Here is a 53,964-nt window from a genome sequence, read left to right on the forward strand (position 1 = left end):
CCCGACCCGCTGCGGTTTCGTCGCAGGTAGTGGATGGCTGGGAAATGGAAGGCGCCGCGTCATCGGTGGAATCGGTTGTAACTTCCTGGCTCAACTCCGGGGAAAAGGCCATTCGCACTGTGCTCAGCGGTGTGACAAGCGGCAGTCCGTACAAATCTGTGCGTACACCTGGTCCACGACGTATCAAGGTCGCGTCAGGGCAGTCTGTCACGGCTTCGTGCTATGCGCGCCGAAGTGGCGACAACCCTTTGTTCTTGCGCATCTGGATCCAGTGGACCAACGATGCAGGCACAGTCCTTTCTGCAGTGTCCTCAAGCAACCTAAGCATGTCGGTTGCCGGCGACCGGTTTACCTATACAGCCGTTGCGCCGGCTAATGCTACGCAGGCCATTGTGTACTTCCGTATTCACGGCACTACCTCAACGGCAGTAAGTGGCACGGTTGAGCTTGCGCGGCCCCAGGCTGAGTACGGCACCCGTGCTACCGGTTGGCGTGACAATGGTCAGCTTAACGCAGCTGATAACAGCGCTACGTCGGCAGCAGTCGAGAGTTTGACGTCGGCCGTCAACCAGCAGGGCGGCACCCTGAGCAGCGTGGCTGGGAGGACCACAAGCTTAGAAAACAGCCTCACCACCACCAACCAGAACGTTACAACGGCGCAGCAGGCCGCCCAGGCGGCGGCTACAGCGGCGGGCTCCAAGGGGGAGGTGATTTACGGCGCTACTGCCCCGGCAGCGGACAAGCGACTTGCGCAAAACCTGTGGATCGACACCACGGGCAACGCCAACACGCCTAAACGATGGAACGGTAGTACTTGGGTCGCAGTGAGCGACAAGGTGGCCGCCGATGCGGCCGCAGCCGCAGCCAGCGCACTCAGCCAGGTTGCGACAAAGGCCGAGGCGGCGGCGCTGCAAACCCTGGCTAACCGCGTGACCGCCGCCGAGGGCGTCAACACCAGTCAATCCAACAGCCTGATCGATCTGAGCAACAGTGTGGGAGCCATCCAGAGCGGTTTGGGTGCGTCGGGCCTTGATCCGGCGCCGGGTGGGTATTGGCAGTTCGATACAGGCACGGAAGGGTGGGTGGCTGGCAATGCAAGCGTTTCGGCCTCAGGTGGTGCACTGCGGCTGACGCCGACGACCTCCGACCCTCAACTGCTGAGCAGCACGGGAACGCTGACCCTGACCATTCCGGGTGCGCAATACACCAAGGTGCGGGTGGGTTTGACCCGCCGTGGTGGTTCCGCATCTGCCTGGACGGGAACCCTTTACTACTCGACGCCGAGTCATGGCATTTCGAGCAGCTACAGGGCGTCGGCGCCGAACCCGAATATTGCTGTGGGCCAGTCTGCAGTGGTTGAGTGGGACATGACCAACTTGGCTGCTGGCGGTACCGACTGGGTAGATAACACCATCCGCCAACTGAGGTTCAACTTCGCGAACGCATTGGATGCTGTTTGGGATATTGATTGGATCGCTGTCGGCCGGGTTGGGCCTTCCGCATCCAGCCGGGCCTTGGAATCGCTGTCCTCGACGGTGACCCAGCAGGGCGAAAAAATCACCGCAGAGGCAATACGTACTGATGGGCTGTACACCGCCGTAGGCGACGCCAACGCGGCGATTCAGAACGAAGCCAAAGCCCGGGTTGATGCGGTCGGTGCAGTCAGTAAGCAGGTTCAGGACACACAGGCATCGCTGGGCACTACGAACGCTGCTGTGAAGCAGGTTGCGACCGCTCAGGCCGACATGAAAGGGATGCTGAACGCCCAATACACCCTGCGGGTGCAGGTTAATAACCAGTACGGTGTTCATCATTTCGCAGGATTTGGCATCGGAATCAACGAACAAAACGGCGTTGTTCAGTCCGCTTTTGCTGTCTATTCCGACCAGTTCATTTTGCTGAATGCGAATGGCGGTGGGCTCTCGTCACCGTTCTCTGTCGTTGGTGGTCAGACATTTATTGCTGACGCGTACATTCGGAGCGCCAGTATTGGCAACGCGAAGATCGCAGACGGTGCCATCACGGCCGCCAAGATCGGGGTGGCCGAAATTGACACGCTGCGCATCCGTGGCAACGCCGTCACGGTGCCGGTATCGGCTAATAACCCCGGGAATGTGCTCGGCGTCGGTGTAGGTCAGTGGCAAAACCTGATCGCCATCGGCGTGCAAATGGACGAGGGTGGATTCATCACTGCCCAGTACAGCTGTTATCAAGGGTTTGGCAGCGGTATCCGTAAATACATGTTCCAGATGGATATCAACGGCTTGGTGATCGCTCAAGGTGGCGGCGACTGGGCGGATGGTTTCCCCAACCTGATGGGATCGATCGGTGTGGGTCCGGGTTACTTCGTCATCACGGTGAAGTGGTGGGGGGAGAACTCGGGGGTAGGCGTTCAGAACCACACCCTTTACGCAATGGGAACCAAACGATGAGCAGCATTGAGCACTATGTAGCCTATGAGACTGACGGACGGATTGTGTTTGCCGTCAGCTGCCCGCCCGAGCACGGCAAGAAGATCATCAGGCTAAACACCGATCGCCCCTACATCCAGGTGGCCACCCCGGCACGTCCGGCCGAGCACTTTGTGTTGGGCCAGATGCTCAAGGAGCGCCCCCAGATGGGGGCGGTTCTCCAAGGGCACTGGTTGAAGGGGGTCCACGAAGGTGCCGCCGTCGACATCGAGAACGAAACCTACATCGCTGACGGCAGTGACATCGAGCTGGAATTCTCGGCGCCGGGTACCTACCACGTCACGGTCAGCCTTTGGCCCTACCGCGATCAGGAGTTCACCTTTGAAAATTCAGCATAAGTGCGACCACACCAAGCGCCGTGCGGCCGAGTATCCGCCGGTGGAGGAACAACTGGACATGCTGTGGCATGCCATGAATCAAGGGCATATGCCCAAGGCAGAGCCGTTTTTCTCGACCCTGCAGCAGATCAAGCAGCAATACCCCAAGGCTTGAACCCAAGCCAACTACCCAATGCCTGCCATCGAGCAGGCTTCTTTTTGTCTGGAGATTGACCCATGCCTTTCGTAGCCATCAACGCAACCAACCTGTACGACGCCGCCAACCTGATTCCGTACGCCACCCAGGAGCAGGCCGACACCCGCGCCCGGGAAATCCTGCAGCAGTTCCCTGCCGCCCAGGTGCTGGTGGCCAAGGTGCTCAGCGAGTACCGGGCCACCGTGACCGTAACTGTTCAGGATCCGGCTGAGCCGGAGGCTGAAGCTCCTGCCGCCTGACATAGCTGACCCCTGCCAAGCCCGCCAAGTGCGGGTTTTTTTTTGCCTGGAGAAAACCCAAATGCGAACATCGCAACGCGGCTTGAGCCTCATCAAGTCGTTCGAGGGCCTGCGCCTGCAGGCCTATCAGGATTCAGTAGGTGTCTGGACCATTGGCTACGGTGCTACCCGCGGCGTGAAGGCCGGCATGAAGATCAGCAAGGAGCAGGCCGAGCGCATGCTGCTGAACGACGTACAGCGCTTCGAGCCAGAAGTGCAGCGCTTGATCACTGTTCCGCTGAGCCAAAACCAGTGGGACGCCCTGATGAGCTTCACCTACAACCTGGGTGCGGCGAATCTCGAATCGTCCACGCTCCGCCAGTTGCTGAATGCTGGCAACTACGCATCTGCTGCAGAGCAGTTCCCGCGCTGGAACAAGGCTGGCGGGCAGGTGCTGGCCGGCCTGGTCCACCGGCGGGCCGCTGAGCGAGATCTGTTCCTGGGGGCAGCGTGAACGGCTGGGTGCTCTCTGGAGTGTTAGCGCTGTTGCTGGTGACCCACTGGGCGGCGTACGAACACGGTCGATCGGTTGAACTTGCCCAGGCTGACCAGAAATCAGCGAAACGGGACAGCGGCGACCGACTCGCCGAAGTGATTGGCGAGCGCGCGGCGCGTCTGGAAGAACACCGCAGCACAGATGCGCAACAAGAGGCGAGGGTAAAAGGCTATGAAGAAAGAAAGGTTGCTGATGCTGGCGCTGCTGACGCCGATGCTGCTGGCCAGCGGTTGCGCCACGAAGCCGGAAAGCTCGCTTCCACCGTCAGTTGCTCCGGCACGGATACCGCCGCTATCGCCCGAGGCCAGGCAGCCACCCGCGCCGCCATGGTGCTCTCCGAGCTGCTCTCACGGGCTGATGAACGAGCGGGAGAGTTGGCGCGGGCTTTTGACCGGGCACGAATAGCAGGCCAGCAGTGCGAGCGAGAGTACGACTCGTTGGTAAGGCGGGCACCGCGATCATAGCTCTGCTTGGAGGGGCGTGACCATGCGGTAAAAAAGAAGTGAATTTTTCGCCCGCTTTGTAGCTCCATTGACGGTGATTCTATGGAGGAGAGTCCAATGGCAGAGCACAAACTTTACATAATTGAGTATGAGCTTCACGGTGATTACCGGACGTTCATCATCCGGCAGGAGCGAATGGACAACGTTGAGGCTTGGCATTGGGCGAGTTGCGATGCCGGAGTTGGCGTAATTCCCAGGTTCGGTCAGCACAACATCAAGAAGGTCAGTCGCCCAATGGCTGAGCGCTATGGGATATCCAAGGTGCGGTGGCGCCCTAGTGGGCAAGGCCCTGAGTTTGTGGCGCCTGCGATTGATATGAAGAGGTTTTCCGCCGCTCCTTGAAGTCCGCAGCCCTGAGAGGGTTTGCCAGGGCGGCATCCGCCCTGGTGCTCCCAATTGATGTGGCCAAATGCCGCCATCGACCGATGATTCTGAACCTGAAACACTCAGAGCTTCGTCGTAGCTGGAGAACCAGATGAAAGTCGACACTGATGGGCTGTCATTGTCAGGACTGACTGTATTAGTTGTCGAAGATGATGAGATTCTTCGAACATTGCTGGTAGCAATCTTGGCTGAGATGGAGGCCACGTGTGTGGGGTTCGGCAATGCCGACGACGCCCTTATTCATCTCCTTGCATCTCAGGGTTCCTGCTCTCTGATGATCGTCGACCACCATATTCCTGGTTGCATCAAGGGAATGGAGTTTATCTCCATGGCTCATGAAAAATGGCCAAGGGTCCCAGCGATTTTGACCTCCGGTTCTCCTTTGGACGTGTCGACTATCACACCACCCATCAGCTATCTTTTTAAGCCTTGGTCCATCGAGGAGCTTGTTATGACTATTAACCGGGCGCTAGCGTACGAGACGCGTGCCGGCTCTGCCGACTAAGCTCCGTCATAGTTATTAACCTATCGCGGATGGCCGTCTCTCGGCCGGTCCTCCGAGGTTGCGAGCGGAGATGGCTCTTGCTCGCATTCACTTCCCATGGCTTGATATTCCTTTCGAAGTTCGTGAATTTGTCGATTGTCTAGCGCCTCTAGGTCCAGTACTGACCTTTCAGCGGACTTGGTTGCTCTTATGAGCTCGTCAAGCTTAACGTGAATGATGTCATTATCCCGGTTCTGCGTATTTTGAATGAGGAACACCATTAAAAAGGTAATGATCGTAGTTGAGGTATTGATGATCAGCTGCCAGGTGTCGTTGTAGTGGAACCACGGCCCTGAAGCGGCCCAGAGGATGATGAGGCAAACGGCGATTAGAAATGTCCGCGGTCGGCCAGAGTTATTCGCCAGCCATTGGCAGAACTGTGCAAATTTCATAACGTAGCTCCAAGCAGGCTCAGTGCGTATGACCTCTGCGATTCTTGGAAATCTTTTCTTACACCTTGATGAGACGACGATTGGTCATGCGTGTTGAAAGCTAGCCCTGCGAGTTCACGCAGGGCAGCCCTGTTTTACTTCTCTAGAGTGGCCGCTTGGTTACCACCTTCTTCGGCAATCGCCGAAAGCTTTTCGTCTGCAGCTTTTTCTTCGGCAAGCGTATCGACAAGTAGGTCAACAGCTTCCTTGATTCCTAGATGCTTTGCCATAGCGATCAGCGTGCCATAAGCTGCAATCTCATAGTGCTCCACCTTCTGACTGGCGCCAATCAGCGCAGCATCCAGAACTGGGCCCTTTTCAATCTCGTCCAATAGTTCTTTGCCCTCCTCGAGCAAGCCCTCCATTGCGACGCACTTCATCCGCTTGAGCTTCAATCCTGCCTTTTCGACTAATTGGTCGATGCGTTCGATCTGCCCGTGGGTCTCTTCGAGATGGGAAGTGAAGGCCTCAGCAAGCAGCGGATTGGTGGCAGCGCGAGCCAACCTTGGCAACGCTTTGGTGATTTGTTTCTCGGCGCTGTAGACATCAGAGAGCTCATGGATGAACAGGTCTTCAACAGTCTTACGTGCAGGCATGTCTTATCTCCTTGTATCAACGGGCTTCAATGTGGGCGCTGACGGGAACACCCGATTTATTGGAGAGCAGCGTCTGGAAAAAGTGCGGATCATTTCTGCCATCCATACAACCTTCTAGTGCGCCCATGATCCCCAAGTAAGGTCAGATAGGGGACGACCTAGCGCGGATCGGGGTTGCGAGAACGCCTGGATGGGGTGATAACCCTGTCTAAAAACTGCCGTAAACTTCTCTCTGTTACCGGACCAAAGTTGCCGTGACGGGCTGCTATCAGAAACTGATGTCAGTTTCGGGGAATAATCGAGATCTTGCCGTTTCGCTCGACGATAGCAAATTTGATCTGCTCGACGCTTTCGATGCCTTGGCTGTCCCTGGCTGACTCAAGGATATCGTCCTCTGTTAGCCTTGCCTGGCGCATGCGCTGGTGTAGAAAGCGTCCCTGTTCCACCACCAATGTGGCATGACCGTCGAGCAGGCGTGCCAATGGTCTGGAATTAAGCTTGGCCAACGACAGACCGACATCCAGCACAATCAGCGTAGCAATCACCAAGATAGCGTTGGTAAAGGAAAAGTCTTCCCCGAGCAACGCCTGCTGAGTTGCTTCGCCAATGATCAGTAGCAGCACGAAGTCGAATGTGGTTAGGTCGGCCAGCGAGCGCCTGCCAGCCACACGAAAAAGCAACATCAGCGCAACATACATACCTGCCGCACGAAGGATGGAATCCATATCACGCTCCTAGGGGTACAGGAAGGTTGTAAAACTTACAGCGCTGGCCGGGTCTGCCCTGACAATGCCTTCACGGATGCCAACATACTCGCTGCGCAGGGTCAGGTAGAGTGTGGCGATACCGTCTTTGCTGGTTCCAAGTTCCAGCAGAAGCGCCTCTCCATGGGACCGCGACGTCTGCGGCTGGGGCTGCATGGTTTCGATGCTGGCGCTCTGCAGCAATGTTCCGCCCAGCATCAGTACCACCTGCTCCCCCGGGGCGCCGCGAACTGTGATTCGCAAATTATCGATGCTGCCAGTACGGCTGAGCCGCTGATAGTCGACCTCTATACGGCCGTCGGTACTCAGGGCCTGGGCGTCACTGAGCGGACCGTTGCCAAACATCCCGGCCAGCGCAAGCATCACGAGCAGCACCAGCGTGTACCATCCAACCCGTTCAAAGCGCCATACACGGTGCTGCATGGGCATGTCTTCATCGACCGGATGGTGCCTTGAGATCAGCTCGTCTTCGTTCATGGCCTTTGCCCTCAGGCGCGCTCACCACGCAGCCAGCACTGATGGTAGTGCGCTATATGTGACAACCCAAACAGTGCTCCTTGTCGGATGACATCTGCGCGGTGACCGAAAAAATGCTGGGTCCGGGTGAAGACGGCAATCGGCTCGCCGGCAAATGCCCAAGCAAAGCAGACAGTGCCAGGAATAATGCCGTCTTGCGGCTCCGGCCCTGTGACACCGGTGCTAGCGATGGCGACCGTGGCGTCGCTGTCTTTCAATGCACCCACTGCCATTTCCCAGGCCACTGCCTCGCTGGTGAGTCCGAAGCGGTCAATTGTTTGTGAGCTAATGCCCAGCAGTCGTCTTTTGGCGCTGGGCGAATAAACGACGTAACCGCTTTCAAGTACTTCGCCGGTGCCCGGAACTTCCGCCAGCAGTGAGACCATGGCGCCAGCAGTACATGATTCGGCGGTTGTCAGGACCAGCGTGTGGATCCTCAGGTAGTCAAGCGCCTCGAATACTAGGTCTTTAGGCATAGTGGGTCATCCGAGTGCTGTTTTGCGATGGACTTGTTGCAGCCGAAGTTGGTTCAGTGTGCGTGGCGTCCATTCATCTGCGCCGGACCAAGCTGGCTGAACTTTGAACGGCCCTGAGGCTTCCCTGTTATACAAGGCCACGGGTTTTCGTGGTCTGTCCACTTGTATATGAGAGGCGGTTATGACCGAGCCTGTGACGTATTTCTGGATCGCCGTTGCGGTGATCATTCTGCTTGTCGATTTGTGGGCCATCGTCAGTGTCTTTCGGAGTGACAAGACCGAGTCGACCAAAGCGATGTGGGCACTGCTACTGCTAGCACTGCCTATCGTCGGCCTAGCTATCTGGGGCATCATGGGGCCACGCGGCATCAAGCGGGGGACGGGGCCATCTTCCCCAGAGCACAGTAAGGGCTGATGCCGAGCGTTTGGATTGACCAAGCTCTAATTCCGCGAAGGAGGCTACTATTTGTAGAGAAACTAGTCGGGTATGGTTATGGACAAGCGTACTTTTGTAGGAATGGTTCAGGCCGGCGAGTCACTGATTCAGCAGGCGGTGGACGCATTCCGTGCCTACCACGAGGCCAAGATCGTGGCGAACCAGCTGAAGAGGTCGAGCGCCTGCACTTGCTTGCCGAGTCACTGTTCCAGGCGGTGTCCGACTACCAGCTTCGCGTCATAGCCAAGGCCCGGGGCACGGATCTGCCGCCTCTTCATTGATCCGCCCATCGGCAGTTGCTCGGCGCCAGGAATGGCCTATACGATACTGTATCTCTATACAGTGTCGGAATCCCATGTATTTCCTCCTCGTTCGCCGCCGCGTAAATGGCGTGGCCATCCCTGCTGATCAGCTCAGAAGGGTCCAGCCTTTGCGCGCCGACGTCCACATCGGTGACCACCACAGCGAGCCGCTGGGCCGGGTATCGACCCAGGCATGGGTGTTCAATCCAACGCCCGGGCCCGATATCATCCCGCGCCTGCACGACGCCAGGGTTAACGGGATGGCCCAGCTCGGCATCAACATCAACGGGCTTGAGGAAGTTGACGGCGTTCTGTACGCCCAGTCCTGGTGGTGCAGAGCAGAATGATGGCTGGATTACCACAGGCCTGGGTGGTGGAACTTGATGACCAGACTGCCCTGGTAACTGACCCTGATGGGCGAGCGGCTGTGCTCAGTGAAATGGCCTATGCTGCGCGCCGGCGCCGGGACATCGACGATGACACTCTGGTCGACATGCTCGAGCTTGCCGAGGCGGCCAGGATGTGGGCGCTGATGGAGCACGAGGAAGCCTGGGCGTTGGGCTTGTTTGACGACTATCCGCAGGATCATCCCGGCGGCGCACAGCTGGTACAGGGCAGTGGCAAGCCCTTCCCCGGTGAGTAGCTTTACAAAGGAAGTAGCCGATCAGGTGTCTTGCGGTCCCTGTTTCCAGCCAAGAGAAACACCGGCAATGCCATACCGGAGTGCCACCCTTCTCATGTCCAAAAAAAAGCCACTTATGTGGCTATCCCATCAAACTTGCTTAATTTTTGCTACAGCAAATATTCGGCATGCCTACAGGCCCCGTAAACACTGGGCATTCCAAATTTATCGACACGATCCATCATAGGTGCAACGCTGAAGCGGCGTGACGGCTCAGGGCGCGTGGTTGTTGGGCTAGAGCCTGTATTAGCGGTCATATCGTTCAACGTTTTCGGTACCGAATGCTGGATTTTAGGGCGTAGCAGCAAATTGCAGGGGCGGCATTAGCAAATGCTGGCAACAAAAAGGATCTGCGTTTGCCCGGGGTGTCGGCTAGTTTACCAAGAGAGCTTGGTATCCGTCTGGAAACAGGCCGAGTGTTCCGTCTGAGGCCCAATACACGCGTGTAGACGTTAGCTATATGTGTCGGAACCGTCGCCGTGTCCCGATTTGTCTCCGCTGACAATGATGTTGTCCTTGCGCTAGGGCGCATCAAGCGGGCAGGCCAAGGCGCACGACCTCGGCACTGCCTACCGACCCGCCGCCGATACCCAGTTCGTCCGGCGCCAGCAGCGCTGGCTAGATAGACCCTGTCCCCGGCGTGGTGGCGCCGGGGCTTCGTGAGGTGCCAGGCAATTCCCTAGAAGCTGTACTTCACATTGACCATCAGGTTACGCGGCGCCCCCCAGAAAACCGTCCCGTAGTTGCCAATGCCACTGTAGTAGTGCTTGTCGAACAGGTTGTTGACGTTAAGGGTTGCCTTCAGATTGCGGGTAAAGTCATAGCCACCCACCAACCCCACCAGCGCATAGGACTTCTGTTCAAATTTGGCAGCCGGGTCGTCGATCGCGTACCAGTCCTCATCGCTTGGCTTGAAGAAGGTCGCACTCTGCCAATACGCATTGCCGCCCACGGTGAACTTGTGCCAATCGCCCTGCAGGCGGTAGTTGGTCGCCAGCTTGAGCAGATGCTGCGGTTGGTTGGTTGCCACGCGCTGGTCATCAGCATCGTGGGATTCGGCGAAGGTGTAGCCCGCCATCACTTGCAGGTCCTTCATCAGCTCGCCGTTTACTTCCAGCTCGACGCCGCGGGTGGTGACGCCTTGCGCCGCCCGGTAGGCGCTGCCGCCACTTGGCGTGGTGCCGCCGGTGAGCACAGCGAAGTTGTCCTGCTTCAGCTCGAACAGGGCCAGGCTGGCATTCAGGCGGTTTTCGAAGTAGGCGCCTTTGATACCGATTTCATAGCTTGCACCGGTAAGTGGGTCGATAGGCTTGCCGTCCGCGCCGAGGCTATACGCTTGGGGTTTGAACACGTCGGTGTAGCTGGCATACACGGTGTGGTACCGGTCCAGGTCGTAGGTGACGCCAGCGTAAGGCACGATTTCGCTGGAGTTGGTGGCGCTGGCCGGGAGGCGGCGACCGATGGCGTTGATCGTGTCGATGTCCCATTTGTAGTCGACGATCCGTGCCCCCAGGATAACGGCCAGCGCGTCGGTAGGTTTCAGGATGGTTGCCGCAAAGCCCACCTTCTGCCGCGCCTCGATATCGAAGGTGGACCACCATTCGAAGTTGGTTGGGGTATCGCCGTAGCCGTCCCACTGGAATACATCGTCGATGACGCCATTGGTCACACCATCATCACGCTTGGAGGTTGATTTGGTGTGGGCGATGCTGTAGCCGAACACGGCTTCATGCACGCGTCCACCCAGCGAGAACGGGCCGCGAGCATACAGGTCCAGGCCTTTTTCCTTACTGGTGGTGTTGAATTTGCTCGCGGTGCCGTTGTTGTTCACGGCGCCGGTTTCGGGGTCGATGTTGCCGCCGACAAAGCCATGAGAAATGCTGCCGTCTGCCTGAATGGCCTCGCTGCTGATGCCCGAGATCAGCTCGCGCGAGCGGTAATCACGGCTGCTGAGTACGCCCTTGAGTACCCAGTCGTTATCGAAGGTGTGGGCAAGTTCTGCAAAGGCGCGCTGGGTTTCCTGATTGCGCCAGGTCCAGCGGTCGGCGGCGTTGGTATCACGGTCGAACTTGACCGTACGGCCATCGAGAAAGAACGCGGGCAGTGCGCCGGTGGTGCTGCCGTTGTCGTAGTTTTTCTGCACGTCGTAGCCAAGCGTGAACAAGGTGTTCTCGCTGAGGTCGGCTTCCAGCACGCCATAGAAGGTGTTCTGCTCGCCGGTCAGGTACTCGACGTAACTGTGCCGGGATTGGGTGCCAGCGACCATGCGGCCACGGACATTACCGTTGTCGGTCAGCGGGCCGGCAAGGTCGAAGTCGGCCTGGTATTTGTCCCAGGACCCGGCGCCTGCGCCGATACGGCCCTGCAGTGCGGCAGTGGGGCGCTTGCGCACCAGGTTGATGACCCCAGAGGGGTTGCCGGCGCCGTTGACCAGGCCGGTTGCGCCCTTCAGTACTTCGACCCGGTCATAGACCAGGCTGTTGCCGATGCTGTAGTTGTCGCGCAATGAGCCGCCGTCGGAGGACAGGCTGGGCACGCCATCGAACTGGTAGTTATCCAGCTTGAAACCGCGCGAGTAGAAGGTAAAGGCTTCGGAGCTTTCCTGGTTGACCGTGACACCGGGCGTTTGCTTCAGCACTTCGGAAACACTTTGCAGGTTCTGGTCGTCCATCTGTTGGCGGGTGACCACGCTGATCGACTGCGGGGTTTTGCGCAGGCTCAGGTTCAGGCGTGTGGCGGCGGCCGTTTCGCCGGTGGTGTAGGAGCCGCTTCCCTCGGTGGTCAGGCCCAAACCTTCACCCGTGATGCTGGTTGCGCCCAGTTGCAGTGCCGAACCAGCATCAACCTGGCTCACCAGCACATAGTCGTTGCCCACCCGCTGGGCCTGCAGCCCACTACCGGCCAGCAGTAGGGCAAACCCCTGTTCGATATTGAAGCGGCCGTGCAGCCCGCTGCTCTGCCGACCCTGGGTCAGCGCCGCATCGAACGACAGCAGCACCCCGGCCTCGCGGGCGAAGCGGTTCAAAGTCGTCATCAACGGCCCTGGGGCGATATCGTAGACGCGGCTGGCCTGTTGCGCTTGGGCCTGGGCGCTCGTCGACAGCAGCGGGGCCAGCAGCCCGGTATGCAGTGCGATGGCGCTGCCAAGCAGCAGGGACGTGAGGTGTTTTCGGCGCGGGTATGGGCAGCTTGTTGTTATAGGCATGACAGCTCCTTCAAATGCCTGTTTGGGCGGTTTGCAGGAGAGCTCGAACGAGAGAGGCCAATCCGACAATGCGGCTGATAATATTTTCACCCGTCGCCATTACGTGGCAGGCATCAGCCTGACCCAGTAGCGCGTCCAGGTGCTGATCTTCAGTTGTAGCGCCTCGGCGATCGCCACCAGGGCGCGGTCGGTGTCGTCCAGTGGATACACCCCAGCCAGGCGCAGCCCGGCCACGTCGTCACTGCAACTCAGCACGCCGGGGCGGTAGCGCTGCAGTTCGGCCAAGGCGCGGCGCAGCGGCCAGCCGTCGAGCACCAGCTGCCCCTCGCGCCACGCGGTGCGAGCCAGGTCGGCTGGGCGTGGCTCGGGCAGCGGGCCGTTGTCGAAGGCCAGGGCCATCCCTGCGTCAACCCGCACCTCGCGGGCGCTCGCAGCGTTGCGCACCGCAACGGCGTGTTCGATAACGGACAGCTCGGTGCAGTCGGCACGCAGGCGCACGGTGAAATCAGTGCCCAGGGCACGCATCTCGCCATGCACCGTGCGCACGCGCAGCGGACGCGGGTCGCTGGCAGTGCGTATGGCGATTTCTCCCTCGACCAGGACGATCAGGCGTTGCTCTGTGCTATAGCGGATATCGACGACAGAGGCGGTATTGAGCGTCAGCCGCGTGCCGTCCTGCAGGGTCAGGCTGCGGCGTTCGCCGGTCGCCGTACGCACATCGGCCAACCAGACAGGGGCGTTGCGGTAGCCCGTCCAGGCTACCCCAGCCAGCCCCATACCCAGCACCAGCGTCTTGAGCACCGTACGCCGTCCCGTCCCGATCTGGCCTGCGGCAAGGGTGTGCCTTGCCAGCGGGCCATGCACGCCGGCCAGGCCTGCCTGCAACTGCTCCAGGCGCCCCCAGGCCCAACCGTGCAAGGGTGACTGCTCGAGCCAGGCTTGCCACTGTGCCCGGTTTTGCGGGCAGTCAGGTGCGGCGAGAAAGCGCGCATGCCAGTGTGCCGCTTCGCGCAGGGCCTGGCGCTGGTCGGAGGGGCTCACAGTTGCGCATCGAAAGCGAACAGCAGGCAACGTTCGGTGGCCTTGGCCATGTACTTCGTCACCGAGCTGACAGACACACCGAGGCGCTGTGCGACCTCTGGGTAGGTCAGGCCATCCAGTTGCACGTACAGGAAGGTATCGCGCACTTTCTGGCCCAGCCCGTCGAGCATGGCGTTCAATTGCATCAAGGTTTCCAGCATCAGCAGGCGTTGCTCGGGCGAGCACTCTTCGAGTACCGGCTGGCTGCCGAGGAACTCCAGGTAGGCTTGCTCAAGGTTGCGTCGGCGCAGCTGGTCGATCATCACCCGCCGCGCCACGGTGGCCAGAAAGCTGCGAGGCTCTGCCAACGGCTGGCGTAGCGCGCTGCTGATCAGACGCAGAAAGGTGTCCTGGGTAATATCGGCCGCCCGGTCTGCATTACCCAGGCGCCGGCGAATCCAGCCTTGCAGCCATTGGCTGTGGTCGCGGTACAGGGCATGCATCTCATCATGCCGGGCTGATGCGGGCGGCTGCGGGTAGGGCACCTGGATCTTCCTGATTATAAAGTGCGGATAAGAATTGATCGCAATTATAGGGCTATCAGGATGCTTTGCAATGTCAGTGATTTTGAGGAGCTGAGCTGCAGGGCCCGTACCAAGGGGCAGCAGAATCAACGTGCAGGTGTTGCTGCTTCTTGGGCAGGAATGGCGTATCAAGCGTGCCCAGGGCTATCGAAACCCAGTCGGCAAACTCACCTTCGGAGCGTGACCAGAACAAGGTCGAGCCGCACTCTACGCAAAATTCCCGCATCACCCTCGGCGAAGACGCATAGGTCTTGATACTGGTGGCGCCACGAAGGATACGCAGCATGCTGCGCGGAACACTGCCGTATGAAGCGAATGCTGCCCCGTGCCCTTTGCGGCATTGGCTGCAATGGCAGTGGCTCACAGCTTTTGGCGGGGTAAGCAGCAGGTAACTGACCGCTGCGCACAAGCAGCTTCCTTGGTATGCCTCTTTCACTGGCGCTTCCGTGCAGGTGGAAAACGCCAGCGTAACCGCCCCGGCGAGATCAGTCGACCGTGGCACGCCTGCACACCTGCTTCGGTGTCCGCACGGTATCGATAACGAGCATGCAAAATTATTTTTCAGCCGGTGCATCCAGAACGGCACCCGATGGGTAGTTCTTATCAGGCAGTCGATGATTGCCTGACCCCAGACCCTTACGGAGTTCGCCCCATGATCATCAAGCCCGCTTTCTCCCTGCTCGCTGCCTGCCTCGTACTTGCATCTGGCGCCGCCCATGCCCAGTCGGGCGTCCCGGACGCAATCAAGGTTCCCGACGGCCACGCCATCATGCTGGAAACCGTCGGTGTCGGTGAGATCACCTACGAATGCCGCGACAAGGCCAGTGCGCCAGGCCAGATGGAGTGGGTTTTCGTCGGCCCCAAGGCGGTCCTGAGCGATCGTAGCGGCAAGCCTGTGGGTGACTATTTTGGTCCTCCGGCCACCTGGCAGGCCAAGGACGGTTCGAAAGTGACCGGTACCCAGCTTGCCGTAGCCCCGGCCGCCAAAGGGGACATTCCGTATCAACTGGTCAAGGCCAACCCTGCCGAGGGCAAGGGTGCAATGCAAGGGGTCAGTTACATCCAGCGCCTGGCGACGCGCGGGGGAGTAGCGCCTTCGATGGACTGCACAGCGCAGAGCAAAGGGGCGCAGCAGGTCGTCAAGTACCAGGCGGACTACGTGTTCTGGTCAGCCAAATGACCAGGGCTTGAGCAGCACACCAGCGATTGATCATCTACGCTGCTGGAGGTGCCCCAAGCTGGTAAGCCAGGGCACCGTCCAGGTTTCATGACGAAGGAACGACCCCATTTTGAATTCGCCTGTGCTTCCCTTTGATTTCGAGGGCTGTCTTGCTGCTTGTGCTCAAGGAGACCGCCACGCCTTGCAGGCGCTCTATGAGCAGGAGGGGGCCCGTTTACTGGGTGTGGCGCGGCGCATTGCCCGCGACCAGGCGAGCGCGGAGGATATCGTTCACGATGCCTTTGTCCGTATCTGGACACATGCAGCCAGCTATGACCCCTCGCGCGGGTCTGCCCGGGGCTGGGTCTACAGCATCACCCGTCACCTGGCGCTGAACTGCGTGCGAGACAGTCGCTGGGAAACCGAGCTGGACGAGCCTGGCATGATCGCAACTGCAAGCCCGGAATTGGACGACCTGCAACTGTGGTCAGGCTCGGCGAAAATCTATCGCTGCCTTGAGCGACTGCAACCCGCTCCCCGGCGCTGCATCCTGCACGCGTATGTGGACGGTTGCAGCAATGCCGAAATCGCAACCCTGCTGGGGGCGCCGCTGGGCACTGTGAAGGCATGGATCAAGCGAAGCCTGAAGGCCCTGCGAGAGTGCATGACATGAAGCCGACCCCTGGTGATGACAGCGCCGAGCAGCTGGACGACCTTGCAGCCGAGTACGTACTGGGCACCTTGAGCGGCGAACAGCGTGCTGCCATGCAGGTGCGGTTGGCGTCGGAGCCGGCCGTACGTGCTGCAGTGGATGCATGGGAGGCCCGCCTGCTCGAACTGGCTACGCGGGTTGAGCCCGTCACGCCAAGCCGCCGCCTGTGGGGCCGAATCGAGCGAAGCCTGGCGCAGGTCAACCCGCCCAGGCGCCAACGGCCTGCCGGTTGGCAGCGACTTGGACTGTGGCAGGGGCTGAGCGCTGCGGGGCTTGCGGCGAGCTTGCTGCTGGCCTTTGCGCTATTGACCAAGTCGCCACCTGTGACCACCTACATGGTGGTGCTGGTAGCGCCGTCGGGCCAGGCCCCGGGGTGGGTCGTGCAAGCCAACGATGCGAGCATGATCGAACTGATCCCGCTTGGCCTGGACGATGTGCCCGAAGGCATGACCTTGCAGTTCTGGACCAAGGGCGAGCAGTGGCGCGCACCTGTTTCGTTGGGGCTGGTCAAACCTGGCGAGCAGTACCGCGTGCCGTTGAGGCGTTTGCCTGAGCTTGAGCCCAACCAGTTGTTCGAGCTGACCCTTGAGAAGGCGGGGGGCTCACCCACGGGTGCACCAACGGGCCCAGTGAAGTTCATTGGCCGCGCGGTGAAGGTAATATGAGCCAGACAGGGCACAGGTGATACGCAGTGGCTTGGCCGACCGATGATTCCAGGTTTAAAGTCAACTCAAGGTCGCTAGCATTTTCCAAGTGGGCTACGAGGATAGGTGAACTGGCGAAGATCAGCGGGCGCGCTGATCCTGCAACAGCTCTCCATGGCCGTGCGTACTCGCCAGTATCGGAGATGGATAGAAAAGGCTTCGCGTAATGGCCTGGGAGACGCAGGGTGAGCCTGCGATAGGAATCTCCCCGATGGCCTCAAAATGCGACTGACCGACGATGCTCAGCCGTTGCCACCACCCTGCCGCGCTTGAGCACCATAAGCCGTGTCGGCAGGTCGAGAATGACATCGGCCACAGCACGGCAATCCATCATCACCAGGTCGGCATCATTGCCCACCGCCAAACCGTAGTGTTTCAAGCCCAAGGCTTTGGCAGGGTTTGTCGTGAGCATCGACAACACGGTGGCTTGATCATCCGCGCCGCCCAAGTGGCACGCGGGAATGGCCATTTGTGCAATGTGCAGCAGGTCGCCTGTGCCATACGGGGTGAAGGCGTTCCGGATGTTGTTGGTGGCCAGGCAAACCGTCACACCGCCGTCGCGCAGCGCACGTACAGGTGTCAGGGTGCGTCTGACATTGTGACTGTCACCCCGGGCTCCCAGGTGCAGGTCGGTGGCAGGCAGGCACATCACGCTGATGCCGGCCTCGCGTAGCAACGCAATGACCTGCGCCTGTCGCGCAGGCGAGACGGCGGCCAGGCTGGTCAGATGCCCCACGCAGACCCGCCCCTGGTAGCCTTCGGCAATGGTTCGACGTGCCACGTATTCAATGGTCATGTGCTCGGCGTCATCGGCGAAATCCTGGTGCAAGTCGATGTCTTTGCCATAGCGCTTGGCCAAATCAAAGACGAAATCAATGTGCTCCAGCGGTGACTCGTCGTTGTAGGGAATGCCGCCCACCACATCGGCCCCCATCTCCATTGCCTGGGTCATCATGGCCTGCATGCCAGGCAGCTTGAGAATGCCTTCTTGCGGAAAGGCTACGACCTGGATGTCGATCACCTCGCGGAACTGCTCGCGCAACTCCAGCACCACTTCGAGCCCCGTGAAGCCCTGGGCGGGGTCGAATTCGGCGTGGGCACGCACGTGCGTGGTACCGGCCTGCACCAGTGCGCGCAGTACCTGGATCGAACGTTCGCGGATATCTTCACGGGTCAGTGTGGGCTTCAGTTCGGCAGTGACGGCTATCGCTTCCTTCAAGGTGCCGGAGCGATTGGCTTTGCGCTGCATGACGTAAGCTTTTTCAAGGTGCAGGTGGCCTTCGACAAACCCGGCAACCAGCACTTTGCCGTGGCCTTGCACTTCGTGCTCTGCCGTGGTGTCGATGTGTTGCGCGATCTCGGCGATTTTGCCTGCTCGCACAGCCACATCTACCAGTGGCTGGGCATCGTCAATGCGTACACTTCGAAATATCAGGTCCATCAACTTCAGTCCTCATAGTGAGTGCTGTTGCGCTACGAAGGCCGGGCTCAATTATTCGAGCAACCATTGCCCATCACGCGGTACTCAAGCACATGCTCTTTGCCTTGGGAGTCTTCGTACGTCATGCGAGCAGGCACTACCTGGCAAACATCCGGCACTTCGCTCATGGAAATGACGCGAGCGATATCGAGGTGCTGGCCATAGCTGTACTGTTCAACCGGCAGCGGGTCGACCTGTTGCTCAACGCCGGCAGCCATGGCTACGTTGCACAGCCCGCTAAGTATCAATGCGAACAACGCTTTCAATTTGATCACCTTCAGGTTGTGGTTCGGCCGCAAAATTGCGGCCGAACCCATGTGTCAGCCAAATCAGAACGGTTTGGTGGGCAGGTATTTGCCATCCAGGGTGATTACCGCGCGTGAGCCACCCTCGGGGTCTTCGACTTTCTTGATGTCCAGCTTGAAATTGATGGCACTGATGATGCCGTCGCCGAACTTTTCATGAACAAGCGCCTTCAAGGTGGTGCCGTACACTTGCAACATCTCGTAAAAGCGGTAGATGGTGGGGTCGGTCGGGATACCGTTTTGAATGCTGCCGCGCAGTGGCACTGTCTGCAGCAGTGCGATGGCGTCCGCGTCGAGGCCGAGCTTGTCGCCCACCACCTGGGCAGCGCTCGCTGGCAGCGGGTGCTGGCCCAACAGTGCAGCGGTGACGAACGCTTCGGACAAGCCGGTGCCCTCGGTGATCTGGGAGAACGACAGGTCTTTGCGGGCTTTGGCCAGAAGGATGACTTCGCTCAGGGCAAGGCGGGCGTTCTGGTTGATTTGCGATTGGATCATGGTGTTTCTCCTTGGTTGAAAGATGTTCAGGCAACACGCTTGGGTTGATGGGAAACGGCGTGTACTTCGGGGTTGTGGGCGAGGGATACGAAGGTGCCGGTACTGCCATCGAAGGCCTCGATCAGCCCGCTTTCGATGTCGTAGATCCAGCCATGCAATGTCACGCGGCCTTCTTCCAGGGCCAGGCGCACCGAGGGGTGGGTCTGGATGTTGGCAAGCTGGGCGATCACGTTTTCGCGCACCATGGCTTCGACTTTGGCCTGCGGGCCGAAATGGTTGCGGGCTTCGTTTACCACGCGGGCCGAGTCGGCGTAGCGCAGCCAACCGGCCACTGCGGGCATGTGGTCCAGGCATTTGCAGGTGGCGATGGCCGTCATGGCACCGCAGTCGGAGTGGCCGCAGATGACGATGTCAGAAACCTGCAAGGCCGCCACGGCGTATTCGACCGAGGCCGATACACCTCCAGGCTCGGGGCCGTAGGACGGCACGATGTTGCCTGCATTGCGGATGACGAACAGGTCTCCGGGTTCGCGCTGGGTGACCAGCTCGGGCACCAGGCGGCTGTCGGAGCATGAGATGAACAGTGCACGTGGGCTTTGCTGGCTGGCCAAATCCTTGAACAGTTTGACGCGCTCGGGGTAGGCCTCTTTCTGGAACTTCAGAAACCCGTCGATGATGTCTTTCATGGTTGACTCCTTGAATGACGCGATGTGTTGAAGCAAAGGTTACGCAGCCCCTTCAATAAGGTAAAAGTCTGATTTATGATCTATTCCATCAGATAATCTTATAGGTGCGTTCATGCTTGCCCGGCACATCCAGTACTTCATCGCAGTGGCAAATCACCGCAGTTTCACGCGCGCCGCAGCGGCCTTGCATGTGTCTCAGCCGGCCTTGTCGCAGCAGGTCCGGCAGCTGGAAGAGAGTCTTGGAACACTGTTGTTCGATCGCTCTGGCCGGACCACGCGCTTGACGGATGCCGGCGAGGTTTACCTGCGTTATGCCAAGCGAGCTGCGCAGGAACTGCAGGAAGCAAAACGAGCGATTGATGACCTCGGCGATCTGAGTCGCGGGTCACTTCGGGTGGGGGTAACACCAACATTCACCAGCTACCTCGTTGGCCCGCTGGTTGAAGCGTTCTATGGGCGGTACCCGAACATCACGCTGGTGGTGCGTGAGATCGCTCAAGAGGCGATGGAAGAACTGTTGTTGGCCGACGAGGTTGATGTGGGCATTGCGTTCGACAATGGCCATCATCTGGACCTGGAGGCCCAAGCGCTACTGGTCGAAACCCTCGCGCTGGTGGTCGGCAAGCATCATCCTCTAGCCACGACGGGCAGTATTGGCCTGGAGGCGTTGAACTCAGAATCGTTGATACTCTTGAGCGCCGAATTCGCCACGCGTGAGCAGATCGACAGCTACTGCCGCCAACACAACATCCGCCCTCACGTACAAGTGGAAGCCAATACCATCAGTGCGCTTATCGAAGTGGTCAGCAGGACCACGCTCTCGACCTTGTTGCCGGCCACCATCGCCCAGGCTCACGAGCAGCTGGTCGCTATCGAGCTAGACCCGCAGCGCCTGCAACGCACTGCTGTTCTGATGCAACGAAAAGGGGTTTACCAAACGGCTGCAGCCAGGGCCTTTGTCGAATTGGCGATGAAAGTGGCCAAGCAACTTGAGTCGCCAGGCCGCTCCGTTCAGCGGATGTAAAAGGGTGCCGTTGGCCGCTATCGACCCTTGAAAATGCTGAAAAATAATCCGGCATGGCGTCAGGCGCGGGCATTCTGTTCCACGTCGCAGCCGCTTCGTTAGGGTTGCGCCTTGTTATGCAAACCGCGGTGGCCGCTTTCTCGGTGATCAAGCTCTGCCGGCTATCTGCTCTGGCTCGGGGAAAGCGGCGGAGCTTCGAATGAGCCCCGCGTTGTCATCAAGAAACTGAAGGATCGTTGGCCAGCTTCGCATGGGTGGCCAGTTCTTCAGTGATGAAGGCCGAAATCATTGCCCGGTAGACCTGCTCTACGACCTCAGCCGAGGCACCATTCTCGGCAGCCATTTCACGAACCTTTCTTATCACTTGCTCGACCCGAGCAGGCGCACGCACATCATCGGTGGTTTTCTTGAAGGCAGCCGCTTGGGTCACAAGCCGGCCCCGTTTGGCGAGAAGCGAAACAAGGTTGCGGTCGATTTCATCGATCCCTTGGCGGACTTCGTCCAGAGAGGTGCAACGTACGTCCATTTGCCTGACTTCCTTTTCATGAGCCTACGTTTGGTTAGGGCAGGCAGTTGCTGGTGGTTTGGGGCTGTATTGTAGCCTCTGGTGAATGTCCGCAACGGGCCGGTTAGCGCCTCTGGATTGGGTTGACCATCCTTGTCCTACCTCACATGGAGGACAAGCCATGAACGCCATTACGACCAGCAACCATCAGCCTTGGAACAAAGCAAAATTGGTCGGGCAGAAAGCTCCGCTCCGACTGAAAGATATCTGGGCCATTCGGGTAAGGCTCCAAATCGCGGAGGAAACTCGTGATTTAGCCCTTTTCGATCTGGCCATCGATAGCAAGCTACGAGCCTGCGATCTGACCAAGCTTCGCGTACGCGACGTTGCTCATGGGGAGCACGTGTCATCGCGGGCTATAGTGATGCAGCAGAAAACCCAACGTCCCGTACAGTTTGAAATTACAGAGCAAACGCGGCTGGCCCTACAGGCCTGGATACATCAAGCCCAACTCCACAGCGAGGATTGTCTTTTCCCAAGCCGGCTACACGCCTCAGCGCATCTCTCCAACCGGCAGTACGCCCGAATCGTCAAAGCGTGGATAAAGTCTATTGGGCTAGATCCTGCTAGGTACGGCACCCACACGATGAGACGTACAAAGGCATCGCTGATCTATTGCAGGACAAAGAACCTGAGAGCAGTTCAGCTCCTGCTCGGCCATACAAAGCTTGAAAGCACGGTGCGATACCTGGGCATTGAAGTCGATGACGCATTGGAGATGGCAGAGCAGACGGAGGTCTGACAGCGTCCAGCGACGGTCGAGGAATGACCGTCGCGATTCGACCCATATCTGCCGCTCACGGACGGTCACGTCCGGCCCGGGAAGTATCTATCCGTGAGCTTTCTTAACCACTTCAAGCTTACATGCGCCCTTTGCACGGCAGCCATTTTTCAGGCCGCGATTGTCAGTAATCTTAGTTGCGCGAGAGTAAATCAGGCGATTTACCGGCTGCCATCTGATAGTCGAAACTCTACTGTGAGGTGACTGACTTCGTGAACAGGTTTGAGCCGCTCACGAATGCTGTCGGCGTTCGCAGTGGCGTCGCCAAGGACGCTGACGATGGCAGCATGGGCTTGTGGCCCAACCCGCCAGACGTGCAGGTCCGTAATGGAGGCATCTCCCGGCTTCTCAACCAGTTCGCGAATTTCCTCGGCAACGTGCATATCTGTCTGGTCCAGCAGTACCCCAGCTGTAATCCCCATCAAGCTCCAGGCCCAACGTGCGATGACAATGGCGCCTACGATGCCCATGGCCGGGTCCAGCCACACCCAGCCGAGATATCGCCCGGCGAGCAGTGCAATTATGGCCAGCACCGAAGTGAGTGCGTCAGCGATGACATGGACGTAGGCCGACTTCAGGTTGTTGTCATGGCCGTGATGGGCATGGCCGTGATCATCATGATCGTGCCCATGACTGTGCCCGTGACCCAGCAACAGCGCACTGACGAGGTTGACGACCAGGCCGACAACTGCGATGAGCGTAGCAGTACCGAACTGAACATCTGTTGGCTGCAAGAGGCGCATGACAGACTCAACTCCGATGCCCAGGGCGACCAGGCCGAGAATCAGTGCCGAAGCGAACCCGCCCAGGTCACCAACCTTGCCGGTGCCGAAACTGTAGCGCTGGCTGGATGCATGACGTCTTGCGTATCCGTAAGCGACTGCGGCGATGCCCAGCGCCCCGGCGTGGGTTGCCATGTGAAAGCCGTCGGCGAGCAACGCCATCGAGCCTGTGAGATAGCCGGCGGTGATCTCGCCAATCATCATCACAACAGTCAGGGCCACAACCCAAAGCGTACGCTTGGCATTTTCGTCGTGGGCCGAGCCAAGGAACATGTGGTCGTGTGTGTGGTTGATGTTGATGCTGTTCATGGACGTGTTCACTTGGAGTAGCGTCGGATGGCTTCCAGTAGCTCTTCGACACCCTTGCTACGCTCTTCTTCGCTGAGTGCTGGGTTAGCGACATGCTCCCGTGCATGGTCCTCGATGATTTCCTCCATCAAGCCATTGATGGCTCCGCGAGTAGCGGCAACAAGGTGAAGTGTTTTGGCGCAATCGTGGTCTGATTCCAATGCCCGTTCAACGGCTTGGATTTGCCCGGCGATGCGTTTTACGCGCTTGAGAAGATCGTCTTTGTTTGCTGCGATATGACCCATGGGATACCCCCTATACCTATCTACGCCTATGATAGGCATACCCCCTATACCTATGCAAGGTCGTTGCCCGAAACCCCAGGCAGGTAAAGTCATCTAAGAGCTAGAGGGAACGGGTATCTGTTTGTACCGACAGCTGTTCTCCGCAAAGGGCAGCTTCGGGTCGATAGCAGTCTGCGATCGGCTGACTTCAACCCTGAGCGGGCACCATCTGCATCGGGGCCGCTTCGCGCCCCATCGCCGACAAGCCCGGCTCCCACTGGTACAGTGCTGGCCTGAAAGCTGGTGACACCCCTGCGAAAGCCAGAGGCCAGCACAGTACTTCCAGGTCACCGACGCCGTCAGGTTGCTCGGGGCGCTGTAACTGGCAGGCGTGAACCAGGCATGCCAGTCGTGCATCTATTGTCGCGTCTATTTCAGAAGCTGTACCGGGCAGTGACAGTGAAGTTACGCAGATCACCATAGACGTCGTACGGGCTCCAGGTGTTGTTGCTGGCGATTCCCTGGTAGTACTTCTTGTCAAACACGTTGTTCACGTTCAACCGCGTGTCGAGCTTCTCGCTAACCTTGTAGCCCACCATCAACCCGTATACCGCGTAAGCACCTTGGTCGATGTGATAATTGCCGAACGCATTGGAACCTTTGTTGAAGATGCTGCTCTGGGCATAGACGTTGCCGCCGACACGCCATTTGTGCAACTCGCCCGGCAAGGTGTAGGTGGTGCTGAGCTTGAACAGGTGTTCGGGCAGGTCGGTGTCGAACTTCGTGCCCTCTTTGGTTTTGTCGGCGTCCTTGCGGTATTGGGTCTGCGAGTAGGTGTAGCCAGCGCCCACCTGCCAGTTCGGGGTCAATGCCCCCATCAACTCCAGGTCGATACCCTGGGTACGCACCTTGCCGGAGGCTTCGTAGCAGGTAAAGTTGGTGCAACCGGCCTGGTCGGTAGTTTCCGCCGCGCGATTTTCCTGATCGATCTGGAAGACAGCCACGCTGGCATTGAGCGCGCCGTCGAAGTACTCACCCTTGATACCTATTTCGTAGTTCTTGCCTTCGATCGGGCGGATGATCGAGGCATCTCGGGCCAGTTCCGACTGGGGCATGAAGATATCGGTGTAGCTTGCGTAGACCGAGTGATGGTCATCGAGGTCGTAGATCACGCCGGCGTAACGGGTAACGTTACGGGTTACCTTGTAGTCGGCATTGGTGTAGTAGCCATCATTGATCTCGCTGTACACCGACTGGTTGTCATACCAGTCCAAACGCGCGCCAACGATCAGCTTGAGCGGGTCGGCCAGGTTGATCCGGGTGGTGGCATAAACCCCTTCCTGCTCGACGTGCTCGCTGAGGGTGTAGATGTCGGCCACAGAAGGCTTGCTCACACCACTTGGGTTGACGCTGAACAGATCGTCGACCGGCAGGAACACGGTACCGCCGTGGGCGCTGGTCTTGACTTCACGCTTGCTGGCACCGACCACCAGCTCATGCTGGCGCTCGAGCAACTTGAACGGGCCACTGGCGTACACATCGTAGGTGGACTGGTCATAGTCACGCCGCTGGTTGAACACCCGCTGGCGGAGAACTTCTGCAGCCGGCGTGCCGGTGCGCTCGAACACCGCCCCTTGCATGGCAAAGTCCGACCAGCTCTTGGAAGCGGCCAGGTGCAGGCGCCAGTCGTTGCCAAAGCTGTGGTCGAGCTCGGCGAAAGCCGTGGTGTTGTCGATGTCCTGATAGCTCCAGTCGTAACCAACGTTAGTGGAGCGGGAGTAACCGACGTGGCTGCCATCACGGTTGACCGGCAGGCCACCCCAGTTGATGTTGTTATTGTCGTTCTGGTTGGAGGCACCCAGGCTCAGGGTGGTGCTGTCGGTCAGGTCGAACTCGGTGATGCCATAGAACAGGCCACGCTCGCGACCCGCGTAGTCCTGGTAGCTGTCCTTGTCGTGGTAGGCGCCCACGAAACGCCCGCGCACGCTGGCGCTGTCACTGAGCGGGCCACTGAGGTCCAGCTCGCCGCGGTAGTTGTCCCAACTGCCGGCGGAACCTGTGACGCTGCCCTGGAACTGCTGGGTGGGCCGTTTGCGCACCATGTTGATCGCCGCCGACGGGTTGCCTGCACCCTGCATCATGCCCGTGGCACCGCGCACGATTTCGACCCGGTCATACGGGGCCATATCGGCTGCGGCGACCCAGTCGGCGTTGTAGGTTGTCGGCAAGCCGTCGAACATCAGGTTGGTGACGGGAAAGCCACGCGAGAAATACTCGCTGTTGGCTGGGCGTGCTGCCGACATCCGCAGGCCGGGGGTGGCCTGCACCACGTCATCGAGGCTGCGCATGGCCTGGTCGTCCATCCGTTGCCGGGTGATGACCGTTACCGACTGCGGCGTTTCGCGTATGGACAAAGGCAGCTTGGTGGCGCTCTGCATGGCGCTGGAGGTGTATGAACCAGTGCCTTCGGTGGTACTGCCAAGAGCCTGCCCGGTGATGCTGGTGGCCCCCAGCACCACCGCGCCATCGCCACCGTCAACCAGCAAATAGATGCCGTTGGCCTGGCGCACTGCCTGCAGGTTGCTACCAGCAAGCAGCGTGGCAAAACCGCCCGCGACGCTGTAGCTGCCCCTGAGCCCAGCGGAGCGGCGGCCCTCGGTACTGGCACCGTCGAACGACAGTGTAACGCCCGCGGCGCTGGCGAATTGACCCAAGGTTTCGGTCAGCGAACCCGGTGCAATATCGTAGCTGCGGGTTTGCTCCTGGGCCACCGATGCGGCAACGGCATTGCCCCCTGCCATGTACATTGCGCCCAAAGCCAGGTGTACGGCCAATGCCAATGCTGGATGCGACTGTCGCGTGTTGCTCATGTTTCCCTCCCCAGGAACATTCGATTGAACATGTGGGAGGAAAAGCCGAACGAGCTGCCAGCAAAGTGCAAGGTGGCGAACATTTTTTTCCGCGTGCGGCGGTCAGCTGCCTGGCAACACGGTCACCCAGTAACGCGTGCGCCGATGCACCTTGAGCGGGAATGCACTTTCCAGCGCGGTCAGCGCCAGGTCGGTGTCGGCGATCGGGAACGCGCCGGAGATCTTCATGCGCGCTACGCCAGGGTCGCAGCTCAACAAGCCGGGCCGGTAGCGCGACAAATCCGCCAACAGCTCAACCAGCGGGGTGTCGATGGCCACGACGCTGCCTTGCGCCCAGGCAGCGACGCTGGCGTCATTGGCACGCAGCGGGCCAATGCCTTGGGCGTTGAACGTTGCGCGCTGGCCGGCTACCAGGCGCATTTCGTAAAACCTGCCGACAGAAACCTCGACAGCTTTCTCCAGCACGGCCACTTCGCTGCGGTGGTCGTCGACACTGACCTGAAACTGCGTGCCTAGGGCGAACACACGGCCATCGCGGGTGTCGACCATGAACGGCCGGGCAGCGTGATCGCGTGCAGTGGTGATCAGCACCTGGCCGCGCCGCAACAGCAAACGCCGTTGCTGGCCATCGAAAAACGCGTCCACCGCCGTGTCGGTGTCCATCAGCATCCGACTGCCATCGGCGAGTTGCACCGTGCGCTGATCACCGACACCCGTACGATAGTCGGCGGCCCAGACCTGCCGGGTTTCGCTGCGCCAGCCGACACCACCGAGCACACCACCACCCAACAGCACGGCCAGCCCATACAATACCTGGCGGCGGGCCTGCCCTGCGCCGAGCAAGGTCGAAGCGGCGAGGCGCCCAGGCAAGCCGGCAAAGCGGTCGCTGACCGCCAGCATCCTCTGCCACGCCTCACGGTGCAGCGGGTCGCTGTCGTACCAGCCCTGCCAGCGCGCTTGCTCCTCTGTGCTGGCCGACTGGGTGGACAACTGCGCATACCAGCGTGCCGCCTCGCGAACGGCCTGGCGCGGGGCAGGCCCTCGAGTTGCGCCAGCACGAACACCTCGCGCACCTTGGCGCCGAGGCCGGCGAGCATGCGGTCGAGCTCGATCAGGGTTTCGAACATCATCACCTGGGCTTCGGAGCTGGGCACGTGGGTCTCAGGCGAAGCGGCCAGTGCTTCGAGGTAAGCCTGCTCCAACGAGCGACGGCGATACAGGTCGATCATCAAGCCTTTGGCCACCTTCGACAGGTAGTGCCGGGGGGCGCGGATCTCATCGGCGGTACGCGCCTTGAGTACCTTGAGGAACGTATCCTGCACCAGGTCCGCAGCATCGCAGTGGTTGCCCATACGCTTGCGCAACCAGCCGAGCAGCCAAGGGCTGTGTTCGACGTAGAGCGTGCCGACGGAGGCAGAAACAGACGAGTCGGCCGAGATGGAGGCTATCTCAAATAGGAATTGCTCTTATTATTGTTTGTGAGCGTGAGGACTGGCAATACCTGTGGCTGCGGGTTTACCCGCAAAGCAGGCGGTGCGGTGGATGGCACCGGCTGTGCAGGTGTTCGCGGCTGAACCCGCTCCCACAAAGTGGGCTGCCCCCAAGAAAGAGCAGACGGGGCTCTGAAGCGTATGTCGACCGGCGCTTCCTTGCAGATGAGGGCGCGTCATTCAACCTGTCAGCTGACCAGGGCGGTGCAGTTGACCGCATCGCCCATTGCCGTAGAATCGCGCGCCCCAATTTCAACAAGCATGGCGAGAGGGAGCTTCAATGCAACGGGTGATGATCATTGGTCAGCCGGGTTCTGGGAAAAGTACCCTGGCGCGCAAGCTGGGCGAGCGCACGGGCTTGCCGGTCGTGCATATCGACACGATTCATTGGCAGCCAGGCTGGGTGGAGCGGAGCCGGGACGAGAAGACGCGTCTATGCCACGAGGTCGAGGCTCGTGAGCGCTGGATCTTCGAAGGCGGCCATTCGGCCACATGGAGCAACCGCCTGGCCCGCGCTGACATGGTGATATGGATCGATCGCTCGGCGCCGCTTCGATTCTGGCGCGTGCTCCTCAGAACGATGCTGAACCGCGGTCGGTCCCGGCCAGACTTGCCGGATGACTGCCCGGAACTGCTGGCCACCCTGCCGGAGTTTTTCAGGTTCATGTGGCGGACGAAAACCTCGTCTCGCAAGGCAATGAAGCGATTCGTGGCGACGGTGCCGTCGGGGTGTCGCGTGGTCTGCCTGCGGTCCAATCGGGAGGCCGAGATTTTTCTCGCAAGCATGGGCACGCAGCCTGATGGGGTTGTGCAAGGTCATTAGATGGCGGCGGGCGCCTGCCGAAACGGCGCATTAGAACGTTCTTACCTGCCCAAGGATGGCCCATGGCGCTGACCAGCAAGATCACGACCCACAACCCCGCATGGCCGCAACGGTACGAAGCGGACAAACTGCTGCTCGCCTTGGCATTCGGCGATGAGCTTGTCGCCATGCACCATGTAGGCAGCACAGCTGTCCCGCAACTTGCAGCCAAGCCTGAAATCGATGTGCTGATCGAGGTTTCGGAGCATCGCAATGAGGCAGCGCGGGACGAGGTTCTGCTGACGCTGGGGTATGTACGCGGCAGTGACCTGTCGCAAGGGCACCATTTCTACCGCCGCAATGTTGGCGAGGTGCGAACCCACAAGATCCACATTTGCAGGTGTGGCCATCAATCAGTCATCCAGATGCTGACGTTCAGAGATCTGCTCAGGAACGACAGCTTACTTCGGCAGCGATATCAAGACCTAAAGATTGAGCTGGAAGCCACCAATACCGGCGGTATGGCTGAGTATCTGGAAAAGAAGGGGCCGTTCATTATCGCGGCGTTGCTTGAGGGGGATAACAGGCGACGGTGATGGTCCGCTAGGGGGCGACAGCTGCCGGTCGCGCACGACCGCTTTCGACCCATAGCTGCCCTTGGCGGAGGGCAGCTAACGGCCAAAAGCGGTCAGTGACAATATTCGCAAAGTCTACCGCTCAGCTTCCCGAAGACCGATCTCGACTATTCGTTAGGTACAGCACCATCGCTGCGCGAGCCGCATCTTTGACTGCTGCTCCGCGCAGTGCTGCAATGGGGTCACGTTATCCGTATAGGATGTTGCTCCATGCGAGTGAATCTCCAAACACTCCCGACGCGATACCTTCAGCCTCAACCAAGGTGATATTCGCGCCTTTATCAGCCAGGTGTTACGCCAGCGAAGCGCCCACGATGCCGGCACTAATGACAACGACTCGTTTGTCCAGAGCATTTCCCATATCAACCTTCATTCTGTAGACCTGAAGGCGGTTTCAGTGTCTGCCTCTGGTCGATTTCTGCTTGTCGTAAGGGGCAGCAGTTGTCGTCTAGAAAGCAGATGTAAATTTGTCTGAAGTGGCGAAATAGCTGCCAAAATCATCATGTTAAAACGCCGCCTGAAATGGCAGCAAGATAAGCGCGTGAGTGTTGTTGGCACTGGAGGGTAGCGAAAAATCGTTCAGCTACTACGGTAAGCGTCATCAACGACTATAGTCATTGGTGAGCCAGAGCGAATCTGACCATTCCCCTGCCAACCTGGCCTAATCCAATTCCGCGATTACACGGCGGATCTTCTTGTGTTCCTTGATGCGGAACGTGAACGTTTCGCTGCCGAAATCACTCAGGCTCAGGCTGAGATCGAGGCAGCGTTGTCTTTTTTTGAACCCCTTGATGGTGGATGGAGTTATCCCACCGGGCACGTCGCATCCCACTGAGCACGTCCCAACCACCCATCTATCAAGGTTCAAGCAATGAATACTTTAGAGTTCGATGATGCACAAAAAACCAATGGCGACCTGGTTCAGGGGCCGCTGCCGGCCGGCACTGTCGCGCCCGACTTCACTCTTCACGCAACCCCTGATCAACAGTTGTCGCTGCGTGAGCTAAAGGGAAATCCCGTGATATTGGCGTTTTATCCCGCTGACTGGACTTCGGTGTGTGGTGACCAACTGACTTTGTACAACCAGTTGCTACCCACATTCAGAGAATACGGTGCGGCGCTACTGGGTATCTCGGTTGACAGCGCCTGGTGTCATCAGGCCTTTGCCAAAGATCGGAATTTTCACTTCAGCCTGCTGGCCGATTTCGAGCCCAAAGGGGCTGTGGCACGACAGTATGGAGCGTACCAGTCCCAGCTCGGGGTTTGTAAGCGTGCGCTGTTCGTGATTGACAAGGACGGGGTGGTTGCCTGGAGCTACGTCTCCCCGATGGCAATCAACCCTGGTGCGGACGGTATTCTGGATGCGCTGGATGCTTTGGCGAATTCGCCACAAAGCACGCCAACCAAAAATTAACAGGTGATTAGATGGCCACTCTCAAAGTCCCGGTAAGTGCCAACGACCATCGCCAGGGAAGTGCGCATGCCAAGGTCACCTTGGTCGAATTTGGCGACTATGAATGTCCCTATTGCGGTGAAGCTTATTGGATGGTCAAGAATCTGCAACAGCATTTTCGCGATGACTTGCTGTTTGTGTTCCGTAACTTCCCTCTGACCACCGCTCACCCCCATGCATTGGGTGCAGCGGTCACCGCTGAGTATGCCGGGAGTCGAGGATTCTTCTGGGAGGCCCACGACGAATTGTACGAAAATCAGGATCGATTGGGCCTGCCGCTGTATCGCGCCATCGTTCTCAAACACGGCCTTTCCAGGGAGGAATTCGATCTTGCAATGCAAGAGGATACTTACATTCCCAAAATACAAGCCGATTTCAATGGCGGTGTACGCAGCGGCGTGAATGGCACCCCAGCGTTTTACATTGACGGGCTTCGCTATGACGGAGTTCCAGAGTTCATCGGGATGAGTCAGATGATTGAGCTTTTGTTAGTGCGTGGACGAAATCGCTAGAGAGCCAAATCGGCTTGGCATCACCAATATCGGAGCCGAGGAAAAACCAACGTCAGCTTCCTTTTACATTAAAGAGGTGGGCACGGAGCCGGCAACTAATGAAATCTTTGAAGTATTATGAAGAAAATCGACACGCCACATGGTTGGAGTTGTTTTTTGACCTGACTTTCGTTGTTACGATAGGCCAAGTTACGCACACTCTCGGACATGTTCATGATGGGCACTTTGAACATAAGCAATTATGGGCATTCTTACTGCTTTTTGTGCCGTTGTGGTGGATCTGGTCCAGTCACACGATTTACTCCAATAGGTTCGATACAGACAGCAATCTTCACCGTTTGGCAACATTATTCATAATGCTCCTGCTCATTGTGCTATCGGCACGGATCGGGGAAGACTTGGAAGTGAACTACCCGCTCATTATTGCCTGCTATTTTGGTATACGTGCAATCATCAGTGTTATGTATATTTCATCCATTAGCAAACTCGATTCTCGCGGCGAACTTTCCTCAAGGCTTGGCTTCGCCCTATTAGTTAGCGCAGTTATTAGCCTTTCATCCGTTATTTTTGACCCGCCCTTGCGTTACCTTGTTGCTTATATTGGGATTGTTCTTGATATTCTGTTTCCTGTATTTTTCTGGACTAAACTAAAACCGTTGCCAGCACACACAGAGCACTTGGTTGAGCGCATAGGCCTACTCACCCTAATCTTATTGGGGGAGTCAATTATTAGCCTTTCCGGAGGCTTATCTAACATTCAATGGGGTTATTATAATGTGATGGCAGCCATCACCGGATTTATCATGATTTGCAGTATCTGGTGGATCTATTTTGATAGTTTTTACTTGCTGAACAAACATCAAAGCAGTATGAGTGGACACGCCTTAATCTACTCGCACCTTTTTCTTTTTATGGGGCTGGCACTTCTGGCAAATTTGATTAGGCATGCGATCCTGAACGACATTGCGATACGCGATTTCCAGATTATGTCGATCACCGGCATGGCCTTGTTTTTCCTAGGTAAGCAATATGGCTATTTCATAGCCGTGAGTAGAATAAGGAAATACATCCTACAAAACACGTTGATAGTGTTTTCTTTGGGCGGGTTAGTCGTGTTTTTACCCCGCGTCGAGTACATATTGGTCGGCCTGACAGCAACCATGATCTCTTATGTTTTTCTAAATTTCAGATATCGTTGAATCATCATTATCAGACCAGAGGGTGGGACCAAGTGAGCAAGTGGCTGACTTGCGGTTACATGCTGCCCACTACGTCGTTCTCACTGCTCGTGCGCTACTCGCCGCTACCCTTGGTCTATTTGGGTTTGTAATCCTGGTATCGTCGACCATAGTTAAGAGTCTCGGATGCCCCTCTTAGCTATCGCGATCTGATAGCGCCAGCCGCATCGTAACAACAGGAGCCACATCATGGTCAAAGTAGCGTTGTTCGTTCGCCTAGAAGCAAAACCCGGGAAAGAAAAGGATGTAGAGAGCTTTCTTTTGGGTGGCCTTCCGTTAGTGGAGGAGGAGCCAGCCACTACAGCCTGGTTTGGAATCCGCTTGGGGCCGTCCACCTTTGGCATCTTTGACGCATTCCCGGATGAAGCGGGCCGGCAGGCTCATCTTTCGGGCAAGGTCGCGGCGGCGCTTATGGCAAACGCTGCCGAGCTATTTGCCGAACCGCCATCAATCGAGAAGGTTGACGTCCTTGCGGCCAAGCTACCCGGCTAAGCAAACCCAGTAGGAAGCTCCAGTCAGTACTGGGAGGCCCACGATGTATTTTGTGAAAATCAGGATAGCTTGGGCCTGCTGCTGTTCCGGGCGGTGATCAATCAAAACACTTGTATTGAAGATAAATGTCATGGCTAAAGTGCCGTGTCCAGGGTTCATGCCATGCTTGCGCGCTCGGTATAAGTGAAAGGATACGCGCGCAAATCGTGTCCAGGGACGGCGTGGAAGCCGCACAGAATCTGCAAGGCAACGTGCTCATCACGGGTTTAGGCTGGGTAGGGTAGATTGTTTGCCGGGCACCGGTCGCTCATGGCGCGAAGATCTCCATCATTGATATAGAACCGGAGGTCATCCGCGCCGTGACACCTTATGGTTTCGTCAAGTGAGCATTCGTCGGCGTAGCAGTGACCGATGTTCAATGAGCTGCCTGACGCGGCTGCACTCCGAACTGCGCAACGATGTGCGTACCCAATTCCTCAATAACTTCCACCGCAGGGCGCTTGCCGTATTTGAGATTGAGAATGACGTGGTCCACGCCGATTTCCTCAAGCGACTCCAGCAAAAAACGTAGATGGTAACGTCCAAGTCTGAACCCCAAATGGATACGTGTGGGTGGCGTTGACGGATTCTCATCGAGATCGATGTACAGCGACTGAGTAAAGGGCTTATACACAGAACCACATTGTTTCGTGACCTCCAGTCGCCAATCTTCCACGACCAGCCGCTGCATGTTCGGAATGCGTGGATAGTTGATCCATCCGTTGCTCTCACGCGCGATCCAATCCAGTGACTGGCGACTGTTGCCGGTCACGAGCATTGGAATGAATTGGGTGGTCGGTTTCGGAATCAGGTCTGCGCCTTGCATTTCACCAGTGCTCCAGTGGATGGGCTCAAAACTGGTGCTGTGGGCGCGGCGAATCACTTCGTAGTGTTCTCGAAAGATCTCTCCACGCCTTTCTGGATCGACGCCAAACGCCGAAAACTCCACTGGCCGATCTCCCGAAGCAACCCCCAGAATCAAGCGACCAGTGCTCAACTGATCTACGCTGGCTGACGCCTTGGCCGTGTGCAGGGGATGGTGCAGCGGGATGGCGATGGAGGCGGTGCCAAGTGCAATCTCCGAGGTATGGGCGGCCATATAACCCAGGTAAACCCAGGGGTCGAAGACTTGGCCGACATCGCCGAAGCCAGGGTCGCGAAGCGGCACGTCGCGAAACCAGAGCGCGCAGAAGCCCAGCGCCTCGGCTTGTTTAGCCAGTGTGACCTGGCTGAGCATGCTCGGAGTGTCCCCGTCGAACGCCTCCATGGGAAAGAATAATCCAAGGCTCAAATGCCCCTGAGTGAAGGTTCGGCTGAACCCTCGATGCTTCTGGTAAGGAATCGTGCTCGGCCGATACATACGGATTGACCTCATGGCAGAACGTGAACAGCGCCCCCGTTTCCAGAGGTGCTGCGGCATCGGTCGCTTTTGAACGGCAGTGGGGGGACTGGGTCTGGCTTTTACCCGTTGCGCCGTACTGCTGGTCGTGTGGACCGGACTCAGGGGGCAGTTGCTGGCGATAGGCGCGGGTTGGTCCGGGTGGGTGTTAAGCGGACGGTCAAAGGAAGTCAGATCTCTCGGTTCTATACCACCAGATGGGCAAGGCGTTCGAGGAATCATTCTATAAGCGTAGGCGGTTTTGCAGCTCTCCGCCATATTCTTACAATCGAGCCGCTGGCGGGCGAAAGTCGCGTATCGAAGGCCGTTATCGGTCGTTTCCTGCCATTCCAGAACGGCCGCTATTGGCCGGTAGCTGCCTTTCGCGGAGGGCAGCTATGGGTCGATAGCTGCCGTCCGCGTGTGGCAGCTTACGACCCCGGCTGTGTGAAAACGCCTGCAATTGTCCAACCTTTTGATCGTCGAGATCGTGGCGGGGACGATCATGAAGCGATTCACTGAAGGTGAGTCTCGGACACAAGTTACGTTGCTGCCGGAGTGCCTGGACGACTACATCACCAAAAAACACCCAGTTCGGGTAGTCGACGTTTTTGTCGATGAACTCGACCTTGGAGCACGCGGGTTCGAGGGTGTCGATCCTGCGGCAACGGGTCGTCCGGCCTACCATCCAGCAGTCCTGCTGAAAATCTGCATCTATGGCTACCTCAACCGGATTCAGTCCAGCCGCCGGCTTGAGCGCGAAGCAGAGCGCAATGTCGAGCTGATGTGGTTAACGGGCCGGTTGGTTCCTGAATCCAAAACGATTACCGGCTTTCGCCGAGACAACGGCAAAGCCATTCGCAGCGTCTGCCGGCAATTCGTAGTGCTTTGCCGCAACCTCAATCTGTTATCCCAGTCGATCATTGCCATCGACGGCAGCAAATTCAAAGCCGTAAATAACCGCGACCGCAACTTTACCCAGGGCAAGATCAAGGCGCGCATGCAGCAGATCGAGCAGAGCATTGACCGCTCTCTTGCGGCGATGGGTTCGGCGGATCGGGCAGCGCTCGAGGTCGCCGGGGCAAAGGCTGAACGGCTGAGCGAAAAAATAGAAAAACTGAAACAGCAGATGACGAAGCTCAAGGACATTGAAGCCGAGGCTATTACAGTCGAAGCCGTGCAGATCCGATTGGAGCACAACCCAGGAAAGATGAAGGTTCGCCGGCAGACGGTGGAGCATCCCTTCGGAACGCTCAAATGACCTGACTTGACCAACGCCTTCCCCATAACTGGAACTGCCCGTCAGCCACCTGTATTGATCGAAACCACATGCCCGATTGACGGCCGCATACCCTGCACGGGTTCGTTGTCAAACGCTGGAGCATACGCTTTAATGCCAATTTACCATTTAAACAATCGGCGACTTGATGCCTTATCCGTCTGACCTTTCACATGACATCAGTACGATTGCCAAGGTCGAGGCCGTCCCGCTTATTCTCAATATGGTTAAGCATGTCACCGGCATGCGCTTTGCGGCAATTGCGCGTGTCACCGAGACGAAATGGGTGGCTTGCGCCGTCGATGATTCTATTGATTTTGGGCTCATGCCGGGCGGCGAGTTGGTGCTGGAAACGACGATTTGCCACGAAATTCGTCAGCACCACAAACCCGTCATATTCAAGCATGCCAGTGAGCACCCGGTGTATTCAGCCCACCACACCCCTAGGACATACGGCTTAGAAAGCTATGTCTCCATACCTATCATCAGGACAAACGGGGATTTTTTCGGAACGCTCTGTGCTATTGATGAGGTTCCAGCACGTTTTGATGAAGATGCGGTGTGCAAAACACTAACGCTTTTCGCCCAGTTGATAGCTGTTCAACTCGACGTTTTGGCGGACCTTGAGGCCAAAACGATTGAACTGGCCAATGCAGCCGAGACCGGCATTGTCCGTGAGCAGTTCATTGCCGTACTGGGGCATGACCTCCGTTCGCCACTGAGCGCTATCAGAATGAGCGCTGATCTACTGGAGGCCAAGCTTCCCGCCGGTCGCGAGCAGCAGCTTGCCATTGCAATACGACAAAGCTCGCAGCGGATGAATCACTTGATTGAGGATGTCCTGGATTTTTCTCGAGCAAAGTTGGGGGGAGGCATTCCGGTCAAACGGACTTTAGTGGATAACCTGGGTGACGTTTTTACTGCCGTCATCAATGAAATCATGATGAGTCATCCCAACGTCACAATCCGTCAAGAGGTGGTCATTTCACCTGGGGTGTTCTGTGATGCTGGGAGAATGGGGCAATTGCTTTCAAACCTGTTGGGCAATGCCGTTGCTCATGGGGCGCGTGATTGTCCGATAGACGTGAGCGCAAGCATGCAAGAAAATCATATAGTGCTGTCAGTGATGAACCATGGCCCAGAAATCCCCGACGTTTTGTTACCGCTACTGTTTCAGCCGTTCAAAAGAGCGGCAGGGGGTCGCGGGGAGGGGCTGGGGCTCGGTTTGTATATCGCATCTCAGATCGTAGCGGGTCACAACGGGACGCTATCGGTAACCTCTACGCCTGAGGACGGCACGCGCTTCATAGCGAGGTTCCCTGGCACTTTGGAGTGGACGGAAGAGGGCTAGATGTAAGTCTCGGTTGATAGGTTGCTTCGCCGAACGCCTGGTTGTATGCGCGACAGCGCAGCCATGAGGTAGAGGGCTGCTGTGGCCTGCCGAAGAACATTCGAGCGCGGCCAGCAGGCAAGCATGCAAAGCGGCCTTGCGCTCGATGAACCGCCACCCCATGCCTAGTTCGCGGGCAAGAGGATCACAAAGTTCTTTTTCATGTCTTCCAGTACGGTCCATTTGCCCTTGGCGCCCGGTTCGATAATGAACGTGTCGCCAGCGGCCAGTGTGATGGGGGCGCAACCCTCAAGCTCGATGACGCAGCATCCACTCAGGACATGGCAGAACTCCCAGACTTTATAGTCGATGCGCCACGCGCCGGTGCTGGCTTCCCATTCTCCGGAAATGCGACCTTGTTGTTCATCGTGATAATACTTGGACGTCAGCGTATGAGGCGTGCCTTCCACGACCGCTTCGAAAAAGGGAAGGTCGCGCACCGGTTGGATATCCAGTTCGCGGAATACGGTCAGCTTCTTGTTCATGGTTTTTTCTCGAGCACGTTGTGGGTAGGGCGATACATCAAATAGGCTTCACCGGTTACGTTCAGCATCGGGTGCGGAACGATCTGGCAGGTTTTAACAATTTGAAAGCCGTGACGTTCGTAGAAGCGGCGTGCACCGTGGTTTTCGGCATAATCAATCAGGCATAGCCCATCAAGGCCAGCGTCCTCAGCGCGTTGCTGAGCGTGGCGAAGAAACTGGACGCCCAGCCCTTGGCTGCGCCAGGCTTCATCCAGGGCCAAGCTGGATATGTATAAGGTGTCGGGTATCTCCATGTCGGAATACGGCGCGAGGACCGGGTCGGTCTCGACAGGCCTGTCAGGGGTCTCGCGCAAAGCATAGCTATGCATCATGCCGATGACGCGCCCTTCGAAAATGGCCATCAGGCAGTTCTTGTAGGAAAAGTCGCCCTGTTCCCTGGCATAGCGAGACGTGCCGACACTCAGCAATGCTTCTCCAGGTGTTGCAAGCTTGCTCCATATGTAATCGGCCATGCCCTCCGATGTCAGTTGAAAGAAGCGCGCAATATCTTGCGCATCCGAGGCATGAGCGGGTCTGAAGTCGATAAGCATGTGCGGTGCTCCCATGGGATCGGGTACTTGATTTTCAAGGATTACCCCTTTGGCCAGGTGGCAGGTTAGGTGGATTCAACGGTACCCATCATGCTCTGGGCGAACACCGTCAGCACGGCATGCGACGCTGCTTCAGCTCGGTAAAGTGAAACCCTGCGCACTGGCGCTGGGATTGGGAGATCTGCGCGGGTGAGCCGTTCACGCGGCTCGATGAGGCGTTGCAAGCCTGCGCCAATCGGCTGGGCGACGCTTGCTGGTTACTGTCAGCCGTGCCGCCAGGTCGCTGGCCGGCCTGGCTGATGAGCTCATCATCCAGGCCTTGCGCCGACAGGCGATAAAGGCCCGTGAACGGCCGACCCGCAACACAGGATACCCATGAGAAGGGGCGGCATGCCGCTGGCCTTGGTTTCAGGACTATTCAGCGGAGCTGAGGGCTGGTCCATCGTGACCGGCGAAATGCGCCGATTCAAAAATGCGCCGGTCAGTGCTGCGCGCTCTCTACCGCAATGCTTTCGCCGCAAACTTCCAGGTGCTTGATGCTGCGATTGGCGATGGCGTAGTGGATCAACGCGCCCAGGCCTGCACCGAAGAACCAGGAGAACTGCGACAGCGTCTCGAACGCCGGCACAAGCGCCAGCACGATGGCGATCAGCGAAGCCGGGATAAAGGCGGCCACGGCGCGCAGGTTGACCCCGCCGCTGTAGTGATAGGCGGCTTCTGTGCTTTCGCTATACAACTGCGGCAGGTTCACCCGGCTGCGACGTACCAGGTAATAGTCGGTGACGATGATGCCGTACAGTGGGCCGAGCAGGGCGCCCAGGCCGCCGAGGAAATACACGATCACGGATGGGCTGTTGTACAGGTGCCAGGGCAGGATCACTACCGCGATTGCGGCACTGAGCAAGCCAGCGCGGCGGAAGTTCAGCAGGTTCGGCGCCAGGTTGGCGAGCACGTAGGCCGGCGCGACGAAGTTGGCCATGATGTTCACCGCCACGGTGACGATCAGGAAGGCCAGGCAGGCCAGCACCAGGCCGGCAGTGTTCGGGATGGCGGCGACAATGTCGGTCGGGCCCTGCACCAGCTTGCCGTCAATGCTGAACTGCGCACCGGCCAGCACCACGGCGATCAGCGCGAAGCCGAGCATGTTCACCGGCAGGCCCCAGAAGTTGCCCACGCTGATGGTGCGCCGATCCGGGCAGTTACGGGTAAAGTCGCAGAAGTTGAGAATCATGGTGCCATACAGCGAAACCCACAACGCAGCGGCGCCGAGCACCTTCAGCCACTGGCTGGAGCCGGTTGGCGCGTTGCCGCTGGACCAGGCTATCGACAGGCCACTGCGCCAGTACATCCACCCCGCCAGGCAGGCGAACGCGACCAGAATGATCGGCCCGGTGATCGACTCGAAGCGGCGCACCATCTCCATGCCGTAGGCGAAGATCGCCACCTGCACACACCAGATACCAAGGAAGGTGAGCCAGCCCAGGGTCGACAGGCCGAGGATCGAATTCTGGTCGTAGGCCTTGAGGTCCGGAGCGATGGCGGTCAGCAGCACGCGCAGCACGACCGAGGCGAGGTAGGTCTGGATGCCGAACCAGGCGATGGCGATCACCGCACGGATCAGTGCCGGAATCTGCGCCCCATGAATGCCGAAGCTGATCCGGCACAACACGGGGTAGGGCAGGCCGGTCTTCTGGCCCATGTAGCCGGACAGGTTCATCAGGCCGTAGATCACCATCGCGCCGAGCGCGAAGGCGGCGAGGATCTGAGCGCCGCTCATGCCCAAGGCAAAGAGGCCGATGGCGAAGGAATAGTTGGCGATGTTATGCACATCGTTGGTCCACAGCGCAAACAGGCTGTAGCGCCCCCAAGTGCGATTTGCCGCGCGTGTCGGGGCAAGGTCGGCACTGTACAGGCGCGGGCTCAACGCCAGCTGACTGGGCCCAGCCGTATCGGCCGGGAGAGCATCGAGCTGGTCAACATCGGAACGTGAAATCGACGCCATCGGAACTCCATGATGGTTGTGTACTTTTATTTTTGGTCTTGTATACAAACAAGATTCGTACCAACCCATGCGTTCGGTGGCTCCCACTGCTTTATAGCCTTCATCCGGCATAGTCAGCAGGTGATCCAAGGCTGTAATTGGGAATTTTGTGCACATTTTTTGGGTAAGGTTGTTACCACTCGCACCACGGCTGGCCGTGCGCCGGGCCGGCAGCTTTTACCCGGTGTATTGAGCGGGTGGCTTTGCGGATGATGTTCCGACTAAGCTGGGGGCAGGGATATATGGGGGCTATTGGATGTTGCGTGTACCGCTTGGGCTGAGTCTGTTGCTCGCCGCCGCCATGGTCGAAGCGGCTCCCTTTCAGGTGCCCACGCCGGCCGCACTCAGGAGCCAGCTTGAAAGCCTCAAGCCTGGCCAGTTTCTCTGGTACCCGCAGGTCTCGCCGGTGGGGCCGGTGACCGTTGTGGTCAGCCTTACCGAGCAACGAGCCTACGTCTATCGCAATGGCATCGCCATTGGCGTCAGCACCGTCAGCAGCGGCAAGGCCGGCCGGGAAACCCCCACCGGGGTATTCAGCATTTTGCAGAAGAAGGTCGAGCACAAGTCCAGCCTCTACAACAGCGCACCGATGCCCTACATGGAGCGCCTGACGTGGGATGGCATCGCCCTGCACGCTGGCCATCTACCGGGGTACCCTGCCTCGCATGGATGTGTTCGACTGCCGATGGATTTTGCAAAGAAGCTGTATGAAGTCACCGGTTTCAGCTCAACCACAGTCATCGTTTCCGATACCAACAGTGCCCCGGTGGAGGTTTACCACCCCGGCGTGCTGGCGCCGACGGTCAGTGATGGCAAGGCCCAGGGCCCGCTGGTGCTGAGCAACCAGCAATTCTGGGACGACCCAGACCCGACGGCAGGGCCACTGTCGATCCTGATCAGCCGCGCCGATATGCGCGCCTACGTGTATCGCGGTGGGCAACTGATCGGTTCGGCACCTGCGCTTTCGCTTGAAAGCCGTCAGCATCGTAGCGGCATGGCGGTGTATTCCCTGCTGCAAAAGCCATCCACCCTTGCCCTCGATGACGGGCTGCCCCTGCGTTGGTCAGTGGTGGGCCTGAGCAACCCGGAGTACGGGAATACGCCCTATGAACAACTGGGGCAATTGAACATCAACCCGGCGTTCCGCCGCCATTTACGTGCGGCGATGGACGTTGGCACGATGCTGGTGATTACGGACTGGGCATCGACCCGGGATACCCGCAGCGACGGAAAATTCACGGTGATCAGCACCGAAGGCAGTGAAGCATCCAAACCATTGGTCAAGAAGTGATCGGCATTGCTGAGATAATCAAGCAAAGTAGCCAATTTTGGCTGCAATCAAGGCAAGAAAAGCCAGTTTTTCACAGGGTATTCCATGTCGATTTTCCAATTATTGCGGGGGGCCTTACGGCTTTCGGTGGCCGGTATTGGCCTGTGTTTTCTCAGCACCGGGCATGCCGCCGATGCGCAACCCCTGCCGAGTGCGGCCGAGCTGCAGCAGTTGGCGCCAAACGCCAGTCTCTCGACCTTGGCACTGGCACTCAGCGCCTATACCTGCGCGAGTCATAGCAACGCGGACAAGCTGCTGACGGTGATCGATTATTCCAAAGCCTCGCGTGACAAACGCCTGTGGGTGTTCGACCTGCGCGCCAGGAAACTATTGTTTGAGGAGTGGGTGGCCCATGGCAAGAACAGCGGCGCGGATGTGCCGACCACGTTCTCCAATGCGCCTAACAGCTTCCAGTCCTCCATCGGCCTGTATGAGACCGGGCAGACCTACAGTGGCAAGCACGGCCGCTCGCTGCGCCTGCAGGGGCTGGAACCGGGGTTCAACGACAACAGCATGTCGCGGGCGATCGTTATGCATGCTGCTGCGTATGCCGACCCCAAGGTAGTACCGGGTCTCGGGCGCCTGGGGCGCAGCCAGGGCTGCCCGGCCGTTCGTCCAGCAATTGCCGGCAAGCTGATCGAGACGCTGCAACGCGGCAGTTACGTATTTGCCTATTATCCTCAGCAAGACTGGCTGAAGAAATCGCGCTTTCTTAACGCCCAGAGCTGTGCGCTGCCCAATCAATCGGTCGCCAGCAAGTAAGCCTTCGCTCCCTTGGGGCAGGTCAGGCCCCGCAAAATGATAGTATGCGTGACGCAGCGGCACTGTGCTGAAGCAGCAGTTGGCTAGCCGGAAAGTTGTCATCGTGCTGGCGCAAGTCATTGGCAGTGGAGGGGATTGATGGAGGTTTGTTACGACGCTGAACGGATGACACTGAGTCGTGCTAACTTATCGACAACGTTAGGCAGTAACGAAAGCGATCTGTTGCTTGCCCTGATAGCAGGCATTACTGATAAAGAGGCGATAATCTCTCAAGTATGGGGTGCTCGGGGCTTGGTTGTCTCTGACAGTAGTTATTATAAAACAGTGCATGCGCTTCGTTCGAAGCTGGTTGATGTTGGTGTGCCTCGAGACAGTTTGAAAACATTGCCTAAGCGAGGGTTGATACTGCTGTGTGAAATCACCATGGTTTCCGCGGACGTTGCAGTTGAACGTGACATGCCATTGCACCTCGAGCAAGACAGGCCTCGGGCATCATCGGGCGCCAATGAGCAACCCGTCGGCAATGACAGCAAGCAGAGCGGCTCGAGTGAGACTGTAGCTGGCAAGGCGGAGCTCGCTGAAGAAAGGCAAAACGCTGTCATGGCCCCCCTTCCATTGCGTGACGGATGGATAAGAAGAAATAGCCACTTGTTTTTACCGGCTCTCGCTTTTCTAGGCGCGTCGCTCCCCGTTATTTATGCCTACCTGATGTTTCACAAGCCGCCGGACCTGGAAGCGTGGAAACGTGTCTGGGAGCGTGATGGGGCAACGCTGTACGCCGAACAGAGTGAAAATATGTCTAAGGATGATGTATTGGCGGCGATGGCCGGGTTCGAGCCGGCGTTGGTCTTGAAAGACAGCAACTATTATGTGCGCAAGCCTCTCAGTCAGTTGCTGGTAAGTTGTGTAAAGCCAGAAAGCCACGGGGAGGCATTGTGCGTAAATTATCTTCGCGTTGGAAAAAAGTGATTGGGTTTACGTCACTTCTCTCGGTTTTTATTTTTGCGGGCTTGATAAGCAATTACCTGATATCGGTCTACCGAGATAGTCCTCGGGCCCCGTGCAGCGCCTCCATTGACTTTGTTCATGTGGAGGAGGGAGAGGGGCTTTGGCGCGGCGTCGGAGATATGACGATCGACCCCAATGAGGGTGCGATCTATGCCTATTATCATGTGATAAGCCCGCGCGGTGTAAAATATGTGTATGACAGACGCTTCGAGTTGTCGCTGACGCACCTGGACACCTCGCGATATCTCTTCAAGACACGTTCTATTTCAACATTCGATGGCGATACGGCGGGAAGTCATATTCCATTCATGGCCCGTGGTTTTCAGGGCGGCATCATGACCTTCAATGCTTTCTCGGATTTTGAGTACTATTTCAATGTGAATAACCTGGTGGTAGGGGTGTGCCACGTGCCGCGTTAGTGAATATTGCGCTGTTTGAGTAGGCGCTCGTCCGCTGCCCGGGGGATGCGGTTATCAGGGCAGGGTAGGCGGTGTACAGGCGTTTGGTAAGAAAAAGTAAGGGTCAGGCGCCTGTTGAGGTGGTTAAGTAAGGCCAAGTAAGGTCGACGTAAAGCCGGTCGCGTCATCGCGAGGTACTGTGCTGCCCAGGTTGAGCATGGTGCTCGATGGTTTTACAAGGCTTTCAGGTATGCAGGGTCGACGTGTTGTGGGTAAGCAGTTAGCAGGGTATCCGTACAGGAAGCACGCGCTCGGTATTCGTAGCGTGGGGGCAGCGCCTTTTTTACTGGTTGTATTCGCTGTGTTTGCAGTGTGTGACCTGTCTTTGGCAGGAGATGTTAAGCGCTGTGAACAGCGCAGAGACGAGATTGCTCACGAAAGGGATCAGGCAATACGGTATGGGAATATATACCAGCAGAGAGGATTGGAAGCTGCGTTGTCTCGGGTTCAGCGGTATTGCCGTGATGATGAACCGAGCGAACCAGGCGAACAAGTGTCTCGCGCACTGAAAGACGTTCACCGGAGGGAGGACCAGCTGGAAGCTGCGATAGCGTCCGGGTCTTCCAGAATGGTTGAAAGATACAAGGGGAAACTGGAGCAAGCGCAGGAGCGGCTGCGCAGGGTTTCAGGGGAAGAAAGGTAGTTACATTGTTATATTGATCGGTGGTCAACGGGGCGTTTAATGAAGTCATTGATGTGTATGTGTCCGCTTTTATTTTCCTTTCTGGTTTCCGGTTGTACCGCGAGTGATTGGGTTGAAGTGGCGGGCGGTGTCATGCAGGGGCGTGACGATTATAATAAAGCCCAGCGCACTGCGCGCTTGAAGCGCGCGAATAAGGCGGCGATGCGGATGAAGCGGAGCCATTTTGTTGAGTGATGCCAGTAAAGGGCTCGCTGACGGGTCTGCTGAAGTGATGGTATAACGGCTTTAACGCTGCTTCGGGTGTTCTTTATTCAGGTTTATTAATGCGCTTTATATTTTCCTTGTCCACTTATTGTTTTTTGGTTTTTTCCAGCCCTGCGATGGCGATGAATGATTTCTGGGCCGAAACCCTCATCTCCAGCACGAGCACTGCAACCACCTACTTGACCTCGCGGGATAAAAAGCTGATAGCCGCAACGCGAGATGATGCCAGCAGCTATGTTGCGAGCGATGGCAACATCAAGGGGGTCTACCTTGAAGCTGCGATGGATAAATTTCGGCACTCCCATCCAGACATAGCTATCAGTGACATGGCCTTGGCTCAATTCATATTGGCTTACGAGAACTATTAACCTTGAAGGTCAAACGGCCACGACTGGCTGGCTTGCGGGGGAGCGCGTCGAGCACGCGAGCACCCCTGTTGCAGAAACCGAAGGCCGCAGCAGCGCAGACTGCGGCCATACCCAATCACACGCTGCGGGTCAGGCCGCCGTCAACCTTGATGTTTTGCCCGGTGATGTAGGCAGCGCCTTCGCTGGCGAGAAACGCGATGGTGGCTGCGATTTCCTCGCGGGTGCCATAGCGTTTGAGCGGCACGCTGTCGCGGCGTTGTTCGGTGGCCGGCAGGCTGTCGATCCAGCCGGGGAGAACGTTGTTGATGCGCACGTTATCCCCGGCAAAATTGTCGGCGAAGATCTTGGTGAAGGCGGCCAGGCCCGAGCGGAAAACAGCAGAGGTCGGGAACAACTCACTCGGCTCGAACGCCCACGCCGTGGAAATGTTGATGATCACCCCCCCTTTCTGGCGTTGCATGTAAGGCGTTACCAGGCGCGTAGGGCGGATGACATTGAGCAGGTAGGTGTCCATGCCCTTGTGCCAGTCCTCGTCGCTGATCTCCAGGATCGGCGCGCGCGGGCCATGGCCAGCGCTATTGACCAGCACGTCGATGCGGCCCCACTTTTCTACCACGGCATCTACCAGGCGTTTCAGGTCTTCAACCGACTGGTTGCTGCCGGTTACGCCAATGCCGCCAAGTTCGGCAGCCAGTGCTTCGCCCTTGCCCGAAGAGGAAAGGATGCCCACCTTGAAGCCGTCAGCGGCCAGGCGTCGTGCTGCTGCCGCGCCCATGCCGCTGCCACCGGCTGTGATAATCGCAACTTTTTCTACTGACATGCTGCCTCCAACGTGAACGGCTGATTGCTTAGGTGCAATCACCTTAGCAGTAGCCCCAGCGGGGAGGGAGGCAGCCAAACTTTACCGTGGCAGTAGATTAACTATTGTCAGCCTGTTGCTTGAGCCAGCGCCGCACAACGCCTAGCGATTCAGGCTGCTGCAGCTTGCGTGGCCACACCAGATAGAACGACTTGTCGAGCCCTAGCTGCTGAGCGAAGACCTGGACCAGCCTGCCCGCAACGATTTCATCGCTGACGAACGCCAGGCTGGCCAACGCAATGCCCTGACCACTGATGGCCGCATCAATAGCCAACGAGGTCTGATTGAACCGCAGGTTCTTGGCCGTCGGTTGCGCGTGTTGCGGGAACACTGCGGCCAGGTATTGAGGCCAGAAATCATGGGCATCGTGAAGCATGATGAAATCTTGAAGCTGCGCAAAGCTGGCGGGCACACGGGTGCCCTCAAAAAGCGTTGGGCTGGCCACGGCGACAATGCGCTGATCCATCAGCAGTTCGCTGTTCAAGCCCGCGCCGATTTCAGGCTTGCCGTAGCGCACTGCGATATCCACGCCATCGGTGCTGAAGTGCGACAGCCGGTCCGTGGCCAGCACACGCAGATCGATATCCGGGTGTTTTTGCGCAAAGTTGCCCAGCCTGGGGATAAGCCACTTTGAGGCAAACGTCGGGGTAACGCTGACGGTCAAGTGAGCCGCCTGTGGCCGGAGCAGCCGGGTTGCTTCATCAATCATTGCCAAGGCGCTGCGGATGCTGGCGCTGTAGCCCAGGCCCGCATCGGTCAGCGCCAGGCCCCGCGGGAGGCGCTCGAACAAACGAAGCTTCAGGTGCGCTTCCAGCCCACGTATCTGTTGAGCAACTGCCGCCTGGGTCACACCCAGTTCCTCGGCAGCCAGGCGGAAGTTCAGGTGGCGGGCAACCACTTCAAACACGCGTAGCGCGTTAAGCGGGGGCAGTTCAGGGAAACCGTTTGGCATGACGATGGCAATGGCCGGGCTGGGAAGATTCACCGCGCAGGCTACTCCCTGAGCACCGTTAAAGAAACCCGGCCCACCTTTATCAACCCAGATCCCTGGGCCGCAGGGCATCGGTTCGCTGCTGCGCATTTCCATCGTCCTGCTTGACTCGTGAAAAATTTACTGTATTTTTTCATGAAAAATAACTCTAAAAATTTCACGGCAGCCCAATCGATGAAGATGCACGAAGAGGTTGAAGCCCTCGCGATCCTTATTCACGACCTGCGCAAATTCAAGAACCTGACCCTGGGCGAGCTGGCCGAGCGCATCAACCGCTCGGTCGGCTTCCTCTCTCAGGTCGAACGCGGTGTTTCGCGCCCTACCGTGGCGGACCTCACCGCCATCAGCGAAGCGCTCGGCGTGTCGACCGCGTACTTCTACAACCTCAGCAAGCCCCGCAGCATTGGTTGGGTCACGCGCCCCCACGAGCGGCGCACGCTGTACCTGGAGTCGGGCATTACCGATGTGCTGGCTTCGCCCACCATCGCCGGTGCCTTCGCCATGCTCGACAGCCACCTCGAACCAGGCGCCACCAGTGGCGAGGCGTACCTGAGTGACCGTTCCGAGCAGGGCTGTTTCGTACTGGAAGGCGAACTCACGGTATGGCTGGACCACGGCGAGCCCGTGACCCTGCAGGCCAACGACTGCTTCCAGGTGCAACCCCACGCGCAGTTCCGCTACGCCAACCTCACGGCAAAACCCACCCGCGTGCTCTGGGTCTTCAATTGAATTCGTTCACCTCACAAGGATAAGAAGATGAGTGTCATCTTTCCGGATCTGCTGGCTGAAGTGCGCTCGTTCCGAGCGGAGCACCCAGAAATTCGTTATGTCGACCTGATTGCGCTGGATATCCCCGGGCACTTCTACGGCAAGCGCTACCCCATGGACATGCTGGAAAAGGTTGCAGCCGGTGCACCTCTGAAGCTGCCGCAGAACTGCGTGTTGTTGGGTACCCAGGGTGGCCTTTACCCGATTGGCGATTACTGCTTTGCCGACGGCGACCCGGATGCTGCCCGGCGCCTGGTGCCGGGTACCCTGAAGCCAGTGCGCTGGGAAAAAGAAGTGATTGCCCAGATGCTCATCACCTCCGACGGCACCGACAAGCCTATCGAGTTCGAGCCCCGTGAAGTGCTGGCCCGCGTGATTCAGCGCCTGGCCAAACGCGGCATCCGCCCGGTGGTGGCTTTCGAGCTGGAGTTCTACTTGTTCGACCGCAAGCTCGACAACGGCCTGCCACAGTACCCACGGGACACCGCGACCGGGGACGAGGACGACCAGCCGAACATGCACATCGAGCGGCTTTCACGCTTCTCGTCGGTGCTGCACGAGATGGTCGATGGCGCCAACGAGCAGGGTGTGCCGGCGAACGTCATCACCGCAGAGCTGGGCCCTGGCCAGTTCGAGATCAATTTTTCCCACAGCGACGATGCGCTGAGCGCGGCGGACTGGTCGGCGCTGTTCTGCCGCAGTACCCGCGGTATCGCCATGAAGCACGGCTACCGTGCCAGCTTCATGAGCAAGCCATACCTGGACGCGCCGGGCAGCGGCATGCATGTGCACGTCAGCCTGTATGACGCTGCCGGCAACAACATCCTGGCCGGCGCGCAGCAGCGCAAGCTGCGCCATGCGGTGGCGGGGTGCCTGGAGCTGCTGCCGCACTGCATGCCGATCTTCGCCCCCAACCACAATGCTTACCGCCGCTACGGTGCCATGGTGAACGCGGCGAGCAAGGCCAGCTGGGGCTTCGAAGACCGTGATGCGTGCATTCGCATCCCCGAGTCCGACCCGCGCAACCTGCGCATCGAACACCGCATCGCCGGTGCCGATGCCAACCCGTACCTGGTGTTGGCGGCCATTCTGACCGGCATGGAGCATGGCCTGGACCGTGGCGTCGAGCCCATCGCCCCGCTGAACGAAAACCGTCAGAGCGGTATCGACTTCCCCAAAGATGCCCTCGGTGCCCTGGCCGCCATGCGTCACCACCCGGTGGTCAACGAAGGCTTGGGCAGTGAGTTCGTGATGGTGTACTGCGAGAACAAATACCAGGAACAACTGGACTTCATGCGCCACATCGATGCCCGCGAATACCGCTGGTTCCTGTAGGTGGCGAAGTCCAGACAGCGACGCTGCACCCTCCCTTTCACTACAACGCGCAATATGGATTTGCCGGAGGAAGATATGCCCCGTGTGCCCGTTATCGGCATTACCGCATGCACCAGCATGATCGAGCTACATGCAACCCAGACCATCAGCGAGAAATACGCGCGTGCGGCGGCCAAGGCAGCGTGTGGGTTGCCCATCGTGATTCCCAGCCTAGGTGAGCTGATGGACAGCGCCGATATTCTCGACGTGGTGGACGGGCTGATTTTCACCGGTTCACCGTCCAACATCGAGCCGTTCCACTACAACGGCGCGGCCAGTGCAGAGGGCACGCTGCACGACCCGCTGCGTGATGCCACCACGTTGCCGCTGATGCGTGCGGCCATCGCCGCCGGCGTGCCGGTGCTCGGCATTTGCCGGGGCTTCCAGGAAATGAACGTGGCACTGGGCGGCACGCTGCACCAGAAAGTCCACGAGACTGGCGTGTTCATGGACCACCGCGAAGGCAAGGACGAGCCCCTGGACAAGCAATATGGGCCGCGCCACACCCTGCATGTAAAGCCCGGCGGCATGCTCGATCGCATGGGCTTGCCGGCGATCTTCGACGTCAATTCCATCCATGGCCAGGGCATCGATGTACTGGCCCCGGGGCTACGGGTGGAAGCGCTGGCACCCGATGGCCTGGTGGAAGCGATTTCGGTCGAGAACGGCAAGGGTTTTGCCCTGGCCGTGCAATGGCACCCCGAGTTCCAGGTCATGGACAACCCGCATTACCTGACCATCTTCCAGGCCTTTGGCAAGGCCTGCCGACAGCGCTCGGTACTGCGCCAAAGGCTGTTGCTGTCGGCCTGAACACCGACCGTTCCCAACTATAAAAGTACCCGCGCAGCCTGGCCGCGCAACTTGATGGAGTAGAAGTCAATGAGTGAAAAGAATTCGCAGACCCTTGCCTGGCAATCGATGAGCCGCGACCATCACCTGGCCCCGTTCAGCGATGTCAAACAACTGGCTGAGAAAGGCCCGCGCATCATCACCTCGGCCAAGGGCGTGTACCTTTGGGACAGCGAGGGCAACAAGATTCTCGATGGCATGGCCGGCCTGTGGTGCGTGGCGGTCGGCTACGGTCGCGATGAGCTGGCCGAAGTTGCCAGCCAGCAGATGAAGCAGCTGCCTTACTACAACCTGTTCTTCCAGACCGCGCACCCCCCTGCGCTGGAGCTGGCCAAGGCAATCGCCGATGTGGCGCCGCAAGGCATGAACCATGTGTTCTTCACCGGCTCCGGCTCTGAAGGCAACGACACCGTGCTGCGCATGGTGCGCCATTACTGGGCGCTGAAGGGCAAGAAGAGCAAGCAGGTCATCATTGGCCGCATCAACGGCTACCACGGTTCTACCGTGGCGGGCGCAGCCTTGGGTGGCATGAGCGGCATGCACCAGCAGGGCGGGGTGATCCCGGATATCGTGCACATCCCGCAGCCGTACTGGTTCGGCGAAGGCGGCGACATGACCGAGGCCGACTTCGGCGTGTGGGCGGCCGAGCAGTTGGAAAAGAAGATTCTTGAAGTTGGCGTAGACAACGTTGCCGCCTTCATCGCCGAACCGATCCAGGGCGCCGGTGGCGTGATTATTCCGCCGCAAACCTACTGGCCGAAGGTGAAGGAAATTCTCGCCAGGTACGACATCCTGTTCGTTGCCGATGAAGTGATTTGCGGCTTCGGCCGCACCGGTGAATGGTTCGGTACCGACTACTACGACCTCAAGCCCGACCTGATGACCATTGCCAAGGGACTGACCTCTGGTTACATCCCCATGGGCGGGGTAATCGTGCGTGACGAAGTGGCCAAGGTCATCAGCGAAGGCGGTGACTTCAACCATGGCTTTACCTATTCCGGCCACCCGGTGGCAGCTGCGGTAGGCCTGGAGAACCTGCGCATCCTGCGTGACGAGCAGATCATCCAGCAGGTGCACGATAAAACCGCGCCGTACCTGCAACAACGCCTGCGCGAACTGGCCGACCACCCGTTGGTGGGCGAAGTGCGCGGCCTGGGCATGCTCGGCGCAATCGAGCTGGTGAAAGACAAGGCCACCCGCGCCCGTTACGAAGGCAAAGGTGTCGGCATGATCTGCCGCCAGCACTGTTTCGACAACGGCCTGATCATGCGCGCCGTGGGCGACACCATGATCATCGCGCCGCCGCTGGTGATCAGCATCGAGGAGATCGACGAGCTGGTGGAAAAAGCCCGCAAGTGCCTGGACCTGACCTATGAGGCTGTGCGGTAAGGGCAGAGGTTTTGCCTGTAGATTTTCAGCACCTGTGATATCGAGCGCCGCCCACGCGGCGCTCGATCTACGCCCCAACCGCAAAACCCACGTCAGGCCCCCAAAGCAATTTGCTTTGTGAGATGAATCCTGTACTTTTCAAGGCATTATTTTCCCGTCTGAAAGTCGCGATTCAACTATGAAAGTGCACGAAGAAATCGAAGGCCTGGCAGTACTGATTCGCGACCTGCGCAAGTTCAAAGGCCTCACGCTGGGCGAGCTGGCTCAGCGTATCGGCCGTTCGGTGGGCTTTCTGTCCCAGGTCGAACGGGGCGTGTCGCGCCCGACCGTGGCCGACCTCACAGCCATCAGTGAAGAGCTCGGCGTCTCGACCGCCTACTTTTACAAGCTGGACAAGCCCCGCGAGCTCGACTGGGTCACCCGCCCTCACGAGCGGCGTACCCTTCACCTGGCGGGTGGCATCACCGATGTGCTGGCATCCCCCACGATAACGGGCGCGTTCTCCATGCTCGATAGCCACCTGGAGCCAGGGGCCAGCAGTGGCGAGGAATACCTGGACGACAGCTCGGAGCAGGGCTGCTTCGTGCTCGAAGGCGAGCTGACGGTGTGGCTGGGTGGTGGCGAGCCGGTCACGCTGCGGGCCAGTGACAGTTTTCAGCTGCAACCCCACGCCAGTTTTCGCTATGCCAACCTCACCGACAAGCCCACCCGCGTGCTCTGGGTGTTCAGCTGAGAGGCGTTTGGGTGCAGGTCACATAGGTAAGCTGTAGTCCCGCTCGACAAGAAACGACCCATCGCAGACCATCTGAAGCTTCCACAAGGATGCCCAGGAACGAATGCCATGGCTTGCCTGCCGACGCTGCATACCGATCGCCTTGTACTTACGCCCCTGCGACTGGAGGATGCACCTGCAATCCAGAAACTGTTCCCGCAATGGGAAGTTGTCCGCTACCTCGATCGTCGCGTCCCATGGCCATATCCGGAAGACGGTGCGCTGGTCTATGTACGGGATATCGCCCTGCCTGCCATGGCTGCGGGCCGTGAATGGCACTGGATGATCCGCCTGCGCAACGAGGCTGACTGCACCATTGGCAGCATCAGTTTGTATGAGCAGCCTGGAAACAACAGAGGCTTCTGGCTTGCGCCGCAGTGGTGGGGCATGGGCTACATGCGCGAAGCCTGCAGGGTCATCAACGCCTATTGGTTCGAGGCGTTGTCACGCCCGCTCATGCAGGTTCCCAAAGCCGTTGCCAACCACGCCTCGCGCAAGGTTTCAGAGCATGAGGGAATGCGCAGGGTGAGTACCCGCGATGGATATTTTGTTTCTGGGCCAATGCAGGTCGAGGTATGGGAGCTGACACGCAGTGACTGGTTCAGCGCGTCGAAAACCGGACACTAGCTTGAGCATTCTGATCACTCGACCAAGACAAGCCATGGCCAACGCTCCCGGTAGCTGGCGGCTTTTTCCCTGAACAAGCCTGGCCGTGGGTTCAGCTCGTTCATGTTCAGCAGATCGTGCTGCAGGTCATCCAGGCCATGGGTGCTGTACAACGTGCCCGTGCACACATCAACCCCAAGGCAGGTCGAGCGGATCAGGTAGCGGTCGATGCCATCCGTGACCTTGAGCAATGGCGAATAAGCACCGCCGAATTTCCCCTGGTACCAGAGGTGGACGCGGGCCTGGTTGCGCACTTCCACGTTGACGCCCAAGTGCGCGCAGGCCTGCTGCACCCTGGTGATTACCCGGTCCTCTGCCTCCCAGGACACATCGGCGTCAAAGTAGGCGATGTCATAGTCCTTGATGCCCCAGCCGGCAGGCAGCCCTGCGCGGTGGTTCCAGAAGGTCTGGAACAGGGCGCCTGCCACCAGCATGCAGTGGGGGATATCCAGCGTTGCCAGCACCGCCAGGAGTGCCCGGTTTACCGGGTTCTCGCGGATGATCGCCAGTAACTGCTCGTCAGTCAGTGAATGCATGGATACCGTCCTTGATAGTCGCATTGCAAGGGCTGAGCTTACTTGAATGGCGCCAAAGCCATCACTGGATGCCGTTCAGTGCGCCGCTACACAGGACGGGCGGGGTCAGTACTTCCAGGTCACCGAAGCCGTCAGGTTGCGCGGTGCACCGTAGCTGGCGGTTGTCGCGTTGTTGTACAGCGACAGCAGGTATTTGCGGTCGGTGACATTGTTCAGGTTCAGCGACGTGCTCCAGTTGCTGTCAATGTCGTAGCTGGTCATCAGGTCAACCAGGCCGTAGGCGTTCTGGTGGATGGCGCTGTTGGTGTCGTTCTCGACGCCGGTCTGCCAGCTAACACGGGCGCCAACCTTCATCTGTGGCAGGGTCGGCAAGCGGTAAGTGACCATGCCGCGCAAGCTGTGGGCCGGCACATATTTGCGCGCACGCTCGCCGTTGTCATCGTCAATACGTACATAGGTGTAGCCGGCGAGCAGGTCGAGGCCTGGCGCCACTTCGCCGGATGCCTGCAACTCTACGCCGTGGCTCTTGAAGTCGCCCGGTGTGTAAACCTCTTGAACCCCGTCGAACCCGGCATCCACGGCCACGTTGCGCTGCTCGGTCTTGAACAGCGCAGCGGTCAGGTGCAGGCGCTCGTCCATCACCCTGCCTTTTACCCCCACTTCCATGCTCTTGCCTTCCAGTGGGTCGAGCAGCTTGCCGTCGGTACCGACCACGTTGTACTGCGGGTTGTAGATTTTGGTCCAGC

At 58.5% G+C, this 53,964-nt stretch carries 62 protein-coding genes and 6 pseudogenes (2 of these 68 cut by a window edge); 40 read left to right on the forward strand and 28 right to left on the reverse strand.

Going from position 1 to position 53,964, the window contains the following annotated elements; all coding sequences use genetic code 11:
* From CKW35_RS21805 to CKW35_RS21835, 8 genes are all read left to right on the forward strand, one after another.
* Positions 1-2,432 carry the end of a DUF1983 domain-containing protein gene (locus tag CKW35_RS21805; RefSeq protein ID WP_095116856.1) on the forward strand. It extends 6,457 nt beyond the left edge of the window, so only the last 2,432 of its 8,889 coding nucleotides appear in the window; its start codon lies beyond the left edge, outside the window; its stop codon occupies positions 2,430-2,432.
* Positions 2,429-2,809 carry a hypothetical protein gene (locus CKW35_RS21810; protein WP_095116858.1) on the forward strand — a complete coding sequence of 127 codons (381 nt, stop codon included), beginning with the start codon at positions 2,429-2,431 and terminating at the stop codon, positions 2,807-2,809. The genes CKW35_RS21805 and CKW35_RS21810 overlap by 4 nt, the downstream gene beginning before the upstream one ends.
* Positions 2,793-2,963, forward strand: a complete 171-nt coding sequence (locus CKW35_RS28410; RefSeq protein ID WP_019750987.1) for a hypothetical protein — start codon at positions 2,793-2,795, stop codon at positions 2,961-2,963. The genes CKW35_RS21810 and CKW35_RS28410 overlap by 17 nt, the downstream gene beginning before the upstream one ends.
* 62 nt (positions 2,964-3,025) lie before the next feature.
* A complete protein-coding gene (locus CKW35_RS21815) occupies positions 3,026-3,244 on the forward strand; it encodes a hypothetical protein (RefSeq protein WP_016485727.1) in 219 nt (72 codons plus the stop codon).
* 61 nt (positions 3,245-3,305) lie between these two features.
* On the forward strand, positions 3,306-3,737 hold the full coding sequence (locus CKW35_RS21820) for a lysozyme (RefSeq protein WP_016485728.1): 432 nt from the start codon (positions 3,306-3,308) through the stop codon (positions 3,735-3,737).
* The gene (locus CKW35_RS21825) at positions 3,734-4,243 is read left to right on the forward strand and encodes a DUF2514 domain-containing protein (protein WP_080641005.1); all 510 of its coding nucleotides are present in this window, start codon (positions 3,734-3,736) and stop codon (positions 4,241-4,243) included. The genes CKW35_RS21820 and CKW35_RS21825 overlap by 4 nt, the downstream gene beginning before the upstream one ends.
* 96 nt (positions 4,244-4,339) lie before the next feature.
* Positions 4,340-4,624: a DUF6555 family protein gene (locus CKW35_RS21830; RefSeq protein WP_016485731.1), complete on the forward strand. Its 285-nt coding sequence runs from the start codon at positions 4,340-4,342 to the stop codon at positions 4,622-4,624.
* 133 nt (positions 4,625-4,757) lie between these two features.
* Positions 4,758-5,171, forward strand: coding sequence for a response regulator (locus CKW35_RS21835; RefSeq protein WP_016485732.1), 414 nt, complete (start codon positions 4,758-4,760; stop codon positions 5,169-5,171).
* Positions 5,172-5,191: 20 nt separating this feature from the next.
* Here the strand turns inward: CKW35_RS21835 and CKW35_RS21840 are convergent, their stop codons facing one another.
* From CKW35_RS21840 to CKW35_RS21860, 5 genes are all read right to left on the reverse strand, one after another.
* Positions 5,192-5,602, reverse strand: a complete 411-nt coding sequence (locus tag CKW35_RS21840; protein WP_016485733.1) for a low affinity iron permease family protein — start codon at positions 5,600-5,602, stop codon at positions 5,192-5,194.
* A gap of 134 nt (positions 5,603-5,736) precedes the next feature.
* Positions 5,737-6,237, reverse strand: coding sequence for a ferritin-like domain-containing protein (locus CKW35_RS21845; RefSeq protein WP_019471644.1), 501 nt, complete (start codon positions 6,235-6,237; stop codon positions 5,737-5,739).
* Between the two features lie 281 nt (positions 6,238-6,518).
* Positions 6,519-6,962, reverse strand: a complete 444-nt coding sequence (locus CKW35_RS21850; RefSeq protein WP_016485735.1) for a DUF421 domain-containing protein — start codon at positions 6,960-6,962, stop codon at positions 6,519-6,521.
* A 9-nt stretch (positions 6,963-6,971) separates the two neighbouring features.
* A complete protein-coding gene (locus CKW35_RS21855) occupies positions 6,972-7,478 on the reverse strand; it encodes a hypothetical protein (protein ID WP_095116859.1) in 507 nt (168 codons plus the stop codon).
* Between the two features lie 11 nt (positions 7,479-7,489).
* Positions 7,490-7,993 carry a CinA family protein gene (locus CKW35_RS21860; RefSeq protein ID WP_016485737.1) on the reverse strand — a complete coding sequence of 168 codons (504 nt, stop codon included), beginning with the start codon at positions 7,991-7,993 and terminating at the stop codon, positions 7,490-7,492.
* Positions 7,994-8,174: 181 nt separating this feature from the next.
* On the opposite strand from CKW35_RS21860, the gene CKW35_RS21865 reads away from it, so the two are divergent.
* The 4 genes and pseudogenes from CKW35_RS21865 (at position 8,175) to CKW35_RS21880 (ending at position 9,374) form a co-directional block, all read left to right on the forward strand.
* Positions 8,175-8,408, forward strand: a complete 234-nt coding sequence (locus tag CKW35_RS21865) for a PLDc N-terminal domain-containing protein (RefSeq protein ID WP_016485738.1) — start codon at positions 8,175-8,177, stop codon at positions 8,406-8,408.
* A gap of 78 nt (positions 8,409-8,486) precedes the next feature.
* Positions 8,487-8,710, forward strand: a pseudogene (locus CKW35_RS28655) (hypothetical protein).
* 74 nt (positions 8,711-8,784) lie between these two features.
* Positions 8,785-9,078: a hypothetical protein gene (locus CKW35_RS21875; protein WP_016485739.1), complete on the forward strand. Its 294-nt coding sequence runs from the start codon at positions 8,785-8,787 to the stop codon at positions 9,076-9,078.
* Positions 9,075-9,374: a hypothetical protein gene (locus tag CKW35_RS21880; RefSeq protein WP_016485740.1), complete on the forward strand. Its 300-nt coding sequence runs from the start codon at positions 9,075-9,077 to the stop codon at positions 9,372-9,374. Before CKW35_RS21875 ends, CKW35_RS21880 begins: the two co-directional genes overlap by 4 nt.
* Before the next feature lie 718 nt (positions 9,375-10,092).
* Here the strand turns inward: CKW35_RS21880 and CKW35_RS21885 are convergent.
* The 4 genes from CKW35_RS21885 to CKW35_RS21900 form a co-directional block, all read right to left on the reverse strand.
* Complete coding sequence (locus tag CKW35_RS21885) at positions 10,093-12,618, reverse strand: TonB-dependent siderophore receptor (protein WP_095116861.1); 2,526 nt, start codon at positions 12,616-12,618, stop codon at positions 10,093-10,095.
* Positions 12,619-12,717: 99 nt separating this feature from the next.
* Positions 12,718-13,659, reverse strand: coding sequence for a FecR domain-containing protein (locus CKW35_RS21890; RefSeq protein ID WP_060518366.1), 942 nt, complete (start codon positions 13,657-13,659; stop codon positions 12,718-12,720).
* Complete coding sequence (locus CKW35_RS21895; protein ID WP_019472810.1) at positions 13,656-14,183, reverse strand: sigma-70 family RNA polymerase sigma factor; 528 nt, start codon at positions 14,181-14,183, stop codon at positions 13,656-13,658. The genes CKW35_RS21890 and CKW35_RS21895 overlap by 4 nt, the downstream gene beginning before the upstream one ends.
* A gap of 73 nt (positions 14,184-14,256) precedes the next feature.
* Positions 14,257-14,658 carry a GFA family protein gene (locus CKW35_RS21900; protein ID WP_082422023.1) on the reverse strand — a complete coding sequence of 134 codons (402 nt, stop codon included), beginning with the start codon at positions 14,656-14,658 and terminating at the stop codon, positions 14,257-14,259.
* Positions 14,659-14,874: 216 nt separating this feature from the next.
* On the opposite strand from CKW35_RS21900, the gene CKW35_RS21905 reads away from it, so the two are divergent.
* From CKW35_RS21905 to CKW35_RS21915, 3 genes are all read left to right on the forward strand, one after another.
* On the forward strand, positions 14,875-15,402 hold the full coding sequence (locus CKW35_RS21905) for a DUF3455 domain-containing protein (protein WP_060518364.1): 528 nt from the start codon (positions 14,875-14,877) through the stop codon (positions 15,400-15,402).
* Positions 15,403-15,511: 109 nt separating this feature from the next.
* Entirely contained in the window at positions 15,512-16,054 is a 543-nt protein-coding gene (locus CKW35_RS21910) for a sigma-70 family RNA polymerase sigma factor (RefSeq protein WP_095116862.1), read from the forward strand.
* On the forward strand, positions 16,051-16,758 hold the full coding sequence (locus tag CKW35_RS21915) for an anti-sigma factor domain-containing protein (protein ID WP_095116864.1): 708 nt from the start codon (positions 16,051-16,053) through the stop codon (positions 16,756-16,758). The genes CKW35_RS21910 and CKW35_RS21915 overlap by 4 nt, the downstream gene beginning before the upstream one ends.
* A 256-nt stretch (positions 16,759-17,014) precedes the next feature.
* Here CKW35_RS21915 and CKW35_RS21920 read toward each other — a convergent pair whose 3' ends face one another.
* The 4 genes from CKW35_RS21920 to CKW35_RS21935 all read right to left on the reverse strand — a co-directional run bounded on the left by CKW35_RS21920 (position 17,015) and on the right by CKW35_RS21935 (position 19,763).
* Positions 17,015-18,238, reverse strand: coding sequence for an amidohydrolase family protein (locus tag CKW35_RS21920; protein ID WP_095116865.1), 1,224 nt, complete (start codon positions 18,236-18,238; stop codon positions 17,015-17,017).
* 47 nt (positions 18,239-18,285) lie between these two features.
* Positions 18,286-18,543 (reverse strand): DUF2790 domain-containing protein, encoded by a 258-nt coding sequence (locus CKW35_RS21925; protein ID WP_031311697.1) that lies wholly within the window; start codon positions 18,541-18,543, stop codon positions 18,286-18,288.
* A 63-nt stretch (positions 18,544-18,606) separates the two neighbouring features.
* Positions 18,607-19,077 (reverse strand): cyanase, encoded by a 471-nt coding sequence (cynS, locus tag CKW35_RS21930; RefSeq protein WP_023047166.1) that lies wholly within the window; start codon positions 19,075-19,077, stop codon positions 18,607-18,609.
* A gap of 26 nt (positions 19,078-19,103) precedes the next feature.
* Entirely contained in the window at positions 19,104-19,763 is a 660-nt protein-coding gene (locus CKW35_RS21935; RefSeq protein WP_031311695.1) for a carbonic anhydrase, read from the reverse strand.
* A 112-nt stretch (positions 19,764-19,875) separates the two neighbouring features.
* Between CKW35_RS21935 and cynR the strand changes: the two genes are divergently transcribed.
* Positions 19,876-20,787, forward strand: coding sequence for a transcriptional regulator CynR (cynR, locus tag CKW35_RS21940; protein WP_023047164.1), 912 nt, complete (start codon positions 19,876-19,878; stop codon positions 20,785-20,787).
* Positions 20,788-20,834: 47 nt separating this feature from the next.
* Positions 20,835-20,967: pseudogene (locus CKW35_RS28660) on the forward strand (LysE family translocator); the annotation flags it as partial.
* 37 nt (positions 20,968-21,004) lie between these two features.
* Here CKW35_RS28660 and CKW35_RS21950 read toward each other — a convergent pair.
* Positions 21,005-21,313, reverse strand: coding sequence for a chorismate mutase (locus tag CKW35_RS21950; protein WP_023047163.1), 309 nt, complete (start codon positions 21,311-21,313; stop codon positions 21,005-21,007).
* Between the two features lie 160 nt (positions 21,314-21,473).
* Here CKW35_RS21950 and CKW35_RS21955 point away from each other — a divergent pair, with 160 nt between their 5' ends.
* On the forward strand, positions 21,474-22,094 hold the full coding sequence (locus tag CKW35_RS21955) for a tyrosine-type recombinase/integrase (RefSeq protein WP_095116867.1): 621 nt from the start codon (positions 21,474-21,476) through the stop codon (positions 22,092-22,094).
* A 200-nt stretch (positions 22,095-22,294) separates the two neighbouring features.
* On the opposite strand, the gene dmeF is transcribed toward CKW35_RS21955, so the two are convergent.
* The 5 genes and pseudogenes from dmeF to CKW35_RS28670 form a co-directional block, all read right to left on the reverse strand.
* Complete coding sequence (gene dmeF / locus CKW35_RS21960; RefSeq protein ID WP_095116869.1) at positions 22,295-23,224, reverse strand: CDF family Co(II)/Ni(II) efflux transporter DmeF; 930 nt, start codon at positions 23,222-23,224, stop codon at positions 22,295-22,297.
* Positions 23,225-23,232: 8 nt separating this feature from the next.
* A complete protein-coding gene (locus CKW35_RS21965) occupies positions 23,233-23,508 on the reverse strand; it encodes a metal/formaldehyde-sensitive transcriptional repressor (RefSeq protein WP_031311694.1) in 276 nt (91 codons plus the stop codon).
* 413 nt (positions 23,509-23,921) lie between these two features.
* Positions 23,922-26,357: a TonB-dependent receptor gene (locus CKW35_RS21970; protein WP_031311693.1), complete on the reverse strand. Its 2,436-nt coding sequence runs from the start codon at positions 26,355-26,357 to the stop codon at positions 23,922-23,924.
* Positions 26,358-26,459: 102 nt separating this feature from the next.
* Complete coding sequence (locus tag CKW35_RS28665; RefSeq protein WP_060518352.1) at positions 26,460-27,347, reverse strand: FecR domain-containing protein; 888 nt, start codon at positions 27,345-27,347, stop codon at positions 26,460-26,462.
* A gap of 44 nt (positions 27,348-27,391) precedes the next feature.
* A pseudogene (locus CKW35_RS28670) lies at positions 27,392-27,796 on the reverse strand (sigma-70 family RNA polymerase sigma factor); the annotation flags it as partial.
* Between the two features lie 331 nt (positions 27,797-28,127).
* Here CKW35_RS28670 and CKW35_RS21985 point away from each other — a divergent pair.
* A complete protein-coding gene (locus tag CKW35_RS21985; protein WP_095116872.1) occupies positions 28,128-28,670 on the forward strand; it encodes an AAA family ATPase in 543 nt (180 codons plus the stop codon).
* A 62-nt stretch (positions 28,671-28,732) separates the two neighbouring features.
* Complete coding sequence (locus CKW35_RS21990) at positions 28,733-29,245, forward strand: GrpB family protein (protein ID WP_023047155.1); 513 nt, start codon at positions 28,733-28,735, stop codon at positions 29,243-29,245.
* A 229-nt stretch (positions 29,246-29,474) separates the two neighbouring features.
* Here CKW35_RS21990 and CKW35_RS28675 read toward each other — a convergent pair.
* A pseudogene (locus CKW35_RS28675) lies at positions 29,475-29,645 on the reverse strand (FAD-dependent oxidoreductase); the annotation flags it as partial.
* Between the two features lie 510 nt (positions 29,646-30,155).
* Between CKW35_RS28675 and CKW35_RS22000 the strand changes: the two are divergent.
* From CKW35_RS22000 to CKW35_RS28680, 5 genes and pseudogenes are all read left to right on the forward strand, one after another.
* Positions 30,156-30,698 (forward strand): redoxin domain-containing protein, encoded by a 543-nt coding sequence (locus CKW35_RS22000; RefSeq protein ID WP_019751018.1) that lies wholly within the window; start codon positions 30,156-30,158, stop codon positions 30,696-30,698.
* An 11-nt stretch (positions 30,699-30,709) separates the two neighbouring features.
* On the forward strand, positions 30,710-31,249 hold the full coding sequence (locus CKW35_RS22005) for a thioredoxin domain-containing protein (RefSeq protein WP_070086726.1): 540 nt from the start codon (positions 30,710-30,712) through the stop codon (positions 31,247-31,249).
* A 98-nt stretch (positions 31,250-31,347) separates the two neighbouring features.
* Positions 31,348-32,448 carry a low temperature requirement protein A gene (locus CKW35_RS22010; protein ID WP_095116874.1) on the forward strand — a complete coding sequence of 367 codons (1,101 nt, stop codon included), beginning with the start codon at positions 31,348-31,350 and terminating at the stop codon, positions 32,446-32,448.
* Positions 32,449-32,676: 228 nt separating this feature from the next.
* Positions 32,677-32,979: a putative quinol monooxygenase gene (locus CKW35_RS22015; RefSeq protein ID WP_023047152.1), complete on the forward strand. Its 303-nt coding sequence runs from the start codon at positions 32,677-32,679 to the stop codon at positions 32,977-32,979.
* 194 nt (positions 32,980-33,173) lie between these two features.
* Positions 33,174-33,356: pseudogene (locus CKW35_RS28680) on the forward strand (potassium transporter); the annotation flags it as partial.
* Between the two features lie 38 nt (positions 33,357-33,394).
* Here the strand turns inward: CKW35_RS28680 and CKW35_RS22025 are convergent.
* Positions 33,395-34,378: an LLM class oxidoreductase gene (locus CKW35_RS22025; protein ID WP_023047151.1), complete on the reverse strand. Its 984-nt coding sequence runs from the start codon at positions 34,376-34,378 to the stop codon at positions 33,395-33,397.
* Between the two features lie 523 nt (positions 34,379-34,901).
* Between CKW35_RS22025 and CKW35_RS22030 the strand changes: the two are divergent.
* Positions 34,902-35,588 (forward strand): annotated as a pseudogene (locus tag CKW35_RS22030) (transposase); the annotation flags it as partial.
* Between the two features lie 235 nt (positions 35,589-35,823).
* The gene (locus tag CKW35_RS22035) at positions 35,824-37,026 is read left to right on the forward strand and encodes a GAF domain-containing sensor histidine kinase (RefSeq protein ID WP_095116876.1); all 1,203 of its coding nucleotides are present in this window, start codon (positions 35,824-35,826) and stop codon (positions 37,024-37,026) included.
* 164 nt (positions 37,027-37,190) lie between these two features.
* Here the strand turns inward: CKW35_RS22035 and CKW35_RS22040 are convergent, their stop codons facing one another.
* From CKW35_RS22040 to CKW35_RS22050, 3 genes are all read right to left on the reverse strand, one after another.
* Positions 37,191-37,550, reverse strand: coding sequence for a cupin domain-containing protein (locus CKW35_RS22040; RefSeq protein ID WP_023047148.1), 360 nt, complete (start codon positions 37,548-37,550; stop codon positions 37,191-37,193).
* A complete protein-coding gene (locus CKW35_RS22045; RefSeq protein WP_023047147.1) occupies positions 37,547-38,140 on the reverse strand; it encodes a GNAT family N-acetyltransferase in 594 nt (197 codons plus the stop codon). The genes CKW35_RS22040 and CKW35_RS22045 overlap by 4 nt, the downstream gene beginning before the upstream one ends.
* Before the next feature lie 481 nt (positions 38,141-38,621).
* Positions 38,622-40,211 (reverse strand): NCS1 family nucleobase:cation symporter-1, encoded by a 1,590-nt coding sequence (locus tag CKW35_RS22050; RefSeq protein ID WP_371262310.1) that lies wholly within the window; start codon positions 40,209-40,211, stop codon positions 38,622-38,624.
* Between the two features lie 226 nt (positions 40,212-40,437).
* Here CKW35_RS22050 and CKW35_RS22055 point away from each other — a divergent pair, with 226 nt between their 5' ends.
* From CKW35_RS22055 to CKW35_RS22085, 7 genes are all read left to right on the forward strand, one after another.
* Positions 40,438-41,472, forward strand: coding sequence for a L,D-transpeptidase (locus CKW35_RS22055; protein ID WP_016485764.1), 1,035 nt, complete (start codon positions 40,438-40,440; stop codon positions 41,470-41,472).
* Positions 41,473-41,556: 84 nt separating this feature from the next.
* Entirely contained in the window at positions 41,557-42,273 is a 717-nt protein-coding gene (locus CKW35_RS22060) for a murein L,D-transpeptidase catalytic domain family protein (RefSeq protein ID WP_016485765.1), read from the forward strand.
* Positions 42,274-42,411: 138 nt separating this feature from the next.
* The gene (locus CKW35_RS22065; RefSeq protein ID WP_016485766.1) at positions 42,412-43,242 is read left to right on the forward strand and encodes a hypothetical protein; all 831 of its coding nucleotides are present in this window, start codon (positions 42,412-42,414) and stop codon (positions 43,240-43,242) included.
* On the forward strand, positions 43,209-43,700 hold the full coding sequence (locus CKW35_RS22070) for a hypothetical protein (protein WP_024717329.1): 492 nt from the start codon (positions 43,209-43,211) through the stop codon (positions 43,698-43,700). The genes CKW35_RS22065 and CKW35_RS22070 overlap by 34 nt, the downstream gene beginning before the upstream one ends.
* Positions 43,701-43,929: 229 nt before the next feature.
* Positions 43,930-44,382 (forward strand): DUF1090 family protein, encoded by a 453-nt coding sequence (locus tag CKW35_RS28930; protein WP_060518344.1) that lies wholly within the window; start codon positions 43,930-43,932, stop codon positions 44,380-44,382.
* Between the two features lie 39 nt (positions 44,383-44,421).
* On the forward strand, positions 44,422-44,616 hold the full coding sequence (locus CKW35_RS22080; protein ID WP_033731210.1) for a hypothetical protein: 195 nt from the start codon (positions 44,422-44,424) through the stop codon (positions 44,614-44,616).
* A gap of 89 nt (positions 44,617-44,705) precedes the next feature.
* Positions 44,706-45,014, forward strand: coding sequence for a DUF2388 domain-containing protein (locus CKW35_RS22085; RefSeq protein WP_016485770.1), 309 nt, complete (start codon positions 44,706-44,708; stop codon positions 45,012-45,014).
* A 115-nt stretch (positions 45,015-45,129) separates the two neighbouring features.
* Here CKW35_RS22085 and CKW35_RS22090 read toward each other — a convergent pair whose 3' ends face one another.
* Together CKW35_RS22090 and gcvA are read right to left on the reverse strand one after the other, a co-directional pair.
* Entirely contained in the window at positions 45,130-45,834 is a 705-nt protein-coding gene (locus CKW35_RS22090; RefSeq protein WP_016485771.1) for an SDR family oxidoreductase, read from the reverse strand.
* Positions 45,835-45,931: 97 nt separating this feature from the next.
* On the reverse strand, positions 45,932-46,825 hold the full coding sequence (gene gcvA / locus CKW35_RS22095) for a transcriptional regulator GcvA (RefSeq protein WP_033734083.1): 894 nt from the start codon (positions 46,823-46,825) through the stop codon (positions 45,932-45,934).
* A 213-nt stretch (positions 46,826-47,038) separates the two neighbouring features.
* Here gcvA and CKW35_RS22100 point away from each other — a divergent pair, with 213 nt between their 5' ends.
* From CKW35_RS22100 to CKW35_RS22125, 6 genes are all read left to right on the forward strand, one after another.
* Positions 47,039-47,593 carry a helix-turn-helix domain-containing protein gene (locus CKW35_RS22100; protein WP_016485773.1) on the forward strand — a complete coding sequence of 185 codons (555 nt, stop codon included), beginning with the start codon at positions 47,039-47,041 and terminating at the stop codon, positions 47,591-47,593.
* A gap of 27 nt (positions 47,594-47,620) precedes the next feature.
* Positions 47,621-48,967 (forward strand): glutamine synthetase family protein, encoded by a 1,347-nt coding sequence (locus CKW35_RS22105; RefSeq protein WP_016485774.1) that lies wholly within the window; start codon positions 47,621-47,623, stop codon positions 48,965-48,967.
* Positions 48,968-49,042: 75 nt separating this feature from the next.
* Positions 49,043-49,816, forward strand: coding sequence for a gamma-glutamyl-gamma-aminobutyrate hydrolase family protein (locus tag CKW35_RS22110; RefSeq protein WP_016485775.1), 774 nt, complete (start codon positions 49,043-49,045; stop codon positions 49,814-49,816).
* Positions 49,817-49,885: 69 nt separating this feature from the next.
* Positions 49,886-51,244, forward strand: a complete 1,359-nt coding sequence (locus CKW35_RS22115) for an aspartate aminotransferase family protein (RefSeq protein ID WP_016485776.1) — start codon at positions 49,886-49,888, stop codon at positions 51,242-51,244.
* Between the two features lie 178 nt (positions 51,245-51,422).
* Positions 51,423-51,977, forward strand: coding sequence for a helix-turn-helix domain-containing protein (locus CKW35_RS22120; protein ID WP_016485777.1), 555 nt, complete (start codon positions 51,423-51,425; stop codon positions 51,975-51,977).
* 108 nt (positions 51,978-52,085) lie between these two features.
* Positions 52,086-52,643 carry a GNAT family N-acetyltransferase gene (locus tag CKW35_RS22125; RefSeq protein WP_016485778.1) on the forward strand — a complete coding sequence of 186 codons (558 nt, stop codon included), beginning with the start codon at positions 52,086-52,088 and terminating at the stop codon, positions 52,641-52,643.
* A 14-nt stretch (positions 52,644-52,657) separates the two neighbouring features.
* Here the strand turns inward: CKW35_RS22125 and CKW35_RS22130 are convergent, their stop codons facing one another.
* Both CKW35_RS22130 and CKW35_RS22135 read right to left on the reverse strand, forming a co-directional pair.
* The gene (locus CKW35_RS22130) at positions 52,658-53,218 is read right to left on the reverse strand and encodes a nucleotidyltransferase family protein (RefSeq protein WP_016485779.1); all 561 of its coding nucleotides are present in this window, start codon (positions 53,216-53,218) and stop codon (positions 52,658-52,660) included.
* A gap of 105 nt (positions 53,219-53,323) precedes the next feature.
* Positions 53,324-53,964, reverse strand: the final stretch of a protein-coding gene (locus CKW35_RS22135) for a TonB-dependent siderophore receptor (protein ID WP_256219692.1). 1,420 nt of this gene lie beyond the right edge of the window; 641 of the gene's 2,061 nt are visible here — the last part of the coding sequence; its start codon lies off the right edge, out of view; the stop codon is at positions 53,324-53,326.

The organism is Pseudomonas sp. Irchel 3F3 (assembly GCF_900187545.1).
Taxonomy (GTDB): domain Bacteria; phylum Pseudomonadota; class Gammaproteobacteria; order Pseudomonadales; family Pseudomonadaceae; genus Aquipseudomonas; species Aquipseudomonas fortuita.

Excerpts from the sequence above, each read along its gene's own strand:
- CKW35_RS21845 (WP_019471644.1), bottom strand. The coding sequence starts at position 6,237 with ATGCCTGCACGTAAGACTGTTGAAGACCTGTTCATCCATGAGCTCTCT.
- CKW35_RS21985 (WP_095116872.1), top strand. The coding sequence starts at position 28,128 with ATGCAACGGGTGATGATCATTGGTCAGCCGGGTTCTGGGAAAAGTACC.
- CKW35_RS21905 (WP_060518364.1), top strand. The coding sequence starts at position 14,875 with ATGATCATCAAGCCCGCTTTCTCCCTGCTCGCTGCCTGCCTCGTACTT.
- CKW35_RS28930 (WP_060518344.1), top strand. The coding sequence starts at position 43,930 with ATGCAGGGTCGACGTGTTGTGGGTAAGCAGTTAGCAGGGTATCCGTAC.
- CKW35_RS21860 (WP_016485737.1), bottom strand. The coding sequence starts at position 7,993 with ATGCCTAAAGACCTAGTATTCGAGGCGCTTGACTACCTGAGGATCCAC.
- CKW35_RS21855 (WP_095116859.1), bottom strand. The coding sequence starts at position 7,478 with ATGAACGAAGACGAGCTGATCTCAAGGCACCATCCGGTCGATGAAGAC.
- CKW35_RS22015 (WP_023047152.1), top strand. The coding sequence starts at position 32,677 with ATGGTCAAAGTAGCGTTGTTCGTTCGCCTAGAAGCAAAACCCGGGAAA.
- CKW35_RS22085 (WP_016485770.1), top strand. The coding sequence starts at position 44,706 with ATGCGCTTTATATTTTCCTTGTCCACTTATTGTTTTTTGGTTTTTTCC.
- CKW35_RS22125 (WP_016485778.1), top strand. The coding sequence starts at position 52,086 with ATGGCTTGCCTGCCGACGCTGCATACCGATCGCCTTGTACTTACGCCC.
- CKW35_RS21935 (WP_031311695.1), bottom strand. The coding sequence starts at position 19,763 with ATGAAAGACATCATCGACGGGTTTCTGAAGTTCCAGAAAGAGGCCTAC.
- CKW35_RS21850 (WP_016485735.1), bottom strand. The coding sequence starts at position 6,962 with ATGGATTCCATCCTTCGTGCGGCAGGTATGTATGTTGCGCTGATGTTG.
- CKW35_RS21920 (WP_095116865.1), bottom strand. The coding sequence starts at position 18,238 with ATGGACCTGATATTTCGAAGTGTACGCATTGACGATGCCCAGCCACTG.
- CKW35_RS22060 (WP_016485765.1), top strand. The coding sequence starts at position 41,557 with ATGTCGATTTTCCAATTATTGCGGGGGGCCTTACGGCTTTCGGTGGCC.
- CKW35_RS21835 (WP_016485732.1), top strand. The coding sequence starts at position 4,758 with ATGAAAGTCGACACTGATGGGCTGTCATTGTCAGGACTGACTGTATTA.
- CKW35_RS22110 (WP_016485775.1), top strand. The coding sequence starts at position 49,043 with ATGCCCCGTGTGCCCGTTATCGGCATTACCGCATGCACCAGCATGATC.
- CKW35_RS22055 (WP_016485764.1), top strand. The coding sequence starts at position 40,438 with ATGTTGCGTGTACCGCTTGGGCTGAGTCTGTTGCTCGCCGCCGCCATG.
- CKW35_RS22090 (WP_016485771.1), bottom strand. The coding sequence starts at position 45,834 with ATGTCAGTAGAAAAAGTTGCGATTATCACAGCCGGTGGCAGCGGCATG.
- CKW35_RS22105 (WP_016485774.1), top strand. The coding sequence starts at position 47,621 with ATGAGTGTCATCTTTCCGGATCTGCTGGCTGAAGTGCGCTCGTTCCGA.
- CKW35_RS21965 (WP_031311694.1), bottom strand. The coding sequence starts at position 23,508 with ATGGGTCATATCGCAGCAAACAAAGACGATCTTCTCAAGCGCGTAAAA.
- CKW35_RS21915 (WP_095116864.1), top strand. The coding sequence starts at position 16,051 with ATGAAGCCGACCCCTGGTGATGACAGCGCCGAGCAGCTGGACGACCTT.
- CKW35_RS22100 (WP_016485773.1), top strand. The coding sequence starts at position 47,039 with ATGAAGATGCACGAAGAGGTTGAAGCCCTCGCGATCCTTATTCACGAC.
- CKW35_RS21950 (WP_023047163.1), bottom strand. The coding sequence starts at position 21,313 with ATGGACGTACGTTGCACCTCTCTGGACGAAGTCCGCCAAGGGATCGAT.
- CKW35_RS21885 (WP_095116861.1), bottom strand. The coding sequence starts at position 12,618 with ATGCCTATAACAACAAGCTGCCCATACCCGCGCCGAAAACACCTCACG.
- CKW35_RS22040 (WP_023047148.1), bottom strand. The coding sequence starts at position 37,550 with ATGAACAAGAAGCTGACCGTATTCCGCGAACTGGATATCCAACCGGTG.
- CKW35_RS22000 (WP_019751018.1), top strand. The coding sequence starts at position 30,156 with ATGAATACTTTAGAGTTCGATGATGCACAAAAAACCAATGGCGACCTG.
- CKW35_RS21880 (WP_016485740.1), top strand. The coding sequence starts at position 9,075 with ATGATGGCTGGATTACCACAGGCCTGGGTGGTGGAACTTGATGACCAG.
- CKW35_RS21865 (WP_016485738.1), top strand. The coding sequence starts at position 8,175 with ATGACCGAGCCTGTGACGTATTTCTGGATCGCCGTTGCGGTGATCATT.
- CKW35_RS22025 (WP_023047151.1), bottom strand. The coding sequence starts at position 34,378 with ATGTATCGGCCGAGCACGATTCCTTACCAGAAGCATCGAGGGTTCAGC.
- CKW35_RS21830 (WP_016485731.1), top strand. The coding sequence starts at position 4,340 with ATGGCAGAGCACAAACTTTACATAATTGAGTATGAGCTTCACGGTGAT.
- CKW35_RS22005 (WP_070086726.1), top strand. The coding sequence starts at position 30,710 with ATGGCCACTCTCAAAGTCCCGGTAAGTGCCAACGACCATCGCCAGGGA.
- CKW35_RS21815 (WP_016485727.1), top strand. The coding sequence starts at position 3,026 with ATGCCTTTCGTAGCCATCAACGCAACCAACCTGTACGACGCCGCCAAC.
- CKW35_RS21840 (WP_016485733.1), bottom strand. The coding sequence starts at position 5,602 with ATGAAATTTGCACAGTTCTGCCAATGGCTGGCGAATAACTCTGGCCGA.
- cynR (WP_023047164.1), top strand. The coding sequence starts at position 19,876 with ATGCTTGCCCGGCACATCCAGTACTTCATCGCAGTGGCAAATCACCGC.
- CKW35_RS22130 (WP_016485779.1), bottom strand. The coding sequence starts at position 53,218 with ATGCATTCACTGACTGACGAGCAGTTACTGGCGATCATCCGCGAGAAC.
- CKW35_RS21955 (WP_095116867.1), top strand. The coding sequence starts at position 21,474 with ATGAACGCCATTACGACCAGCAACCATCAGCCTTGGAACAAAGCAAAA.
- gcvA (WP_033734083.1), bottom strand. The coding sequence starts at position 46,825 with ATGCCAAACGGTTTCCCTGAACTGCCCCCGCTTAACGCGCTACGCGTG.
- CKW35_RS21820 (WP_016485728.1), top strand. The coding sequence starts at position 3,306 with ATGCGAACATCGCAACGCGGCTTGAGCCTCATCAAGTCGTTCGAGGGC.
- dmeF (WP_095116869.1), bottom strand. The coding sequence starts at position 23,224 with ATGAACAGCATCAACATCAACCACACACACGACCACATGTTCCTTGGC.
- CKW35_RS22115 (WP_016485776.1), top strand. The coding sequence starts at position 49,886 with ATGAGTGAAAAGAATTCGCAGACCCTTGCCTGGCAATCGATGAGCCGC.
- CKW35_RS22065 (WP_016485766.1), top strand. The coding sequence starts at position 42,412 with ATGGAGGTTTGTTACGACGCTGAACGGATGACACTGAGTCGTGCTAAC.
- CKW35_RS21990 (WP_023047155.1), top strand. The coding sequence starts at position 28,733 with ATGGCGCTGACCAGCAAGATCACGACCCACAACCCCGCATGGCCGCAA.
- CKW35_RS21875 (WP_016485739.1), top strand. The coding sequence starts at position 8,785 with ATGTATTTCCTCCTCGTTCGCCGCCGCGTAAATGGCGTGGCCATCCCT.
- CKW35_RS22120 (WP_016485777.1), top strand. The coding sequence starts at position 51,423 with ATGAAAGTGCACGAAGAAATCGAAGGCCTGGCAGTACTGATTCGCGAC.
- CKW35_RS21970 (WP_031311693.1), bottom strand. The coding sequence starts at position 26,357 with ATGAGCAACACGCGACAGTCGCATCCAGCATTGGCATTGGCCGTACAC.
- CKW35_RS22035 (WP_095116876.1), top strand. The coding sequence starts at position 35,824 with ATGCCTTATCCGTCTGACCTTTCACATGACATCAGTACGATTGCCAAG.
- CKW35_RS21810 (WP_095116858.1), top strand. The coding sequence starts at position 2,429 with ATGAGCAGCATTGAGCACTATGTAGCCTATGAGACTGACGGACGGATT.
- CKW35_RS22045 (WP_023047147.1), bottom strand. The coding sequence starts at position 38,140 with ATGCTTATCGACTTCAGACCCGCTCATGCCTCGGATGCGCAAGATATT.
- CKW35_RS22050 (WP_371262310.1), bottom strand. The coding sequence starts at position 40,211 with ATGGGTTGGTACGAATCTTGTTTGTATACAAGACCAAAAATAAAAGTA.
- CKW35_RS22010 (WP_095116874.1), top strand. The coding sequence starts at position 31,348 with ATGAAATCTTTGAAGTATTATGAAGAAAATCGACACGCCACATGGTTG.
- cynS (WP_023047166.1), bottom strand. The coding sequence starts at position 19,077 with ATGATCCAATCGCAAATCAACCAGAACGCCCGCCTTGCCCTGAGCGAA.
- CKW35_RS22080 (WP_033731210.1), top strand. The coding sequence starts at position 44,422 with ATGAAGTCATTGATGTGTATGTGTCCGCTTTTATTTTCCTTTCTGGTT.